The organism is Hydrogenophaga laconesensis (assembly GCF_031457235.1).
Lineage (GTDB): Bacteria > Pseudomonadota > Gammaproteobacteria > Burkholderiales > Burkholderiaceae_C > Hydrogenophaga > Hydrogenophaga laconesensis.
Genome location: NZ_JAVDWE010000017.1, coordinates 56,236 through 113,906 on the forward strand (window position 1 = coordinate 56,236; position 57,671 = coordinate 113,906).

Sequence of the window (57,671 nt, forward strand, 5' to 3'; positions counted from 1 at the left end):
ATAAAAACGGAATTGAAGTGAACTTCACTTCTATTCTCATGAGCGTTTAAAGTCTTGCGACTTGGACTCTTTCGAATCCATGCGGCAATCGCCTTCAAACGCCCACGCTTATCGGCTGTATGTTTTTAATGATCCACAGAACCAGTGGCTCTCACCACTTTCATCTGCTTGCCTAGCTGCGATCAGCTGAGCCTCGTATTATGACACAGTTTTTGGAGGCCTGTCAAAAAATCTGAAATTTCTTTCTTCGTTTTTGGCCGCTTCCGACTGCATCAACCTCGCAAAACGCATCGAGCCCGAAAGCTCAACAGTGATCAGCGAAGCCTTGCAGTATACGACAGTTTTTGCGACTCCGTCAAAGACCTCCAAAAAAAAGTTTGTGAAGAGGTGTGCGGCGTGTAGCAACCCGATGCTTCCCGCTGATCGCACTCGGCAGGGCTCTATATATGTGCTCGGGAACCCGCGCTCCCATTGCCTCGCCCTACCTCTCGTGCGCCGACAGGCACAGGATAATCAGAGTTCCTTCTGACTCAGGTTCTTCATGGCACTCATCACCCTGCAGGATGCACAGCTGGCCTTCGGCCACGTGGCACTGCTCGACCATACCGACTTTTCGCTCGAAGCGCAGGAGCGGGTTGGTCTCATAGGCCGGAACGGCACCGGCAAGTCATCTCTCCTGAAAATTCTCGCCTCGCTTGAAAAGGCCGACGACGGCACGATGCAGGTGCAGACGGGGCTGCGCGTTGCCTATGTGCCGCAAGAGCCGGTGCTGGATTTGCAGTCGTCGGTGTTTGAGGCCGCCAGCGTCGGGCTGGCGGATGCACGTGCCGCGCGGGATCTGTATCTAAGTGGCGCAGATGGCCTGGATCTGGATGCCCTGCAAAACCGCATCGAGGCGCTGGATGCCTGGAACTGGGAGCAACGGGTTGAGGAGACACTGCACCGATTGCACCTGGACGGATCGGTGCGCGTGGGTGAGCTGTCCGGAGGTAACAAGAAGCGGGTCGCTTTGGCGCAGGCGCTGGTAAGCCGGCCTGACGTGCTGTTGCTCGACGAGCCCACCAACCACCTTGATCTGGACAGCATCACATGGCTGGAGGAGTTGCTGCTGGAGTACAAGGGCAGCGTGGTCACCATCAGCCACGATCGCGCCTTTCTGGATCGGGTGGCCACCCGCATGGTTGAACTGGATCGCGGACGTCTGCTGAGCTACCCCGGCAATTTCGCCCAGTATCAGGTGCTGAAAGAAGAGCAGATGACGCAGGAAGCGGTGATCAACGCTCGCGCCGACAAGTTGCTGGCCCAGGAAGAAGTTTGGATCCGCAAGGGCGTGGAAGCACGCCGTACGCGGGCACAAGGCCGGATCACCCGCCTGGAGCGGCTGCGCGAACAACGCGCACAGCGACGCGAGGCAGTGGGAAGTGTGAAACTGGAGGTAGCCAGCGGCGCTGCCAGCGGCAAGATCGTGGCGGAACTGGACAAGGTGACCCAGACGTTCCCCATGGCCAACGGCGGGCAGCTTACCGTGATCCGGGACTTCTCGGCCACGATCCTGCGGGGCGACAAAGTCGGCCTAATCGGCCCCAACGGCGCGGGCAAGACCACACTGCTCAAGACCATACTGGGCGAGCTGCAACCCACCAGCGGCTCGGTACGCCAGGGCAGCAAGATCAGCGTGGCGTATTTCGACCAGATGCGCGACCAGCTGAACCTGGATGCCACACTGGAAGACTTCATCAGCCCGGGCAGTGAATGGATCGAGATCGGGAGCAAGCGCACCCACGTCAAGAGCTACCTGAGCGACTTTCTGTTTTCTCCTGCACGGGCGAACGCGCCGGTGCGCACGCTGTCGGGGGGCGAACGCAACCGTCTGCTGCTTGCACGGTTGTTCGCGCGTCCGGCCAATGTGCTGGTCCTGGATGAACCCACCAACGACCTCGACATCGACACGCTGGAGCTGCTGGAAGATCTGCTCCAGCAGTACGAAGGCACGGTGTTTCTCGTCAGCCACGATCGGCGCTTCCTGGACAACGTCGTCACGAGCACCCTGGTGTTCGAGGGGGACGGACGCTGGAGAGAGTACGTGGGTGACGTGCAGGACTGGCTGACGCAGTCGGCGCGCGCCGCCGCACTGCAGCGTGACCGGGAGACACCTTCCGCTCCCGCGCCCACTCCAGCGGCGAAACAGGTCAGTACAACTCCGGCGCCCGCACCGGCCAAGAAGAAGCTAAGCTACAAGGAACAACGGGAGTTTGATGCCCTGCCAGCACTGATAGCGGCCCTTGAAGCCGAACAGGCTTCCATCGGCAAGGACCTGGAAAATGGCCAACTATTTCACAGTGATCCCGTTCGTGCCGCTCAACTTGGCGTCCGACATGCCGAAGTCGAGGGGGAATGGCTTCAGGCGCTGGAGCGCTGGGAAGCGCTTGGCGGCAGCTGAGGATCCTGCAGGGGTACCCTGGCGTTCGCATCACCCTCACACACGCCCATGACGCCAGATCGTCTCGCCTTCGATTTGCAACGCACGCTGGACGAGCTCCAGCAGGAGCGTGAGCGCTCGCAAAGGCTGCTCAGCGAGCTGGAGCACCAGAATCGCGAGCTCGATCACCTGCGCAGCACCGTTCACCGCGAATCCAATAGCCGCCTGCTGGCCGAGGAGGCCCTGGACGAAGCCCGCGACCGGATGCAGCTGGCTGTGGATGCCGCAGGCCTGGCCCTCTGGGACTGGCAATTGCCAGCCACCCAGGTCTTCCTGACCGCACGCTGGGGCGAACTCCTGGGCGACATTGCGGCGGACGGCTACTGGGAAGCCGTCGATCTGCGCGCACGCCTGCACCCCGACGATCTCGAGCCACTGCGCGATCAAGTGATGGGGCTGCTGGGCGGCCGCATCCAGCGCGCAGTGCTGCAGCACCGGGTGCGAACTTCCGAGGGCTGGCGCTGGGTGGAGACGCAAGCGGCGGTGGCCGAGCACGACAACAAGGGGCAGCCGCTGCGCCTGATGGGCACATTGGTCGATATCAGCGAGCGCAAGCGCATCGAAGAGGAAAGCGAACGCGCACGCGCACTGACAGAGCAGGCCAACCGCGCCAAGAGCGAATTCCTGGCCAATATCAGCCATGAGGTCCGTACGCCCCTCAATGCGTTCATGGGCCTCACGCGCATGCTGATGGACTCACCGCTCAATGCCGACCAGTCCAGCTGGCTGGCAATGATGGACAACTCCGCCCACGAACTGCTGGATCTGCTCAACAACATCCTGGACCTTTCGCGCATCGAGGCAGGCAAGCTCGATATCGAGAACCTGCGCTTCGACCTCCATCAGGCACTGGAGCAGGCCATCGTGCCCTTCGCCGAACAGGCCGATGAAAAAGGGCTGGAGTTCCAGTTCGAACTGCCGCCCTCACTGCCTCAATGGGTCACGGGGGACGCGGTACGGATTCGCCAGGTGCTCAACAACCTGCTGTCCAATGCCATCAAGTTCACCCCGCGCGGTGGCCGCATCGAGGTGCGCATCCAGGCACTTCAAGCCCCGGACGAAGGACCGGCACGCCTGCAACTGCAGGTGCGCGACAGCGGTGTGGGCATCGCGCCAGAGCATCACGCCAGCGTCTTCGACGCCTTCACGCAGGCCGACGCCTCGACGGCACGCCCTTACGGCGGTAGCGGCCTGGGTCTGGCGATCTGTGCAAGGCTGGCAAGGCTCATGGGGGGTGACGTTGACCTCAAGAGCGACGCTGGCCAGGGCAGCACCTTCACGCTCACGCTGCCTCTGCGCGAGCTGGATCCTGGCCCTCTCAGCGCCTCGGCCGAGCTCATGGAGGTGTCTCAGGCGGGCGGCCGTTATGTCGGTCTGGTGGTGCTGCTGGCGGAAGACCATCCGGTCAACGAATTGATGATGCGCCAGTTGCTCCTGCGCCTGGGCTGCATCGTGCGCGTGGCCCGTGGCGGCGTGCATGCGGTGGCACAGTGGGAACAGGGCGGTATCGACCTCGTGCTCATGGACGTGCAGATGCCCGGCATGAGTGGCCTGCAGGCGACCAAGGAAATCCGCGACATCGAATCGCGGCGCAAACTGCCCCGCACCCCCATCGTCGCGGTCACCGCCAATGCCATGGCCGGCGACCGCGAGGCCTGCCTGACCGCCGGCATGGACGGCTACACGGCCAAGCCGGTCAGCCCCCAGGCGCTGATCAAGGAAATGGACCGCGTGCTGAAAATCGGTGATGCGCAGGCCGTGCCCGAGGCCGCCGACGCACCCCAGGCACCCGAACCACCTCCTGAGGCCGGGCCCGTTCAGGTGACGCAACCCGCACCCATCGAGCCCCCCAGCCCCCGCGAAGGCACCCATGCCGAAGCGCTGGACGTGGAAAAGCTGCTGCGGCGCCTGGATGGCGACGAAGAAACACTGGGGCAACTGGCCCAGGCGATGCGCGTCGACCTCGCCACGCGCCAGATCGAACTGCAGAAAGCGCTGGGCACCCGCGACACGGCCGCTGCCGTGGCCCATGCACACGGTCTCAAAGGGTCTCTGGGCGCCATGACCGCAGAGCGCGGGGCGCGCCTGGCCAAAGGCCTCGAGCTGGCGGCCCGCTCAGGAGACTGGCAGCTCTTCTCGCGTGCCTTGCCCCTGATGCAAGTCGAGGCACGGCAGATCGATCGCGTTCTCGCCGACATCCTTCAGTCGCGCGGCCGCGATCTCTTCGACACCCGGCTCTGATCAGCCCGACGCTTTCAGCCGCGTGAACACGCGCCAGAACGCCGCATCCTGCGTGGTCGCAAAGTTGATGCGCATCAGCGTGCTGGGCGCTCGGGCCGCATGGAACAGCGCGCCTGGCGCGATCAGGTAGCCCTCGTCCAGCATGCGCTGCGCCAGTGCATCGGTGTCCACGCCGGTATCGACCCAGCCGAACAGACCGACCGGCTCTGCCGCGAACGAGCAGCCCGCGCCAAGCGCGAGCTTCACGCTGCGCGCACGCGCAGCATCCAGCCGGGTGCGGATGCGCTCGGCATGGCGGCGCAGCTGGCCTTGCTCGATGCACAGTGCCAGCGCACGTTCCAGCAGGGCCGGAGTGGTCAGCGTAGAAAGCAGCTTGGTGTCCAGCAGCGGCTCCACCAGGGCCGATGGGGCAGCGAGATAACCGATGCGCCAGTTGGGTGCGAGGATCTTGGCGAAACCGCTTACGTAGATGGTGCGTTGCAGGCCATCGAGTGCGGTCAGGCGGGTGGCGTGCTCCGGGGCGATATGGCTGTAGGTGTCGTCCTCGACGATGTGGAAGTTGTGCCGGTTGGCCAGCTGCAACAGGCGGTGCGCACTGCCCGGTGTCAGGCAATAGCCCGTCGGGTTGTGAAACACGCTCACGCTCACATACAGCTTGGGCTGGTGCACTTCGCAGTACTTCGCCATCACGTCCAGGTCCGGCCCGTCCGCGCGGCGCGGCACCGGAAGGATGCGCATGCCCAATGCCGACAGACGGGCGAACTCCACCGCCCACCCGGGCTCCTCGACCATCACCGGATCGCCCGCCCGCAGCAAGGTGCGGCTCACGATGTCCAGCGCATGTGTCGCCCCCACGGTGGTGATGATGTGGTCGGCATCCGCATGCACGTTCAACGAGGCCAGTTTCTGCGACAGCACGCGTCGCAGGCCCGTGTCGCCCAGCGGTTCGCCGTACTGGAGCGAGAAATCCTGCAGGGCCCGCATGCCAGTGACCTTGCGGACGGCTGCGGGCATGAACGTCGACTCCAGCCAGTCCGGCGGAAACACGCCCATGCCGGGGTGCGGCTTCTGGCTGATCTTGTGGAACATGCCGCGGATCAGTGCCGTGGCGTTGACCGGCGATGAGCCGGTTCGTGCCGCGTGCTTCGTTTCGACCAGATGGCCTTCGGTGCGAGGCGTCGGCATCTCGCGCACGAAGAACCCCCGGTTCTTGCGCGCCACCACCAGCCCCTGAGCAAGCAACTGGTCGTAAGCGGCCACCACGGTCGACGGGCTCACTCCGTGCTGTTGCGCGCATTGGCGCACCGAGGGCAGGCGCGTTCCTGGCGCGAGCAGGCGGCTGCGGATGCGCGAGGAAAACCGCTCGGCGAGCTGCTCGGTCAGGGATTGTGCGGAGGTCTTCATCAGCATGGCGGGGCATCCTTCGATATCAGCCTGTACTGTCTCAGCAACCAATACAGTTTCACAACTGCGCTGGATAACTGTATTGGTTGTGTACTGGGTCGCAAGATTACAGTGATCGTCCCGCCCACACAAGCCATGCCCGCTTTCCATGAGCGCCACCGAGTTGACCGCCCTGCTGCTGTTCTGCACCGCGATGAGTTTTTCGCCGGGGCCCAACACCACCCTGTCCACCGCCCTCGCGGCCAACCTGGGCCTGCGCCGCGCCATGCGCTTCTGCCTCGCGGTGCCCACCGGCTGGACGCTGCTGATGCTGGCCTGCGGCCTCGGACTGGGCGCACTGGTGCTGGGTGTGCCAGCGCTGCGCTGGGGCGTGAAGCTGCTGGGCGTGGTCTACATGCTCTGGCTGGCCTGGAAGCTCGCGGGCGCCTCGAAGCTGTCCGAGGTGGATGCCTCTCGCCTGAACGTCACCTTCCTCCAGGGCGTGGGTCTGCAGTTCCTCAACATCAAGGCCTGGATGCTGGCACTCACGCTCACCGCCGGCTGGGTGGTCAACGCCGCAGGGCAGCCGTCGTCCAACCCGGGCCAACGGCTGGCAATCATCTGCGTGGTGATGGTTTTCTTCGCCTTCACCAGCAACCTCACCTATGCGGTGGCCGGCTCGTTGCTGCGGCATTGGCTGGCACAAGGCACGCGCCTGGTGTGGTTCAACCGCGCGCTCGCCGCCGTGCTCGTCGCCACCGCTCTCTGGATGCTGACCGTATGAACACCCGCACCCTGCCATCGCCTCGCTGGATCGAGCAACCCGCCAACCAGGGTCTGGTGCTCGGCCTGCTGGGCGTGCTCATCTTCGCGTTGACGCTGCCCATGACGCGGCTGGCGGTCGGCACCGTCGACGCGCCGCAGATGTCGGGCGTGTTCGTGGCGCTGGGTCGCGCCGTGGTGGCCGCCACGCTCTCGGCGCTGTTCCTGGCCATCACGCGGGCACCGCTGCCGCGGCGCGCTGATCTCGTCCCGCTGGCCATCACCGCTTCGGGCGTCGTGTTCGGTTTTCCCCTGTTCACATCGGTGGCCATGCGCTACGTGGAGGCGGTGCACGCCAGCGTGATCGTGGGCGTGCTGCCGCTGGCCACGGCGGCGGTGGCAGCCCTGCTGCACCGCCAGCGCCCCTCCGCCGCTTTCTGGGTGTGCGCAGCACTGGGCAGTGCGCTGGTGGTGGGCTTTGCGATACAGAGCTCGGGCGGCGCTGGCCTGGCATTGCACCCTGCTGACGGGCTGCTGCTCGCGGCCATGCTGTGCGCCGCCGTGGGCTATGCGTACGGCGCGCGCCTGTCCCAGCATATGCGTGCCGAGCACGTCATCTGCTGGGCACTGGTCATCGCCCTGCCGCTGACCCTGCCGCTGGCCATCCTCACCCGTCCCCAGGTGCCACTGCAGTCATCGGCCTGGTGGGGTTTTGCCTACACCGCCGTGTTCTCGATGTGGATCGGCTTTTTCGCGTGGTACCGCGGCCTGGCCATTGGCGGCACGGTGCGCGTGAGCCAGGTCCAGCTGGTGCAACCCTTCTTCGGCATCCTGGCGGCCGTGCCCCTGCTGGGCGAAAGGCTCGATGCGACCACGCTCGGTTTTGCCGTCGCAGTGATTGCGACTGTCTTCATCGGCAAGAGAATGCCTGTACACACCCGGACTTCCCACACCTAGCGACTGACTGAACGGAGACGCCATGAAACCGAACGACCTTCCTCCTGCCACCACCCCCTGGACGCTGGCGCGTCGCGCCGAGCGCATGAACCCATCGGTGATCCGCGAAATCCTCAAGGTCACCGAGAAGCCCGGCATCATCAGCTTTGCGGGTGGTCTGCCCTCGCCCAAGACCTTTCCCGTGAGTGCCTTCGCCGACGCCTGTGCCAAGGTGCTGCGCGAAGACGGCCAGGCCGCGCTGCAATACGCCGCGAGCGAGGGCTACGGCCCGCTGCGCGAAGCCGTGGCCGACCAGTTGCCCTGGGCGGTGGACCCCGCACAGGTGCTCATCACCACCGGCAGCCAGCAAGGCCTTGACCTGGTCGCCAAGGTGCTGATCGACAGCGACTCTCGCGTGCTGGTGGAAACGCCCACCTACCTGGGCGCGCTGCAAGCCTTCACGCCAATGGAACCCACGATTGAGGCCGTGGCCAGCGACGACGAAGGCATCGACGTGGCCGACCTGGAGCGCCGCATCGGCCAGGGCGCGGACCGCGCGCGATTCCTCTACGTGCTGCCCAACTTCCAGAACCCCACCGGCCGCAGCATGAGCGAGGCACGCCGGGCCGCATTGGTGGCCTGCGCGGCCGCACGGGGCCTGCCGATCATCGAGGACAACCCCTACGGCGATCTCTGGTTCGACGTCGAGCCGCCGCTGCCCTTGAGCGCACGCAACCCTGAAGGCTGCATCTACCTGGGTTCGTTCTCCAAGGTGCTCGCACCCGGTCTGCGGCTGGGTTTCATCGTGGCACCCAGGGCGGTATACCCGAAACTGCTGCAAGCCAAGCAGGCGGCCGACCTGCACAGCCCTGGCTTCAACCAGCGCATGGTGGCCGAGGTGCTCAAGGACGGCTTCCTGGACCGCCATGTGCCCACGATCCGCGCGCTCTACAAGAGCCAGTGCCAGGCCATGCTGACGTGCCTTGAACGGGAAATGCAGGGACTGGACGTGCAATGGAATTCGCCCGATGGCGGCATGTTCCTCTGGGTGCGCCTGCCCGAGGGCGTGAGTGCCATCGACCTGCTGCCACGCGCGGTGGACAAGGGCGTGGCCTTCGTGCCCGGTGCCGCCTTCTACGCCACCGAACCCGATGCACGCACGCTGCGCCTGAGTTTCGTCACCGCCAGCGTGGAGCAGATCCGCATCGGCGTCGCCGCGCTGGCCCTGGCCATCCGAGACCAATTGAAAGGGTGAGCCGATGTTGCACTTGTGGGGCCGCCTGAGTTCGATCAACGTGCGCAAGGTCGTGCTGTGCGCGCAGGTGCTCGGCATCGAGTTGCCGCGCACCGACGCCGGCATGGCCTTCGGCGTGGTGGACACGCCGGCCTACCTCGCGAACAACCCGAACGGCCTGGTGCCCCTGCTGCAGGACGGTGACTTCAGACTGTGGGAATCGAACGCGATCGTGCGCTACCTCTGCGCCAGGGAAGGCCGTCTCTACCCGCAGGATCTCCGGCAACGCTTCGACGCCGAGCGCTGGATGGACTGGCAGCAGACCACGCTGAACCCCGCCACGGGCCCCGGCTTCAAGCAATGGATACGCACGCCGGAGGCGCAACGCGACGCCCGGGTGATCGAGAAATCGGTCGCCGCCACCGAACCGCTGTTCGCGCTGCTCGACCGGCACCTCTCCCGCCAGGCCTTCATGGCCGGCGACACGGTGGGCATGGCCGACATCCCGATCGCCTGCGAGGTTCACCGCTGGTGGGGCCTGCCACAAACGCGCCCCACGTGGCCCCACCTGGAACGCTGGTACGCCGGATGGCTGGCGCTGCCCGCGAGCCGGGGTGTGCTGGACCTGCCCCTGTCCTGAATCCGGAGGAACCTGATGGCACAACGCCCTTTCCAGCAAGTCGACGTCTTCACCGAAACGCCCTACCGGGGCAACCCCCTGGGCGTGGTGCTCGACGGCACCGGTCTGAGCACCGAGGCCATGCAGCACTTCACCGACTGGACCAACTTGTCGGAATGCACCTTCGTGCTGCCACCCACCGATGAAGGCCACGCCGCTGGCGCCGACTACCGCGTGCGCATCTTCTGCCCTGGCCGTGAACTGCCCTTCGCAGGCCACCCCACGCTCGGCACCTGCCACGCCTGGCTGCGAGCCGGCGGCCGGGCCCGCGGCGAGCAGCACGTGGTGCAGGAATGTGGCGTGGGCCTGGTGCGCATCCGCCGCGACGGCAATCGCCTGGCCTTCGCCGCGCCACCGCTGAGGCGCAACGGGCCGCTCGACGAGGCGGATGTGGTGCTGATCGCGCGCGGCCTGGGCCTGGGCCGCGACGACATCGTGGCGCACGCATGGTGCGACAACGGCCCCCCTTGGCGCGGCGTGATGCTGCGATCGGCCGAACAGGTGCTCGCCGTGCGACCCGACGCCACCCTGCTCGCCGGACTGGAGGTCGGCCTGGTCGGTCCCCAGGCTGCGGGTTCCGACACCGCCTTCGAAGTGCGCGCCTTCTTCCAGGGCCACCAGCCCATGACCGAAGACCCGGTCACCGGCAGCCTCAACGCGGCGGTGGCGCAATGGCTGATCGGCGCGGGCATGGCGCCACCCCGCTACGTGGCCGCACAAGGCACGGCCATGGCACGCGCCGGGCGTGTGCACATCGAACGCGATGCCGACGGCACCATCTGGGTCGGTGGTGCGTCCGTGACTTGCATCGAGGGCCGGGTGGACCTGTGAACGCCAGGGCACGCCATGACTGAGACCTGTGCGCAGATCGACCATCTGGTGGTGGCGGCGCGCACGCTCGACGAAGGCGTTGCCTGGTGCGAAGCCACGCTGGGCATCCCGCCCGGCCCGGGCGGCGAGCACCCCCTGTTCGGCACCCACAACCGCCTGCTGCGGCTGCACGGCGACTCACAGGCCGGCATGGCCGACGCCTACCTCGAGATCATCGCCATCAACCCCGGGGCAACACCCATGCGGCCCGCCGGCTTGCGCCGCTGGTTCGACCTCGACGACCCCGAGCTGCAACACCGGCTGCAGCGCCAGGGACCGCAATTCATCCACTGGGTGGCCCGCGTGCCCGATATCGACGTCGCGATCACCGCGTTGCGCGCCATCGGCATCCATCGCGGCCCGGTGATCCATGCCTCACGGCAAACCGCGCACGGCCTGCTGGAGTGGCGCATCAGCGTCCGCGACGACGGCCAGCGCCTGTTCAACGGTGCGCTGCCCACGCTGATCCAGTGGGGCGGAACGCACCCGACACAGCACCTGCCCGCCAGCGGCATGGCCCTGCGGCGCCTGCAGCTGCGCCACCCGGGCGCCGCAGGGCTGCGCGCGGCCTTGCAGGCCGTGGGTCTGCCCCACATGGGCGTGAGCGAGGGCCCGGCCGGACTCGCGGCCGACATCGACACACCGACCCGCGGCCGTCTGAGCCTGCTCTCGCCCCCATGAACCACATCCTGCCAACCCTGCACGACATCGAGGCTGCCGCTCAGGTGGTGTACCGCGAATTCGCGCCCACCCCCCAATACCGCTGGGCCACCCTGAGCGCGCGGCTGGGCACGGACTGCTGGGTCAAGCACGAGAACCACACCCCGGTGGGTGCTTTCAAGATCCGCGGCGGACTGACCTATTTCGACCAGCTCAAGGCACGCGGCGAATTGCCGCGCGCGGTGATCAGCGCCACGCGTGGCAACCATGGCCAGAGCATCGGCTGGGCGGCACGCACGCACGGCGTGCCCTGCACCATCGTCGTGCCGCACGGCAACTCGGTGGAGAAGAACGCCGCCATGCGCGCGCTGGGCGTCACGCTGATCGAACACGGCGACGACTTCCAGGCCAGCCGGGAACACGCCATCGGGCTGGCCGCCGCCAGCGGCGCCCACATGGTGCCCAGCTTCCACACCGACCTGCTGCGCGGGGTGAGCACCTGCTGGTGGGAATTCCTGCGCGCCGTGCCCGCGCTTGACGTCGTCTATGTCCCGATCGGCCAGGGCTCGGGCGCCTGCTCGGCCATCGCGGCCAAGCTGGCGTTGCGGCACCCCGTGCGCGTGGTCGGTGTGGTCAGTGCGCACGCCACCACGTACGCGGATTCGCTGGCGGCGGGCCGGGTGATCGAGTCGCCGGTGAGCACCGTGCTGGCGGACGGCATGGCGTGCCGCGTGGCGGATGCCGACGCACTTGCGGTGCTCTCACCGCACCTGGAACGCATCGTGCAGGTGAGCGATCAGGAAGTGGCCCAGGCGATGCGCATGCTGTTCGCCGACACGCACAACGTTGCTGAAGGCGCGGGCGCGGCGAGTTTCGCCGCAGCGTGGAAGGAGCGCGAATCGCTGACAGGACAAGTGGTCGGCACCACGCTGTGTGGTGGCAACGTCGACAGCCATGTGATGGCCGCCGTGCTCGGCGGCAAAGGCTGAACCGCCTCCGAGCCCTGGTGGTCAGTCGGTGCGCACCAGCCGTGCCACCACCTCGCAGAACGCCTCGACGGCGTCGGTCTTGAACACCACCTCGCGCACACCAGCCACCTTGGCCTCGGCCTGCAGCTCGTCGGTGATGTAGCCTGACGCCACGGCCACGGGCAGCTGGGGATTGATCGCCAGCGCCGCCCGCGCCACATCCAGGCCCGACATCCCCGGCATGTTGTAGTCGGTCAGCAGCAGATGAAAAGCCTGCGGCTGCTCGCGCACAGCCTTGATCGCCTGTTGCTGGTCGGTGAAGGACGTCACTCGGTATCCCCTGCGCTCCAGCAGGCGGCGAACCAGGAAGACCAGCGTATCGTCGTCGTCGAGGTACAGGATGTGGGGCTGGTCCGCTGGCTGGGCGTCGGCCATGGGTGGGGTCTCCATTGGGGCGGTCTCGGTGCCGTCGGGCGGGCAAGGGGCCATTGTGACGGGATCGGCCGGCGCGTGTGCAACCGCCTGATCAACAGGCGCTCTGACCGGACCGTCGGGCGCTGCAGGAAAGTAGAGCGTGAAGGTGGTGCCCTTGCCAGGCTCACTGGCGACGTCGATGGTGCCGCCATGAACCTGCACGATGCCCAGCACCACGGGCAGGCCCAGGCCGGTGCCCCGGCCCACCACCCGGGTGGTGAAAAAGGGTTCGAAGATGCGACTGCGCACGGCGTCTGTCATGCCACAGCCGTTGTCGCTCACGCGCAGGCGCAGCGCACGCACCCCGCCTTCGGCGCACGCACGGGCCACCTCGGCAGGCAGCCGGGGATCGTCGCCCGCCAGGCCGTCCAGCTGGCATTCCACGCGCCCGGGACGGCCTTCCAGCGCGTGCACCGCGTTCGTGCCGAGGTTGATGAGCACCTGGCCGATCTGCGTGGCGTCGGCCAGCATATCGGGGGTGTCGGGATGGGCTTCGTGCAGCAGTTGCGCATGCGGCGGCAACGCCGCGCGCATGAGATTGCAGGTCTCGGACAGGATCGCGCTCACATCCACCCGGGTGCGTTCGACCGGCTGCTGGCGACTGAAGGCCAGGATCTGCCGCACCAGCTCGCGTCCCCGTCGTGCGGCGGTGCTGATCTCGTGCAGGCTTTCGCGGGCGGGGGCATCGCGTGTCAGGTCCTGCCGCGCCAGGTCGGCGTTGCCCAGGATGGCAGCGAGGATGTTGTTGAAGTCGTGCGCGACACCTCCGGCCAGCGTACCCAGCGCCTCCATCTTCTGCGACTGCGACAGCTGTGCCTGCAGCGTTTTCTGTTCGGCCTGCGCGGACTTGAGGGACGTGATGTCGATGAAGGTCAGCACCACATGGCGCAGGCCTCCCTGGGCGTTGTTCTCGGGGTAGGCGTTGAACAGGGCCCAGCGCACCTCACCGCTGCCGCCCACGGGCACGCCCACCACCACGCTCTTGACCGGCTGGCCCGTGGCAAGCACGCGCTCGAACGGCATGTCATGGCGACGCATCGGCTGGCCGTCTTCGCGCAGCATGCGCCAGCCCGGCCCGGTGGGCTCGGGCAGCGCGGTGTTGGCGCCACCCGGGCTCCAGCCGAAGAAGCGGCGCGCTGCGCTGTTGATGCTCGAGAGGGTGTGGTTCGGCCGGAACACCATCACGCCAGCGCTGAGGTTTTCGATCAGGGCCCGCGAGTCGGCCTCACGGATCAGCAGCCCCTGGCGAGCGCGGTCGCCATCCACGCGCAGCCGATACGTCACCAGCGCGCCGTACAGCACCACGCGCAGCAAGCCCGCCAGCAGATAGAAGAACACGGTGACCGGACCCACCTGCGACAGCGGCAGGCCACCGAGCGGTGCCGCCACCGCGAAGGCGACCATGGCAGCGAATTCGACGGCGGTCAGCCACTTGAGAGCCTGGATTTCCGGCACCCGCCGCTGCGCATCGGCCCTCACCATGTCACGGTAGGCCAGCGCCATGGCGGCGAGCACCACCGTCGCGAAGACCGCCTGACGGGCCCGAGGCAGGTCCCACACGTCATGGAACACGATCTGCAACACCAGCACCAGCAGAGCGGCCAGCGCCACGCGTGAGGCAGGCTGCTGGAACTGCAGATGGCTGCGCAGCCCCAGCCAGGCAATCAGCGGTGCCGTGCTCAGCGCTACGTTGCCGATGCCATAAGAGAGAAAGTCGGGCACACTGCCGCGCATCCACAGGCCCAGGGAGCCCAGGATCGAGACCAGCGCAGCCAGCGACCACCAGCCCGGGCCACGGATCGTAGGGTAGCGGCGCAACAAGCCCGCAAAAGCCAGGGCAATGAGAACGTCGACGCCCACCCGCACCGCGAGCAACGTGGGCAAGTCAAACAACATGGAAACGGGAGAAGACGCACATACGAATCATTGAAGCACAGGGCATGAGCCGCCTAGACCGCAAAATAGACCGCAAAGCCACGTGTGTTCGGGCAACCGACATCCGTCACGGATTCCCCCTCGCCACACGGCAGACACCTGCGCGACTGCGGACGGCCACCCCAGTCGCTGCCGGGACAAAAACCGCCCGCCACGCGCCAGAGAATGCCGCCATGGGAACTCTCTACCTCGTGCGCCATGGTCAGGCCTCCTTCGGCGCCGACGACTACGACCAGCTCAGCGACATGGGCCGGCGCCAGAGCGTGCAGCTGGGCCGCTACTGGGCCGAACGCGGCATGGCCTTCGATGCCATCATCACCGGCACCCTGCGCCGGCACGAACAGACCTGGGCCGGTATCGCCGAGGGCGCCGGATTCGGGCACAAGCCCCTCGCCTGGCCCGGACTCAACGAGTACGACAGCGAGGCCGTGATCCGCGCGATCCATCCGCACCCCTTGCAGAAACCACGCAACGCGCAAGAGGCGCCGGAGCTCTACCGCCACCACTTCCGCCTGCTGCGCGATGGTCTGACGCAGTGGATGGCCGGCACCGTAAGCCCGCAGGGCATGCCGGCCTACACGGAGTTCGTGCATGGGGTGACCAGCGCCCTGGACCACGTGCGCGCGAACCACCATGGCCACAACGTGCTGCTGGTCTCCAGCGGCGGGCCGATCTCCACCGCCGTCGGGCATGTGCTGGGCCTGAGCCCGGAGGCCACGATCGAGCTGAACCTGCGCATCCGCAACAGCGCGGTGACCGAGTTCCAGTTCAACCCCAAGCGCCACACGCTGCTGAGCTACAACACGCTGCCTCACCTGGAGCGGGTGGACTTCAAGGACTGGGTGACATACGCCTGAAGAGAGACAACCCCCACGCTCCGCCGCTGCCCCCCGAGGGGGTTGAGCCCGCCCTGGGGCGGCCCGGCGGCTGGCTCCGCGCCCCCGCACGCACACTCCGCCGCCGCGCGGGACCGTTCAGCGCGCGGGCGGGAAGGCGGTGCGCGCAGTGAGCGTGTCGGGCGGCAGGCGGTCCATTTCGCCGAGCATCTGCGCCAGGGCGCGGCCGGCCGCCTCCAGCACGGCCTGGCCTTTGTCGGCGCTGGCTGCGGCGGCGTTCCCCACGGCGCCCTGCGGGTTGTAGTCCTGCATCTGCCAGGCCAGCTTGGCGCTCCTGCCATTGCCCAGGATGGGGAAACGCTGCGCACGACCTTGCGAGGCCGACCGGAAATGCTCGGCTTCGCGCAGGTGCACGCGCTGCGGCGAGAGCGCCAGCATCAGCGAGGTTTCGATCTCGCCGGCATGGATGCCGAAACGGTGTTCCTCCGCGCTGAACAGGGTGTTCAGGTCGTGGCCCTTGGCGTCGGTGAGCGGAAGGTGGAACCAGTTCACGCTGTAGACCAGCATGCCCAGTCGCGCGCGAAGATCGCGCGCGACCAGGTCGAGCGCACCGACCTGTCCGCCGTGGGCGTTGAAGAGCACGAGCTTTTTCACACCGCTGGCCGCCACGCACTCCGCCAGCTCGGTCCATACCCGCATGAGGGTCTCGATCTTCAGCGTCAGCGTGCCGGCGAAACCCGTGTGTTCGGGGCTGTAGCCCACGGCCTGCGTTGGCAGCACCAGCACCGGCAGCGATGTATCGATGTGCGGCAGCGCGGCCTGGATCACGCCGTTGGCGATGTCGGTGTCGACCGACAGCGGCAGGTGCGGCCCATGCTGCTCGGTCGCCGCCACCGGCAGGACGGCAATGGCCCGGGCCACATCCAGCGCGGCGAAATCGGCGGTGGTGAGGTCGGACCAGAAACGGGATGGCGTGGGCATCCACGCATCTTAATTCGCCCGTCTTAAGATGGCACGATGACCCACGATCTTTTCCGGCAGGACGCCTACCTGCAGCAATGCGAAGCCACCGTGACCGGCATTGACGAGCACGGCATCGTGCTCGACCGCACGGTGTTCTATCCGCTCGGCGGCGGTCAGGCGGGCGACGCCGGTACGCTCGCCCTGCCCGGTGGTGCGGGTCTCGCCGTGATCGACACGCGCAAGGGCAAGGACGCCGAGGGCCAACCCACCGCGGCCATCGTGCACGTGCCGGCGCCGGGGCAGGAGGCGTTGCTCGCCACCCTGACGGTCGGCACACCGGTCACGGCGCGCATCGACTGGGCAAGGCGCCACCGGCTGATGCGTTTTCACACCGCCACACATTTGCTGTGCCACCTGGTACCGATGCCGGTGAACGGCTGCTCGATCACCCCGGACTATGCGCGCATGGACCTGCACATGACCGACCCGCTCGACAAGGATGTGCTCACGCAAGGTCTGGCGCGGCTGGTGGCCGAAGCCCACCCGCTGACGGTCGGCGCCATCACCGACGCGGAGCTCGACGCCAACCCTACGCTCGTGAAGAGCATGAGCGTGGCGCCGCCGCGCGGCAGCGGTACGGTGCGCACCATCCGCATCGGGGACAGTGTGCTGATCGACCTGCAGCCCTGCGGCGGCACGCACGTGGCCAACACCGCGGAAATCGGTCGCGTCGTCGTCACCAAGATCGAGAAGAAGTCGGCCACCACGCGCCGGGTCGTGCTCGGCTTCAGCGACTAGCAACCCACGCGGCGGCGGAGCGTGGGGGCACGTGTTCAGCGGTAAATCCAGCGGCGCGACCAGGGCAGGCCTTGCGCCGGCTGACCAGCGGCGCGGCAGATCACCTGATAGATCGACACCTCGTCATGCTCGAAGGCCCAGGCGCAGCCGGCCAGGTAGATGCGCCAGATGCGCCAGGTCTTTTCACTGACCATCGGTTTGATCCGGGCGGTGCGCGCCTCGAAGGCCTCGCTCCAGAGCTGGGTGGTTCGCATGTAGTGGCGCCGCAGGCTCTCGATGTCGAAAGCCTCCAGCCCGCCCTCCTGCATGGTGCGCAGCACGGTGCCGATGTGCGGCAACTCGCCCTGCGGAAACACATAGCGGTCGATGAAGGTGCCGCCGCCATGCCGGGTCTCACCGTCGTGTGCGTCGGTGCTGGTGATGCCATGGTTCATGGCCCAGCCGCCGGGTTTGAGCAGCGAACGGATGTGCCCGAAGTACTCCGCCAGGTGGTTGAGGCCGACATGCTCGAACATGCCCACGCTGGTGATGCGGTCGAATGGGCCGTCCTTCACGTCCCGGTAATCCTGCAGCCGGATGTCAATGCGGTCTTCCAGCCCCGCCGCCTTCACGCGCTCTGTCGCCAGCGCGTGCTGGTTCTTGGACAGCGTGACGCCCACGCAGTGCGCGCCGAACTTCTGCGCGGCGCGCAGCACCAGGGCGCCCCAGCCGCAGCCAATGTCGAGCAGCCGCTGGCCGGGCTGCAACTGGATCTTGGTCAGGATGTGATCGATCTTCTTGACCTGTGCCTCCGCCAGCGTCTCGTCACCATTTTCGAAGTAGCCACAGGAATACACCATGCGTTCGTCGAGCCACTCGGCATAGAACTCGTTGGAGACGTCGTAGTGGTACTGGATCGCGTCGCTGTCGCTCTCGCGCGTGTGCGAGAACCGGCGGCGCAGGCGTCCGAGCAGGCCGCCCTCGGGCTCGGCGTTTTCGGCCAGCCGGTGCGCCACGGCCAGGATGTCCTCCATGGAGCCGTCCACGTCGATCAGGCCTTCCACATAGGCCTGACCCAGGGTGTCCAGGCCTGGGTCGATGAGCAGCGGCAACGCGGAGGCGTCGCGCACCCGTATCTCCACCTGCGGCTGATGGAAGTCGCCCAAGGACAGCGAGGAGCTGCCCTGCTCGCCCCAACTCAGGCGAACCGGCAGATTCACCCGCGTCTTCATCCTCTGCGCCCAGGGCGCCAAGGCGCGTTCAACGATCGATCCCATGCACAACCCTCCATGCTGGTCAACCACTTACCCGTCCCGCCATGGTTTTTACCCAAACGGGAAGACCCTGTGAAGCACTGGAGAAAGACCACCCAGCGCGCGGCGACGCACAGACGAACAGCGCTGACTTATATTTGTGCGCAACCCGTTCCGGAACTTGGCCGCCGCCGGCCCCTCTATCCACGGGCGGCGCCGTCGCCCCGCGATCCCCCTGCCCCGTTGTCCGATGCCCCTCAACGCCTTTTCCCAGGTCCGGCGCTCCGCGCGCCTCCTTGCCGGAGTCGCACTCCTGGCACTCACACCGCTGCTGGCCACCGCCCAGGGCCTGCTGTCGGCTGCCCCAGCGTCCGCCGTGGCGCAGACCGAGCAGACGCGCACGGAGCTGCTGGCCCATGCGCCCCAGGGCGTCGCCCCTGGCCGCCCGGTCTGGGTCGGGCTGCAGATCACCCACGCCCCCGACTGGCACACCTACTGGAAGAATTCCGGCGACTCCGGCCTGCCAACCGACCTGCAATGGACCCTGCCGCCGGGCGTGACCGCCGGGCCGATCGCCTGGCCGACGCCGCGCAAGTTCCCGATTGGCAACCTGGCCAACTACGGCTACGATGGCACGGTGGTGCTGCCCGTGCCGCTCACGGTGGGCCCGGACTTCAACGCCAGCCATGTCGACGTCAAGCTCAGCGCGTCCTGGCTGGTCTGCCGCAAGGAATGCATCCCTGAAGAGGGCAGCTTCTCGCTGCGCATCCCGGCACAGGGATCCACCGGCCTGAACGGCGCCGCGTTCGACGCCAGTTTCCAGACCGCGCCGAAAGACCAGCCCGCGCTGGACAGCCGGGTCGAACCCGGCCCCGGCGTGCTGAAAGTGTCGCTGGCCGGTCTCCCCACCGCCTGGCGAGGCCAGACGCTCGAGTTCTTCCCGGAAATGCCCGGCGTGATCGAACCCGGCGCCGCCTGGAAGCAGGCCTGGGAAGGCGACCGCTGGGCGGCTGAGGTGCCGCTCTCGCCGCACCGCACCGACAGCCCCGCGCAATTCGCCATGGTGGTGGCGCAAGCCGCGCCGCCCGGCCAGGGTGCCGGCAGCGCGGGCGTGCGCATCGACGCGCCCGTGCAGGGCACCTGGCCCGCCGCCGCCCCCCTGCCCGCGGCGGTGCCCGAGGCGCTGCAGGCCGCGCTCGACGACAACGCCGCGCGCGCTTCGGCGGGCCCGGTGAACAGCACGACCTCGCTCACCCTCGGCGCGGCCCTGCTCGGCGCGCTGCTGGGCGGCCTCATCCTCAACCTCATGCCCTGCGTGTTCCCGGTGCTGGCCATCAAGGTGTTGGCCTTCGCACAGCACGCGGACAACCGGCGGGCCCATCGCGCCAACGGCATCGCCTACACCGCTGGCGTGGTGTCCTCATTCCTCTCGCTGGGCGCGCTGCTGCTGGCGCTGCGCGCGGCCGGCGAGCAGCTCGGCTGGGGCTTTCAGTTGCAGAACCCTGCGGTGGTGGCCGCGCTGGCCGTGCTGTTCACTGTGATCGGCCTGAACCTCTCGGGCTTGTTCGAATTCGGCAGCGTGCTGCCCAGCCGCATCGCCAGCCTGCAAGCCCGCAACCCGACGACCGACGCGTTCCTCACCGGTGTGCTCGCCACCGCCATCGCCTCGCCTTGCACTGCGCCCTTCATGGGCGCCTCGCTCGGACTCGCGATCGGCCTGCCGCCCGGGCAGGCGCTGGCCGTGTTCGCCGTGCTCGGCCTGGGCATGGCGCTGCCTTACCTGCTGGCCAGCTGGGTGCCCGCGGTGGCGCGCGCGCTGCCACGCCCCGGCCCCTGGATGGGCACCTTCCGCCACCTGATGGCCTTCCCCATGTTCGCCACGGTGGTCTGGCTACTGTGGGTGTTGGGACAACAGAGCGGTATCGACGGCGCGGCTGCGCTGCTCATGCTGCTGGTGGTGCTGGCGCTGCTCATGTGGGCCCTGGGCCTTCGCGGCCGCGGGCGCACGGTGCTGGCCGGGCTTTCCCTCGCCGGGCTGGCGTGGCTGGGATGGGCGATCGGCCCGAACGTGACCCGCCTGCAGGACAGCACCACCGCTGGCCGCGCCGTGGCCACCACCGTCGAGGGCGTGAGCTGGCAACCCTGGAGCCCGCAAGCCCAGGCGGAGCTGGTGGCGCAAGGTCGCCCGGTGTTCGTGGACTTCACCGCCGCCTGGTGCGTGACCTGCCAGTACAACAAGCGCACCACCCTGGCCGACACCGCCCTGCTCAACGACATGGCGGGCCGCAACGTCGCCCTGCTGCGCGCCGACTGGACGCGCCGCGATCCGGCCGTCACGGCCGCACTCGCCAGCCTGGGGCGCAACGGCGTGCCGGTCTATGCGATCTACAAGAATGGGCAGCCCACGCAAGTGCTGACCGAAGTTCTGAGTGTCGAGGAGGTCCGCGCGGCGCTGGCACGGCTGTAGACAAGCCGGCGCTGCTGTTCTTCAATCGTCCTTTTCCAGGAGGTTCACCATGCAACGCCGTCCCCTGCTCGCCCTGGCCGCGTTCTCGCCCTTGGGCACGATGCTCGTCACGCCCGCCTTCGCCGCGCCTGGCGTGGGCCAGACCGCGCCGGATTTCACCCTCAGCGACACCACCGGCAAACCCGTCAAGCTCTCCGATTTCAAGGGCAAGACGGTGGTGCTCGAATGGAACAACCCCGGCTGCCCCTTCGTGCGCAAGCACTACCAGGGCAACATGCAGGCCTTGCAGAAAGAGGCCACGGGCCAGGGCGTGGTGTGGCTGGCGATCAATTCCACGCGCGACGACAGCGCCGACTACCAGTCGCCCCAGCAGCTTGGCCGCTGGATGACCGAACAGAAGGCCAGCCCCACCGCCACGCTCATGGACGAGGACGGCAAGGTCGGCGAAGCCTACGCCGCGCGCGTCACACCGCACATGTACATCGTCAACCCGCAGGGCCTGCTGGTGTACGCAGGTGGCATCGACAGCATTCCGTCCGCCCGCGTGGACGACATCCAGAAGGCGACGAACTACGTGCGCCAGGGCCTGACCGAGCTGCGCGCGGGCAAACCGGTGAGCGTGGCCACGAGCCGCGCCTACGGCTGTGGCATCAAATACAAGAACGGCGCGGCCTGAGCGCTGGGTCACGGCATTCCGGTGAGGCGGCGGGTGCACGGGGATAATCCCGGGATACCCCCCACCCCAGCCATTCCGACGACATGCCTTTCGCCCCCCTGCAGAACGACACCTTTCTCCGCGCCTGCCTGCGCCAGTCCACCGACCACACGCCCGTCTGGCTGATGCGCCAGGCCGGCCGCTATCTGCCCGAGTACCGCGCGACGCGCGCGCAGGCGGGCAGTTTCATGGGGCTGGCGACCAACACCGACTACGCGACCGAGGTGACGCTGCAGCCGCTGGAGCGCTACGCGCTGGACGCGGCCATCCTGTTCAGCGACATCCTGACCGTGCCCGACGCCATGGGCCTGGGCCTGTCGTTCGCGCTCGGCGAGGGCCCGAAATTCGCGAAGACAGTGCGCACCGAGAGCGATGTCGCCGCGCTCGCCGTGCCCGACATGGACAAGCTGCGCTACGTCTTCAACGCCGTCACCTCGATCCGCCGCGCGCTCAACGGCCGCGTGCCGCTGATCGGCTTCTCCGGCAGCCCCTGGACGCTGGCCTGCTACATGGTCGAAGGCGGTGGCAGCGACGACTACCGCGCCGTGAAGTCGCTCATGTACGCGCGCCCCGACCTCATGCACCGCATCCTGGCCATCAACGCCGACGCCGTGGCGGCCTACCTGAACGCGCAGATCGAAGCCGGCGCGCAGGCCGTGATGGTGTTCGACAGCTGGGGCGGCGTGCTGGCCGACGGCAAGTTCCAGGACTTCAGCCTGGCCTACACGAAGCGGGTGCTGGCACAGCTCAAGCGCGAACACGAGGGCGCGGTCATCCCGCGCATCGTCTTCACCAAGGGCGGTGGGCTGTGGCTGGACGACATGAAGGACCTGGATTGCAACGCCCTCGGCCTGGACTGGACGGTGAACCTCGGCCGCGCGCGCGCACTGGTGGGCGGAGGCGCCAATGGCAAGGCCCTGCAGGGCAACATCGACCCCAACGTGCTGTTCGCCCCTCCTGAGCGCATCGACGCCGAGGTGGCCACGGTGCTCGAAAGCTTCGGCCGCCCACACCAGGGCCCGGGCACCGGTCCCACCCACATCTTCAACCTGGGGCACGGCATCAGCCAGCACACGCCGCCGGAACACGTCTCGGTGCTGGTCGATGCGGTGCATTCGCATTCACGCCGGCTCCGCAAGGACCTCTGAACTGCTGCGGTTTTGGAAGCTGAGGCGGCGCTTTCCAAGCCCGACGGCCCGATTCGTCGGCCCTGTCAATCGGGTCTTGTGACGGGGTGATGACGCCCCATCCTGAGGCCGACAAGCGGCCGCCTAGCACAAAAAAAGTCGAAAAAGTCACTTGACAGGCATCACTTATGCACAAAACTCGTGCTGCGGTGCGCCATGACTTCCGTCCCGGATGTTCGCAGGAGAACTCCTACAAGCCCGATGTAAGTCATTGATTCATATAGGTTTTAATTTCTGCTTTTTTTCTGGGCAGTTTAAGCAAGCCCTTGATTTTCAAGGCTTCCGACCGCCCCCAGGCAAACTATCAACAAAGTTATCCACAAAAAGTCTGGATATGTTTCGATGCCCCGTCAAATCAACGACTTAGCGCCCGTTTCGACAGTCCGAATGAGGAACAGGCGCTAAACATGGCTTTCTGGCCCAACGTTGTCGTGGCCACCCCGGCCCACAGCGGGGTGGGCTCCAGCCTCACCTACAGGAGTGAGCTATCGCTCACGCCGGGCACGCTGGTGCGTGTGCCGTTGGGCGCTCGCGAGGTGCTGGGCGTGGTCTGGGATTGCCCACCCCAACCACCCGAAGGCCTGACCGACGCCCAGACCAGGGCGGTGGCGGATGTGCTCGTTGGGCTGCCGCCGCTCAACGCACGCTGGCGGCAGCTGGTGAAGTTCGCTGCGCAGTATTACCAGCGCGGCCTGGGCGAAGTGGCGCTGGCCGCGCTGCCACCGCAGCTGCGCGACCTCAGCACGGTACAGCTCGCGCGCCGCCTCAAGAAGCAGGAGAAGGCGCGTGGCACTGCGGGCGACACGACGCCCAGTCCGCCGGCCAGCGCGCCCGCCCTGAGCGACGAGCAACAGACGGCGCTGCAGACCCTGGACACCGCGAAGGCCCCGGTGCTGCTGTTCGGCGCCACCGGCAGCGGCAAGACCGAGGTCTACCTGCAGGCCACCCAGCAAGCCCTGGAGGCGCACACCGATGCGCAAGTGCTCGTGATGGTGCCGGAGATCAACCTCACGCCACAGCTGGAGGCGCGTTTTCGCGAACGCTTCGAACCCCTGTTCGGCGCGGATGCCCTGGTGTGCCTGCACAGCGGCATGACCCCGGCGCAACGGCTGGCTGGTTGGCTGGCGGCGCATACCGGGCAGGCTCGCATCGTGCTCGGCACGCGCATGGCCGTGCTGGCCAGCCTGCCGGGCCTGCGCCTGATCGTGGTCGACGAGGAACACGACCCCAGCTACAAGAGCCAGGAAGGCGCGCGCTATTCGGCACGGGATCTCGCGGTCTACCGCGCGAAGGTGGAGAACGAAGCCCTGTCGGCGCAGGGCGGGAACGCGCGCTGCCAGGTGGTGCTGGGTTCGGCCACCCCGTCGCTGGAGACCTGGCACGCAGCCGACCAGGGCCGCTACCTGCGCCTGTCCATGCCAGCGCGCATCGGCGGCGGCGCGCTGCCGCGACTGCGCCTGGTGGACATGAACCACCAGCCCAAGGGCGCCGTGCTGGCCCCGCCGCTGGTGGCGGCGATGGCCGAGCGCATCGCACGCGGCGAACAGTGCATGGTGCTGCTGAACCGCCGCGGCTACGCGCCCGTGCTGGCCTGCCACGACTGCGGCTGGAAGAGCGCCTGCCCGCACTGCAGCGCCTACCGCGTGTTCCACAAGCTCGACCGCACGCTGCGCTGCCACCACTGCGGGTTCACCGAGCGCGTACCGCGCGCCTGCCCCGATTGCGGCAACCTCGACATCGCGCCCATCGGCAAGGGCACCGAGCAGCTGGAAGAGCAACTCGCTGGTCTGCTCGCCAACGTCCAGCGCCCGGACGGCAGCCCCGCCCGCGTGGCGCGCATGGACGCCGATTCCACCCGCCTCAAGGGCAGCCTCGAACAGCAACTGGCCACCATGCACAGCGGTGAGGTGGACGTGCTGGTCGGCACCCAGATGATCGCCAAGGGCCACGACTTCCGGCGCATCACGCTGGTGGCTGGCATCAACGCCGACTCCGGCCTGTTCGCCAGCGACTACCGGGCCCCCGAGCGGCTGTTCGCGCTGCTCATGCAGGCCGGGGGCCGCGCCGGGCGTGACGCCGCTTTCGTGAACAGCCAGGGCAGCGCCAGTGAGATGTGGGTACAGACCTGGACACCGCAGCACCCGCTGTTCGACGCCCTGCGCCGTCACGACTTCCCGGCATTCGCCGCGCAACAACTGGCCGAGCGCGAAAACGCTGGCATGCCGCCGTTCGGCCACCAGGCCTTGCTGCGCGCCGATGCGCGCAGCCAGCAGGCGGCGCAGGCCTACCTGAATGCGGCAGCCCAGGCCGCTGACGGCCTGCCACACCGCGACGAGATCACGCTCTACCCCGCCGTGCCCCTGACGATCCAGCGCGTGGCCAATGTGGAGCGCGCCCAGTTGCTGGTAGAGGCGTCCTCGCGCGGTGCGCTGCAGCGGTTTCTGAGCGCCTGGCAACCGGTGCTGCTGGAGTGCCGCGCCCTGCCACAGGCTCGCGGGCTGATCCGCTTCGCGGTGGATGTCGACCCGCTTTCCATCTGAGCGGAACTCAGGCCGCCATCGGCTCGGCCGCGGGCCACAACTGTTCCAGTGTGTGCACGACGTCGCGCAGGCGGAACGGCTGCAGCAGCAGCCGGCGCACATCGAGTTCCTTGAGCCGGCTCACCAGGTCCGCGTCGGCGCCGTGCACCATCACCGCCACCGGAATGTCCGCGCCGCAACGCAGGCCACCTGCACGCAGGCGCGCCAGCAGAGCCAGCGCGGCATCACGTTCGGTCAGCGAAAGCAGGAGGCCGTGATCGGCGTTCGACTGCATCCACTTCTCGCCCTGCGCCACGCTGGTCGCCTGCTGCAGCCGCACCAATTGCAGCTCGCGGCACACCGAGGCCACGGTGCCACGCACGAGCCCATCGGGTTCGATCAGAAGGACCTTTCGCCTGGCGAGGCTCATGACACCGCCTCCTCGCGCCGGAACAGCTCCTCCACCACCAGATCGCGCAGGCCACCGAGGATGGCCTCGTCCAGCCGGTCGAAATCGCGCGGCCGGCGGTCCATGATGCACAGCGTGCCCACCACCTGGCCATAGGGCAGGCGCAGCAGTGCGCCAGCGTAGAAGCGGATGTAGGGCTGGCCGACGACCATCGGGTTGTCGGCGAAGCGCGGATCTTTCAGCGCGTCGGGCACGACCAGCGTCCTGGCCATCGCCACAGCATGGCCACAGAAGGAGATGTCGCGGGGCGTTTCCTGCATGTCTTCCATGCCGAACGAAGACTTGAACCACTGGCGGTCCTGGTCGACCAGCGACACCAGCGCGATCGGCACGTTGAACTCCCTGGCGGCGAACGACGAGATGCGGTCGAAGCGCGCTTCGGGTGGCGTGTCCAGAATGACGAGGTCGCGCAACGCTTTCAGGCGCTTGGCCTCGTTGTGAGGCAGAGGGGCTTTGATCATGAGTGACTCCGGAGCCGGCCATCCGATCCGCTCGCCTGCTACATCGGCAATAGCAAAGAAAACGTGAGTCCGGCTTTGAAGCAAATATAAGCAGATTGCGATATAAGAGCAGGCCTGCCAGATTTCACCGGAGACAACACCCGTGCCACGCCCTCACTTTCGCAGGTGGCTCGCACCGCTGCTCGCGGTCGCCACCTTCATTGCCCATGCCCAGCCAACCGCGGAGACCGGTCCGCCGATGCGGGTCGAGACCGTCGGGCCTCACAGCCACTATGTCCAGGGCCTCACGCAGCTGGGCTCCACGAAGAACCAGAACTTCATCAGCAACGCCGGTTTCGTGATCACGCCCGAGGGCGTGGTGGTGATCGACGCGCTGGGGTCGCCCCGGCTCGCCGAACGGCTCACGCAGGCCATCCGCCAGCTCACGGACAAGCCCGTCACCCACGTGATCCTCACCCACTACCACGCCGACCACATCTACGGTCTGCAGCACTTCAAGCAGCTGGGCGCGCAGATCATTGCGCACGCGGCGTCGCGCGAATACATCCAGTCGGACACCGCGCGTCTGCGACTGGAGGCCTCGCGCACTGACCTCGCGCCCTGGATCAACGAGCAGACCCGCATCGTGCCGGCCGATGTCTGGATCGATGGCCCGACCTCGATCAAGGTGGGGGGCGTGGTGTTCGAGCTCACACCGGTCGGCCCGTCGCACACACCCGAGGACCTCACGGTGTATGTGCCGTCCGAGAAGGTGCTGTTCGCGGGCGATCTGTTCTTCAACGGCCGCCTGCCCTTCGTCGGGCAGGCCAACAGCCGGCAGTGGATCCTGTCGCTGGAGAAACTGCTGGCCTTTGATGCACGGACGGTGGTACCGGGTCACGGTGCGGCGTCCACGGAACCGAAGAAGGACATCGGCACCACACGCGACTACCTCAGGCACCTGCGTCAGAGCATGGGCGAGGCGGTGGAGAACTTCGTGCCGTTCGAAGAGGCGTACGACAAGACCGACTGGTCCGCGTTCGAGCGCATGCCCATGTTCGGCCCGGCCAACCGCATGAACGCCTACAACACCTACCTGCTGCTGGAACAGGAAGCGCTGCGCAAGAAATGAAAAGCCCCGAGGCTCGGCACCCCGGGGCTTGTGGTTCAACGGCGTGCGCGATCAGGCGACGTCGAAGCGGTCCAGGTTCATCACCTTGGTCCAGGCGGCCGCGAAGTCGCGGGCGAACTTCTGCTTGCCGTCGGCACTGGCATACACCTCCGCATAGGCTCGCAGCACCGAGTTGGAGCCGAACACCAGGTCGTTGCGCGTCGCGGTGTACTTGAGCTGGCCGCTCTTGCGGTCCTTGCCTTCGAAGATCTCGGCGTCGGCATTCACCGGCGTCCACACGGTGCCCATGCTCAGGAGATTGACGAAGAAGTCGTTGGTGAGCGCGCCGACCTTGTCAGTGAACACGCCATGGCGGGTGCCATCGGCGTTGGCGCCGAGCACACGCAGCCCCCCCACCAGCGCGGTCATCTCGGGCGCCGTCAGCGTGAGCAACTGGGCCTTGTCGACCAGCAGGGCCTCGGTCGACGCGGCGCTCTTGCCCGCCTTGTAGTTGCGGAACCCATCGGCTTCGGGCTCCATGACGGCGAAGGACTCGACATCGGTCTGGTCCTGTCGCGCGTCGACACGGCCCGGCGTGAACGGCAGATCCACCGCGACACCCGCGGCCTTGGCCCCCTGTTCGACGCCGACCACGCCGGCCAGCACGATCACATCGGCCAGCGAGGCCTTGCCCGACGCCTTCTGGATCTCCACCAGCCTGGGCAGCGCCGTCACCGCGGACTTGTTCACCGCCCAGTCCTTCTGCGGCGCGAGCGCCAGGCGCGCGCCGTTGGCGCCACCGCGCTTGTCGCCGCCACGGAAGGTGGAGGCGGACGCCCACGCCACAGAGACCAGGTCGCTCACCGACAGGCCCGAGGCCGCGATCCTCGACTTGAGATCGGCGATGTCCGCCGCCGAGGGGTTGTGCGTGGGCGCCGGCAGCGGGTCCTGCCAGATCAGGTCTTCCTTCGGGACTTCCGGGCCAAGGTAGCGCGCCTTCGGCCCCATGTCGCGGTGCGTCAGCTTGAACCAGGCGCGGGCGAAGGCATCGGCGAAGGCCTGCGGGTCGTTGAGGAAGCGCTGGGAGATCTTGCCGAACTCGGGGTCGAAACGCATCGTCAGGTCGGTGGTCAGCATCCTGGGCTTGTGCTTGAGGCCGGGCACGTGCGCATCGGGAATGATCTCGGGCGCGTTCTTGGCCACCCACTGCTTGGCACCGGCCGGGCTCTTCTCCAGTTCCCATTCGAACTTGAACAGGTTCTCGAAGAAGTTGTTGCTCCATTGCGCAGGCGTCGTCGTCCATGTCACCTCCAGGCCGCTGGAGACGGTGTCTTTGCCATGCCCACTGCCGAAGTTGCTGGTCCAGCCCAGGCCTTGTGCCTCGATCGAACCGCCCTCGGGTTCCACGCCCTTGTGCGACTCGGGCGCCGCGCCGTGCGCCTTGCCGAAAGTGTGGCCACCCGCGATCAGCGCGACGATCTCCTCGTCGTCCATGGCCATGCGGTAGAAGGTGGCGCGGATGTCCTTGGCCGCCGCCATGTAGTCGCCGCTGCCGTTCGGGCCTTCGGGGTTCACATAGATCAGACCCATGTGCGTGGCGCCCACGCTCTTGACCAGCACGCGGTCGCCCTCGAAACGCTTGTCGTCGCCCAGCCATTTGGTCTCGGCACCCCAGTTCACGTCGTCGTCCGGTTCCCACACGTCTTCACGGCCACCGGCAAAACCGAAGGTGCGAAAGCCCATCGACTCCAGCGCCACGTTGCCCGCGAGGATCATGAGATCGGCCCAGGAGATCTGCTGACCGTACTTCTGCTTGATGGGCCAGAGCAGGCGGCGCGACTTGTCGATGTTGACGTTGTCGGGCCACGAGTTGAGCGGCGCGAAACGCTGCTGGCCACGGCCACCGCCCCCGCGTCCGTCGGTGGTGCGGTAGGTGCCGGCGGAGTGCCAGGCCATGCGGATGAACTGGGGGCCGTAGTGACCGAAGTCGGCGGGCCACCAGTCCTGGCTGTCGGTCATCAGCTTGTTCAAATCGGCCTTCAGTGCCTTGTAGTCGAGCTTCTTGAACTCGGCCGCATAGTCGAAGGATTCGCCCAGCGGGTTGGACCTGGCGGAGTGCTGGTTCAGCACATCCATGCGCAACTGGTTCGGCCACCAGTCCTTGTTGGTGGTTCCGACACCGGAACCGTGGTGGAAGGGGCACTTGGCTTCTGACATGGGGGTCTCCTTATCGAGGGGCTGAGGGGAACGGGTCGTGCAAGGCGGCGTGGGTCAGTACGCCAGCGGCAACGCGGCCAGACGCTCGAGCCAGAACGGCAACGTTGGGACATCCGGTCGGAACCAACGGGGCAGATCACGCACAGGCATCTCCTTGAAGCGACCTGATGCACTTTAGTGAGGCACCGCGGACACGTCAAAACAATTGCCCGGATTGACGCAATAGCTGACAGCTATCAAAAGGATGCGGCACATGCCCCACGCCAACATCGAACCCTGCGTTCAGGTCAGCAGCGTGACAGCGCCAGAGAAAGTGAGGAAGGCGGCCGCCGTGGTCACGAGGATGATGCGGGCGATGCGCCCGTTGTCCGCGCCGAAGCGCTCGGCCAGCAGCGAGACATTGCTGGCGCTGGGCAGGGCGGCCACGAGCACCATGACCACGAGCGTCGGCCAGCCCAGCGGCGCGCCCGCTCGAATGGCCAGCCAGCCCACGACGAGCACCAGCACGGGATGAGCGAACAGCTTGAGAAGCGCCACCGGCAGGTAGTCGCCCAGCGGCATGGGGTGGTTGGCCGTCATCTGCGCGCGCGCCAGCACGGCGCCGATGGTGAACAGCGCCACGGGTGAGGCCGAGTCGGCGAGCAGCCACACGGTTTTTTCTACTGGCTCGGGCAGGCGGAACGCCCACGCCGAAGCCACGCCGCCCAGGATGATCGCCCAGGGCATGGGATTGGTGAGCACCCCCCTGAGCGCCTTGCGCGTGGCATCGAGCGCGGCCGAGCGGCCATCGCCCTGCGCACTGTCCAGCCGGGACAACGCGATGCACAGCGAACTGGTGATCACCATGTCCACCACCATGGTGAGGATGACCGTGCCTGCCGCCGACGCCCCCAGCAGGGCCACGATGAGCGGCACGCCCATGAAACCCGAATTGGGAAATGCCGCGACCAGCGCGCCCATGGCCGCGTCGTTCCAGCGGATGCGCGCGTTGCGGGTAAGCGCGATGGTCACGCCCACGATCACCAGGCCACACAGCAGGTACAGCCCGGCCACCCAGGCGTCGAGCAGTTGCGCGATGGGCGTGGTCGAGCCGAAGCGGTACAGCATGCAGGGCAGCGCGAAAAACAGCACGAAGCCATTGAGCCCGGGAATGGCCTCCAGCGGCAGCATGCGCCGGCGCGCGGCCACGTAGCCCGCGAGCACAAGCGCGAAGAAGGGAAAGGTGACCAGCAGGATGTGCAGCACGGGGGCGATTGTCTCAGGCGGGCGTCGACGGCCCGCGACACCCTGCCCGGTATGATCCGACGCTTCTTTCCCCGCCTTCACGACGCCTTTCCGTTCCTCCATGTCCCACGGCCTGAACATCGCGCAACTGGATGCCGTGAACCACCTGGGCGGACCATGCCTGGTGCTCGCAGGTGCGGGCTCCGGCAAGACGCGGGTGATCACGCACAAGATCGCGCGGCTGATCCAGATGGGTCTGCCGGCGGACCGCATCGCCGCCATCACCTTCACCAACAAGGCCGCGGCCGAAATGCGCGAGCGCGCCGCCCAGCTTGTGGGCCGCGACGCGAAGAAGGTGCTGATCTGCACCTTCCATGCGCTGGGCGTGCGGCTTTTGCGGGAAGACGGCGAAGTGCTCGGCCTGAAGAAGCAGTTTTCCATCCTCGACACCGACGACATCACCAGCCTGCTCAAGGACTGCGGGGGCACCACCGACGCGGCCACCGCGCGCGGCTGGCAGTGGGGCATCAGCGCCTGGAAGAGCGCGGGGTTGAACGCGGCACAGGCGCTCGCGCAGGCGAAGGACGAGAACGAGCGGGTGATGGCGACCATCATGGGCCGCTACGAAGAGCGCCTCGTCGCCTACCAGAGCGTGGACTTCGACGACCTCATCAGCCTGCCGCTGAAACTGCTGAACGAGCACGAGGACGTGCGCGCGCGCTGGCAGAAGAAGATGGGCCACGTGCTGGTGGACGAGTACCAGGACACCAACGCCACCCAGTACGAGCTGCTCAAGCTGCTGGTGGGCGAGAACGCGCGCTTCACCGCCGTGGGCGATGACGACCAGTCCATCTACGGCTGGCGCGGCGCCACACTGGACAACCTGAAGAAACTGCCGATCGATTTCCCGCAGCTCCGGGTGATCAAGCTGGAGCAGAACTACCGCTCCACCAGCGCCATCCTGCGCGCAGCCAACAACGTGATCGGTCCCAACCCCAAGCTGTTTCCCAAGACGCTGTGGAGCGACCTGGGCGAAGGCGAACCGGTGCGCGTGGTCGATGCCGACAACGAGGAGCACGAGGCCGAACGCGCGGTGGCGCGCATCCAGAGCCTGCGCGCGAACTCCCAGCACAAGGAGTGGCGCGACTTCGCCATCCTCTACCGCGCAAACCACATGGCTCGCTCGTTCGAGCAGTCGCTGCGCCGTGCGCAGATTCCGTACAAGGTCTCGGGTGGGCAGAGCTTCTTCGACAAGGCCGAGATCCGCGACCTGTGCGCCTGGCTGCGACTGCTGGTCAACAACGACGACGACCCGGCGTTCGTGCGATCGGCCACCACACCCAAACGCGGCATCGGCCACACCACCCTGCAGCAACTCGGCGCCTTCGCCACGCAGTACAAGCTGAGCCTGTTCGAAGCCCTGTTCGCGAACTCACTGGGCACCGCCCTGGCCCCGCGCGCGGTGGCCACGCTGCACGAATTCGGCCGTGCGGTGAACGACCTGGAGTACCGCGCGCGCCACACCATGGGCCACGAAGCCGCACGCACCTTCCTCAACGACTGGCTCAAGGACATCGGCTACGAGAAGCACCTGTACGACAGCGAGGACAACGAAAAGGTGGCGGCCGCGCGCTGGACCAACGTGATGGACTTCTGCGACTGGGTGGCCGGGCGCTGCGGCGGCAAGATCGAGGACGAGGCTGGCGTGCAGGTGGAAAGCGAACGCAAGAGCCTGCTGGAAGTGGTACAGACCATCGCGCTGCTTTCCACGCTGAGCGAGCGCGAACAGGACCAGAACGTGGTGACCCTCTCCACCCTGCACGCGTCCAAGGGTCTGGAGTGGCCGCATGTGATGCTGGTGGGCGTGAACGAAGGCCTGCTGCCGTTCAAGCTGGACGAGAACGACGCCGACCTGCCGGCCGAGGTGATCGCGCAGCGTCTGCAGGAAGAGCGCCGCCTCATGTACGTGGGCATCACTCGCGCGCAGCGAACGCTGGCGGTGAGCTGGCTCAAGCGCCGCAAGAAGGGGCGCGAGAGCGTCCCGGGGCAGGCCAGCCGCTTCATCAAGGAAATGGCGCTGGACCAGGCCACCGTGAAAGAAGACCCTCGCGAAAAGCTGCGCGCACTGCGGGCCGAATTCGCACAACGCGCCACCGAACAGGCGGCCCAGAAAGCCGCCGACACCGCTCCATGACACTGCGACGCCACACACTTCTCTGCCTCTGCCTGACCCTGCTCGGCACCGCTCCGGCACACACCCAAACCCCGCCTGCCGTGCCGGCCACGGTGTGCGACGCGTCCGGCGACATCGCACCGGCCCAGCTCTACGGCCTGTGGCAACTGGCGCTGTGGCCGCAGGATGGCAGCGGCAACGAAGCCACCCCGGCGTCCACCGGCGCCCTGCTGTTCGAGCGGCATCCCGAGTACCCGGGCAGTGTGCGCGGCAGCCTCAAACGCAGCACCCAGGGCAACGACCGGCAAGCGCTGGTGTCGGGCGACGTGACGCAGGGCGAATTCAATCTGGACGAGTCGGCCGACGGTGTGAACATGGACGCGGTGTGGGAAGGCAACGTGGTTCCCGGCGGCTGTGGCCAGGAACTGCGTGGCGTGCGCCGTTCCGCCGAAGGGCGCGCCGCCCCCGCTGATCCGCCGATGAACTTCGTGCTGAAGAAGGTGCCTGGCTGGCGCTGAGTTGCGTCATGGACGCAAGACGCCCACGCGAAGCCCTGCCCGACACCCTGCGCGCTCTGGCCATGGTGTCTGTCATCACGCTGAACGCCATCGGCTACCCGCGCAGTTCTTCCGTGACCTTGAGAGCACCCACGTTTCTGAGCTGATCGAAGAAGTACGTATCCGTGTGCGCTTGAAGAAGAATGATGGCAGCGTGACCTTCCGAGAACTCAGTGAAGGCGAACAGCAGTTGCTAACTGTGCTGGGCCTACTGCGCTTCACTGCCGACAATGAAAGTCTGTTTCTTCTGGATGAGCCGGACACGCACTTGAACCCGCGCTGGTGCGTGGATTACCTGCGCTATCTGAAATCCTTCGTTGGTCACGACAATGAGGGGCAGGACAACAGCCACATCGTATTGACAACCCACAATCCTCTCGCCATTGCTGAACTGGTGAAGGAGCAGGTACAAATCCTCTACCGTCATACGGACACCCGGGCTGTGCATGCGGAAAACCCTGCAGTTGACCCCAAGGGCATGGGCTTCGCCGGAATCGTGACCAGCGATATGTTTGGCTTGGGCACGAGCCTCGACAATTCCACTAATGAGGAGCTCCTGGCTCTGCATCAGCTCTCCACCAAGCAGAGCGCGCTGAGCGATGTTGATAAGGCAAGATTGGTCGAAATACGCACGCGCCTTGAAGGATTGGACTTCAACTTCGCGTCGAGGGATAGGCTGGAGCAAGAGTACCTGCGTGCTAGATTTGATCTGGCTGCGGATGGCGATCTCAACGACGCCATCGTCACCCCAGAAAACAAGCAAAAGGCTCTCGATGCCTTGGTGCGAAGCCTGCTGCGCAGTTTGCAGGAGGGCCAAGCTTGAGGCTCATCCAGGTAACGTTGCCGTCAAGCATCACCGCAACTTCATCGGGACGTTGCTACTCTCGGCTGGCAATTCCATTTTCATGCACAGTTGCAAAGAGGTTCAACTCGAGCTGCATGCGATCGTCTCCTAGAGCTTGTACGGTTCTCGTAGACTGTTTAGGGGCTCAAGGGAAAGGGACTGGCCCCTCTGGACGAAACCCAGTCTCCTAACGAAAGGGGCCGATCAACCAGAATTGCCCCGAACGTCAATTCCTGGGCCCTATCCGCATATCAACGATCTTCCGCATTCGTCAGCGACGCCACGAAGCCAACGGTGCGCAGGTACCAAGTGGCTTCGCTCGTGCCAGTACATAAAGACCTTGTATGGCTTGATGTCGAGCGGAGGAGGGACCAGGGTCAGGCCGAGCAGTTTGCTGTAGTGCTCTGCAAGCCTGCGTGGCATCAACACAGCCATATCGCTTTTTGCTGCGACAAAAGGTGCGGCCATGAAGTGCTGGCTTAGCATTCCAACACGTCGCTTCAAGTCCACAGCAGCGAGCGCCCGGTCGACATTGGATTGAAAGTGACCGAACCCCGAAGGCGTGACCAAAATGTGGCGCAGTTCGGCAAAGGCTTGCAGGTCTGCAGGTCCGCTCAAGTAGGCATGGTCGCTTCGCATCAGACAGCTCACGCTGTCCTCGAACAGTGGGACAAATCGCAAGTTGCCAGGAGGCTCTTCCAGGTGACCCACCGCCAGATCAATTTCCCCTTCTTCGAATCCCAACAGCAACGCCCGCGGGTGGATGGGGTGCTTGATAGACAACGAGGCGGCGGGCGCCTGCTCCTGCAGGGCGGCGGCCAGCTGCGGGATGAAAACCGCGTGCGTGTAGTCGGTGGCGATGATGCGGAACGACTGAGAACAGGTTGATGGCTCGAATGGCAGAGAATTGCCTAAGACCTGTTCGACATCGTGAAGGATTCGGCGCGAGATCTCCGCCAGCGCGAGTGCCCGTGGAGTGGGCTGCATGCCGCTGATCCCCCGCACGAGAATGGGATCGCCGAAGCGTTCGCGCAGCCTGGCCAACACTCGGCTCATGGCAGGCTGGCTCATTTCAAGTCGCTCGGCCGCTCGGGACACATGCGCCTCGGAAACCAGGACATCCAGGCTGCGCAACAGGCTCAGATCGAGTTGCTTGTGAATATCGTTCATTGCGCCCTTCGGTGAATGCGGGAACGCGGCAAGCCTGCGCAAACCCGGTAGATGTCTTCACGATCATGCGGCCGGCGCATGATGACTATATCCCTGGGGGCCATAGCCCGGTGCGCGAGCGCCCGACACAATGGCCACCAAATACAAGGAGACAGGCAGCATGGACATTCAGAGACGAAACCTTCTCACACTGGCTGCGGCTGCATGCGCCTGGCAGGCCTTCCCCGCCCACAGCCAGCAACCGGGTGCGTGGCCAGCCAAGCCCATCCGGATCATCGCGCCATTCGCGCCAGGTGGCGGGCCCGACATTCTGGCCCGCTTGTTTGCGCAGGAAATGAGTGCCGGACTGGGCAGCGCCTTTGTCGAGAACAAGGCCGGCGGCGGCGGCAATCTGGGGGCGGATGCGGCGGCCAAGGCGGCGCCCGACGGATACACGCTGCTGCTGACCACTACGGCCACCCACTCGATTAACCCGGCGCTGTATGCGAGCATGCCGTATGACTCGCTGAAAGACTTCACGCCGATTGCACTCGTGGCTAATACGCCGCTGATGCTCGGTGTGGCGCAAAACTCGCCCTTCAAGAACGTGGCAGACATGGTGGCCGCAGCGCGCGCCCAGCCGGACCAGATCAGCTACGCATCGTCGGGTGTCGGCACTATGCAGCACATGGCCGCCGTGCTGGCCGAAGAACAGGCTAGGGTGAGGATGCTTCATGTGCCCTACAAAGGCAGCAGCCAGGTGATGCCCGACCTGCTAGCCGGCCGGGTGAACGTGATGTTCAACAGCGTGGCCGCGTTCGCGCCGTTCATCAAGGATGGGCGCCTGCGCCCTCTGGCCGTGACCTCGCCTCGCCGCCTGGCCGCCTGGCCAGACGTGCTCACGATGAGCGAGGCTGGCCTGCCAGGCTTCGAGGCTTCTGCCTGGTACGCGGTGTACGGTCCAGCGGGCACGCCACGGGACATCGTGTTGCGGCTGAACCGCGAGATCCACCGCATCGTCGATCTTCCGACGTCACGCGAAAAGTACGCCGCGCTGGGGCTTGAAGCGGTGCGCAGCACCCCTGAGGACCTAGCCGCAGCCACGCGGGACGATCTGGCGAAGTGGACGCGCATCATCCGCGAGAAAAACATCAAGGCCGAGTGAGCAGCATGATCGTCGACGAACGCACGTACACCATCGCGCCAGGACTGCTCGACGAGTACCTGAGCCATCACATGGCTGTGGCCCTGCCGATCATGCGGCGCCACCTGGGCGAGCCGCATGCCTACTACGTGACCGAAACCGGCGACCTGAACCAGTTCGTCCACCTTTGGCGGTACGACAGCCACGCCGACCGGGAACGGCGGCGCGCCGGCCTGTATGCCGACGCACAGTGGCTGGCCTACCGCCACACGGTGGGCGAGAAGCGGTGGGTGCAGCACCAGACCAACCGGTTGCTGCGCGCGCTGATGCCACCCCGGGCTGATTGAGCCCAGCCAGGCCACGCTGCGCCTGTCGAACAGATGTCCAACGCCGGTGCGCGCAGCTCCCTGGATCTCCACACACTGGAGTGCTTCGACACACTGGTGCGTGAAGGCAGTGTGTCGCGCGCGGCCGATCGCATGGGCATGTCGCAGTCGTCGGCCAGCGAGGTGCTCGCCCGGCTCAGAGACAGGTTTTCCGACCCACTGCTCGTACGCACTCGCGAAGGCATGGTGCCCACCAGGCGCGCACAAGATCTCCTGCCCAGGGTTCGAACCGCCATCGAGCAGTTGCGCGGTTTGCAGGACGGTGCGGACAGGTTCGATCCGCTGAGCGCGCAGGAGCAGTTCCGCATCACCACCTCCGACTACATGCAGCTGCTGCTGATGCCCCGGCTGGCAGGCATCGTTCGCACACAGGCACCTCGCTGCACGCTGGACATCGTGCCGATCCCCATTCAGCGCACGGAACTCGCGCTGGAAACGGCCGAGATCGATCTGACGATCGCCTACCACCCTCAGCCCCCTGCGGGCCTGCGCCGCAGCCCGCTGTTGCGCGACCGTCTAGTGTTCATCGCGCGGCGCGATCATCCTGAAATGGAGAAGGGTGTGGACGCAGCGCAATTCGCCAATCTGCCCCAGGTGAGCGTGGCCCCGAGCGGTCTGAACTACTTCGGATCCCTTGTCGACAGCGCGCTCGCTGCACAGGGTTTGCAACGGCGCATCGCCTTCACCAGCCCGCAGTTCATGCTGAGCGCGCACCTGGTTTCTCACAGCGACATGGTCCTCTCCTTGCCCCGCCTCGCCGCCATCGCACTGGCGGAGCTGTTTCCTGTGCAGGTCATCGAACTGCCTTTCACCACCCGGCCCATTGACATCGCCCTTTACTGGCACGAGCGTGCGCACCATGCCCCGGCACACCTATGGCTGAGGGACACCGTGCGCGCCGCCTTGCCGCCTGGCACCGAAGTCATGGTTCACTGACGATTCATACAGAATCGAGCGATCAACCTCGGCGATGGACTTTCGACCGCAGAACGCCATCGTCAGGTCCAGCTCCTTGCGCAGCAATTGCAACGATTGCCTGACCCCCGCCTCGCCGAGCGCGCCCAGGCCGTAGACATAAGCCCGCCCCACCATCACGCCTCGAGCGCCCATGGCCAGCGCCCTGAGGATGTCCTGCCCACTGCGAATTCCACCGTCCATCCAGACTTCGGTGCGATCGCCCACCGCCTCCACCACGCTCGGCAGCGCTTCAATGGAACTCGGCGCACCATCGAGCTGCCGGCCACCATGGTTGCTGACGACCACGGCGTCGGCCCCGGCGTTGACTGCCATGCGGGCGTCGTCCGCATCCATGATGCCTTTGAGCACCAGCGGCCCTTCCCATCGCTGCCGCACCCAACGCACGTCTTCCCAGCTCAGGGAAGGGTCGAATTGTTGCGCGGTCCAGGCCGAGAGGTTCGCCATGTCGGTAACACCCTGCACATGGCCCACGATGTTGCCGAAGTTCCGGCGTGGCGTGCGCAGCATGCGCAGCGCCCAGCGCGGTTTGGTGGCGATGTTGACCAGCGTCCTGGCCGTGAGCCGGGGGGGCGCCGACAGGCCATTGCGCAAGTCCTTGTGCCGCAGCCCGATCACCTGCAGGTCAAGCGTCAGCACCAGCGCACTGCAGCGCGCCGCCCTGGCTCTTTCGATCAGGCGTTCAACAAACGCCCGGTCTCGCATCAAATAGAGCTGGAACCAGAACGGTTCGGGCGAGGCTTCAGCCACGTCCTCGATCGAGCAGATGCTCATGGTCGACAGGGTGAACGGCACGCCAAAGGCGGCGGCCGCGCGCGCCGCCAGGATTTCACCGTCGGCGTGCTGCATCCCTGTCATGCCCACCGGCGCCAGCGCCACGGGCATTGCCACGGCCTGACCGAGCAGGGTGCTGCTCACGCTTCGTTCTTCGATGTCGACCGCGACACGTTGCCGAAACCGGATGCGGCGCAAATCGGCCTCGTTGGCACGGTAGGTGGTCTCGCTCCACGAGCCAGCGTCTGCGTAGTCGTAGAACATTCGCGGCACGCGCGCCTCGGCCAGTTTGCGCAGGTCTTCGATGCAGGTGACCACAGGCACGGTGGAATCTCCGGACTGTTCAAGTTGGATCGCTGCGAGCGGCCACGCCGTTCTGCAACAGATCGAGCGCGACGTCGACGATCATGTCTTCCTGTCCGCCCACCATGCGCCGGCGGCCAAGTTCGACGAGCACATCCACGGTTTTCAGACCGTACTTTCCGGCGGCGGCCTCGCTGTGGCGCAGAAAGCTCGAGTACACACCGGCGTAGCCCAGCGCCAGGGTCTCACGGTCCACGCGCACTGGCCGGTCCTGCAACGGGCGGACGATGTCGTCGGCGGCATCCATCAGCGCGTAGAGATCGCACCCGTGTTCCCAGCCCAGTTTTTCCGCAGCAGCGATGAACACCTCCAGCGGTGCATTGCCGGCGCCAGCCCCCATCCCTGCCAGACTGGCATCCACCCGGTCGCAGCCTTCCTCGACCGCCACGATGCTGTTGGCCACGCCCAGGCTGAGGTTGTGATGCGCGTGCATGCCGGTCTGTGTCTCGGGACGCAGCACCTCCTTGAGCGCGCGGAAACGGTCCCGGATGTCACCCATGCCCATGGCACCGCCAGAGTCGACGACGTAGATGCAGGTAGCCCCGTATTGCTCCATCAATAGCGCCTGCTGCGCCAACTTCGCGGGGGTGGTCATGTGGCTCATCATCAAGAAGCCGACGGTGTCCATACCCAAGGAGCGCGCGGTTTCGATGTGCTGTCGACTCACATCGGCCTCGGTGCAATGTGTGGCGATGCGAGCCACACTCGCTCCAGCAGCATGAGCCGCTTTCAAATCATGCACGGTGCCGATGCCCGGCAGCAACAGCGTCGCCACCCTGGCATGTTGCACCTCTGACGCTACCGCTTCGATCCATTCCAGGTCGGTGTGGGCACCGAACCCGTAGTTAAAGCTGGAACCTGCCAATCCGTCACCGTGCGCCACTTCGATCGAATCCACGCGGGCGTCGTCGAGCGCTCGCGCAATGCGGCGCATCTGGTCAACGGTGTACTGGTGGCGCACGGCATGGCTGCCGTCGCGCAGCGTGACGTCGCTGATGTAAAGCTTCTTTCCAGTAGGAGCGTTCATGAAGTGGCCTCAGAGGGAAGGTGTGGTGACCTGTTCGATCAGGCGCGACGCCACGCGCTCGGCGCACGCCAGGGCGGCGCTGGTCATGATGTCGAGGTTGCCGGCATAGGCAGGCAGGTAGTGCGCGGCACCCTCCACCTCGAGAAAGATCGACGTTTTGAGACCGGACACGGCACCGATCCCCGGGATGAGAATCGGGCTGCGGGCGGGAATGCGGTCGAACTGCACACGCTGCTTGAGTCGATAGCCCGGCACATAGGCAGCCACTGCACGGGCCATGTCGTCCACCGATGCTTCAATGGCGGCCTCGTCTGCCACATCGCTCAGGGTGTAGACGGTGTCCCGCATCATCATCGGTGGCTCGGCCGGATTGAGAACGATGATGGCTTTTCCTCGCCGCGCAACGCCCACCACCTCGATGGCACGCGAAGTGGTTTCCGTGAATTCGTCGATGTTCGCCCGCGTTCCCGGGCCAGCGCTCTTGCTCGCGATTGAGGCCACGATTTCTGCGTAATGGACGGGCGCCACACGCGACACGGCGCGCACCATCGGAATGGTGGCCTGGCCGCCGCAGGTCACCATGTTGAGGTTCAGGGCGTTCAGCACGTCGTCGGCTTCCGCCAACACGGGCACACAGTACGGCCCCACCGCCGCAGGTGTCAGGTCGATGCAGCGCATACCGGGCCGCACGGCACGCAGGCGTGCCTCGTGCTGAAAATGTGCGGTGGCCGAAGTGGCATCGAACACGATGCCGATGTCGGCGAACTGCGGCAATCCGAGCAGACCTTCAACTCCTTCGTGCGTGGTGGAAACACCCAGTCGCTGCGCGCGTGACAGTCCGTCGCTGGTGGGGTCGATGCCCACCATCGCCGCCAACTCGACATGCTCCGCCTGGCGCAGGATCTTGATCATCAAATCGGTACCGATGTTGCCGCTGCCGATGATTGCGGCCTTGATTTTTTTCATATCCGTCCTGCTTTCTTTCGTCATGCGAACCGGACCGAGACAGCACCCAGGCCTTCGATCCGCGCTTCGAAGTGATCGCCCGCCTGCACCGAAACCATCGGTCCGAGGGCACCTGTGAGCACGATGTCTCCCGCCCGCAATGGATTGCCCATGCGCGCCAGCGTGCGTGCCAGCCACGCCGCGGCATTCATCGGGTGGCCCAGGCAGGCGCTGCCGATGCCCGTGGAACACGTCTCGTCGTTGCGCACCATGGTCATCTGCGCGTCTCGCAGTTGCAGACGGTCCAGGCGCACCGGGTCGGCGCCCAGCACGAACGCACCGGCCGAGGCGTTGTCGGCAATCGTGTCGAACAGGCCAATGCGCCAGTCGGCGATGCGGCTGTCGACGATCTCCAGCGCGGGCAAGGCGAACGCAGTCGCGCGGATGACATCCGCCACGGTCGCATCGACCGCATCAACGTCGTGTGCCAGCACCAGGGCGACCTCGGCCTCCACCTTGGGTTGCATCAGCCCGCGCAGGGGAATCTCGTCGCCATCTCCGTGGCTGCCTGCGGCCCAGAGGTCACCGAAGTCGGGCGTGTTCACGCCGAGTTGCTGTTGCACCGCCTTTGCGGTGAGGCCGATCTTGCGCCCTACCACACGGTCGCCCGAGCGAGAGCGGCGGTCCCGGTTGATGCGCTGGATGGCGTAAGCGTGTTCCGCCGTGTTGTCGATACCGAGTGCGCGTGCGGCTTCGGACAGCGGCGGGATCGGCACTTGCGTGGCAGCCGCCGCCCACAAGGCGTCGGCCAGGGTATGAAGTGCGGTGCTCATCTCTCAGCCCTGCACGCCGACCATGCCGGGTGTCCAGTTGACGTAGAACTTGCGGTACACATCCTCGGGCACCACGATGCCGGTGTGCGGATCGCCCCCATGATCGAAGATGGCCATCATGTGACCCACCTCATCGTCCAGGTTCTCGAAGGTCCGGAAGACGCCGGCCGGCACGGAAACCACGTCGAACGGCGCCAGGTCGATGGACTCGTCCAGATGCTCGCCCCACAGCAGCCGGAACCGTGCATTGAGCGGCATGAACACTTCGTTGTAGGGGTGGGAGTGAACGGTCGGCCTCACACCTTTGGACAACGACGAAATCGACAGATGGAAGTTGTGCGGCTGCGCGATGGGTGCCGGTCCGCCCAGTTGCTGGGGACTGAGCCGGTACGACACGCTGCGTTGGCCTTGCTGCTGCTTGAGGTCAGGAAACGCGCCGTCGTCCGCCGCGCGTTCGGCGAAGCGGGCGACGCGGCTGAGCATCTCGGCGCGCGAGCACGGCGCGCTGTGGCCGGGGCTGCGCAGGTGCGCCGGGTTGGGCGTTGGCTTGGGATGTGTCATCGTCAGTCCTTCGCAATGAGGGCGTCCAGCGCGAACGCACCGCTGGGCAACGCCAGCACGGGGTTGAGGTCAATACCTGCGATCTGGTCCCGGTGCGTCCAGGCCACCTGGGAAATGCGGGCGACGAGTTGGGCCAGCGCGTCCAGATCGGCCGGCACACTGCCCCGAAAGCCTTCACAAAGCCGGGCCGCGATGCGGGTGCGCGCCAGCAGATCCCGGGCCGAGGCCAGGTCGACCGGGGCCAGGCGCACCTGAACGTCGTCGAGCAGTTCGGCAAGCACACCACCCGCTCCCACCGTCACGACCGGACCGAACACCGGGTCACGCTGCGTGCCCACCAGGATTTCCGCGCCCCCCATCAGTTGGCGAGCGACGATGAACCCTTCGATGCGCGCCGTGGGCACATGCCGGTGCACCGTCTCTTTCATCTCGACCATCGCAGCACGCAACTCGGAGGAGTTGTTGAGGCCCACCCGCACACCACCTACCTCGGTCTTGTGTGCAATATCGGGCGAGACGATCTTGAGCACCACAGGAAAGCCGACCTCGTCCGCCGCGACAACCGCGGTGTCAAGGTCCGTGACCACCCGCTCGGGTGCGAACGGAATGCCCAACGCCGCCAAGGCCTGTTTGCATTCGGCCTCGGTGCGCAGCGGGCCGTCAATCGTCTGTCCCGGCGTGTCGTCGGCTGTCGGGGTGAAGAGTTCTGACAGGGCAGGCAACGGGGAGCACGCGGCGATGGCCTGTATCGCGGAGGTCGGGTCCTCGAACACGGAAAATCCGTGAGCCTCCAGATCCTTGGTGGTACCCTGGTCGCTCAGCAGCACCGCAGCGAAGTGAACCGCGGGGAACCGCCGCCGCAAGGCGTAGAGCGGCTCGCGCAGTTGAGCCCAATGCGAGGGATTGCGTGCGATGTGCGCCATGTAGCAGACCACTGACGCATAGCGCTGCCCTTCCAGCGCGACCTCCGTGATCTGGGCGTAGGCGCTCAGGTCGCCGATGATTCCCGCCGAGGTGTCCACCGGATTGCGTCCGTCCGCCAAGCATGCAATGGCCTTCACCCGCGCATGGGCGCCATTGCTGATGTGCGGGAGCTCAAGACCAGCAGACTGCGCTGCGTCTGCAGAGAGCACACCAATGCCACCGGAGGTGGTGACGACGAGTGCAGATCGATCGAGGGGGCGCGGCCCGATGGTGGCGAGGTAGGCGGCCTCCACCAGCTGCGCCAGGCTTTGGGCGCGGGCAATTCCCAGATCCCGTAGCACGGCATCGAAGACCCTGTCTTCGCCGCTCAGGGAGCCGGTGTGGGTGGCAGCGGCCAGCGCCCCCTCGGGTGAGACACCCACTTTCATGGCAAGCACGAGCTTGCCCGCTGAGCGCGCCGCAGCCAGCGCGCTCGCCAGCTTCCGGCCGTCTCGACACCCTTCCATCGCAGTGACGATGACCTGGGTGTCCGCGTCGTTCGCCAGGTAGGCAATGCAATCCGCGACATCCACATCGCTTTCGTTGCCCGTGGTCACGAAGTGGGAGAACCCGAGCCCCCGCCGCTGCGCCATGCCGAAGAAATACGAGCCAAACGCGCCAGACTGCGTGACAACGCCCACGCTGCCCCGGCTCGGCCAGGCGCCATCGAGCGCCGTGGCAAAAGTACCGAAGAAGCCATCGACAGCATTGAACAAGCCGAGATTGTTCGGGCCCAGCACACGCACACCTGCCGCCCGGGCGCGTTCGAGCAGCAGACGGGTGTCGTTGGCGTCGTCGCCAAAACCCGCCGAGAAGATCTGCAGCGCCTTCACCCCATGGGCAATGGACTCACTGGCCACCTCGAGCACCTGGCGTCCCGCCACGGCAATGATGGCCTGATCCACGGGCTCCTGGATCTCCGACAACGAGCGGTGGGCACGGACCCCCTGCACCTCCGCAGCACTCGGGTTGATGGGCAGCAACCGGCCTTGGTACCCGGCCTTCTGCAGGAAATGCAGCGGTCGACCGCCGACCTTGTTGGGGTCAGAGCTCGCACCGATGATCGCCACCGAGCGTGGGCGGAAAAGCGCATCCAGTCCTGTCATGGCGGCCTCAGCGTCCGGTGAAAGCCGGTTTTCGCTTCTCGACGAAGGCATTCACCGCTTCCGCATGGTCCTGGGTCAACTGGCTCTGCGTTTCCAGTGACACACCAAACTCGAAGGTGGCCAACGCCAACTGCTTCAAGGTGTGGTTGATGGCCCGTTTGGTTCCTCGCAGGGCCACCGGCGGCATCTTCTGGAGCCTTGCCGTCAGTGCATCGATGCGCGCATCCAGCTCGTCATCCGGAACCGCGTGCGTCACCAGCCCCAGCTTCGCTGCCTCGGTAGCACTGAGGTTGTCTCCCAGAAAGAGAAGCTCCTTGGCGCGCTGGAAGCCGACCAGCATCGGCCACATCAGCGCCCCACCGTCGCCAGCCGCCAGACCGACTTTCACATGCGGATCACCGATGACAGCGCTTTCCGCGGCGATCGATATGTCAGCGTAGACAGCGAGCGTGGCCCCCAGGCCGGTGGCCGCGCCGTTCACACGAGCGATCAGAGGTTTTTGGAGATCCAGAATGGAATAGAACAGCGCCCTGGCCTCGTCGACCGTGTCGTTCCAGAGGGTGCGGTCTGCGATCTTGTCCACCATGCTGCGGATATCGCCGCCCGACGAAAAAGCGTCCCCCGCACCGGTCAACACCAGAATGTCGCTGTCCGGGTCACGCTGCGCATCAGAAAACACCGTCGAGAGTTCGCGGTGCATGCGCACATTGGCGGCGTTCTTCACCTCAGGCCGGTTCATCACAATGGTGAGCACGCGGCCGTTGCGAAGAAAACTCAGGTGTTGGTAAGCATTGGTCCAGCTCATCATCGACCTCCCGCGACTGGAAGCACCGCACCGGTGACGTACGAGGCCTTGTCAGACAGCAGCCAGACGATCGCCTGAGCCACTTCCTCGGGGCGACCGGCGCGCTGCATCGGCATGCGGGTGGCGTAGCGCCTGACTCGCTCAGCGTCACCGGCCTCGGCATGGATGTCGGTGTCGATCAATCCGCAAGACACGGCATTGACTCGAATGCCTTCGGTGGCGACTTCGGCTGCGAACCCGTAGTTGAAAGCTTCCAGCGCGGCCTTGGCGGCGGCGTAGTGGACGAGCTCACCAGGAGATCCCGATCGGGCGGCCATCGACGACACGTTCACGATGGTGCCGCCCGAGGCGCCATGTCGGGTGGATGCACGTTTTACGAACTCCTGTGCGCAGAGAAAAGCAGAAAACACGTTGACCTCGAACGTCCTGCGCAATGTCTGTTCGTGCAACTCTTCCACCCTGCCAATTCGTCCAGGAACGCCGGCGTTGTTCACCAGGTGCGTTACTGGACCCAGATTGCGGGTCGTTTCTTCGAAGAGCAGCTTCACCTGGGCCGGGTCAGAGACATCAGCACGCACAGCGATGGCTTCCCCACCCTCCGACTGAATCCGTGCGACAACGGATTCAGCGGCGTCACGGTTGTTGACGTAGTTGACGCATACACGGTAGCCAGCGCGACCGGCTTCCACGGCGGTGGCCGCGCCTATGCCTCGTGCGGAACCGGTGATGATGATGTTGGGTGGATTGCCCATGGGCCTTGTCTCGCTCGTTGTGGGTGAGCGAGAAATTTATCGGCCGCGTGGATGTGAAACCAGAGGTACAGGGCGATTCGAACTATCGCCCTGGTCGATACACGCTCAGAGCGCAGCAAGACGAGGCGTATGAAAGGCTGTTCGAGATGGCGCTTGATGCAAGCGTCGACGGCCGACTACGAGGGTGGCCATCTCCTTGAACCAAGCAGCGAACGAGCGCCAGCGCGTAGCATTTGCCAGCGCATTTGCCATCGCGGAATGCTTGCACGAGGTAGCAAAAGCGATTCCCTGAAACTGTGCTCGCGTGCGGAAGAGGTGCGTCGCCGAGAATAAAGTCACCGGCACGACTTGTCCGACGGACAGGTCGGGGACAGGAGTCATGCGTCCAGCGATGTGTTTAGGACTGCTCGTGCGATCGCACGCTTTCCGCAATCGGAGCTCGTTCAAGTTGTGTCCAGCAGATCATCGCGTCGGCACGATATCCGCCCGATAGCCCCTGCAAAGCGTCACATCCGGCAGGAAAGATGTCCAGATCTTCGGAGGGTCCATCAAAGCGTCCAGTGTCAGGCCTGCAACTTCTTTGCGCATCAGGTCGCCCGCTCATTTCATACCTCCTCGTGCGCAGCCGCGCTTAGATTTGCAGTAGGAGGAGGTCGTGCGAACTCTAAGGAGCCGGCGCTTAGTTCCAACAGATCGTCCAAGCTCGACAGCACTGGCATCACCCTCTCCGCGATCTGCCGGCATTGCCGGCCGAACCAATTTATCCATGAGTACGCAGTAACTTGCAGCGTCAGGAGTGCAAGAAATTCCTGTTACTGCGCAAGTTACTGCACAATGAACCAGATGTCCCCGGCTTTTACTGCACCAGCCTGGACAACAAAAAAGCCCTAAGTGCTTGATTCACTTAGGGCTTTGGACGCCAGCACACCGTGCTGGACTTGAATTTGGTGGCCTGGGGCGGAATCGAACCACCGACACGCGGATTTTCAATCCGCTGCTCTACCAACTGAGCTACCGGGCCTTGGTCAGAAGCGAGATTGTAGCAGCTTCCAGGAGGCCCCTTTCCAGCCGGTCAGAGCGCGTTGCGCTTGCTGCGCGCGAGGTCCACGCCGAGTTGCTTGAGCTTGCGGTACAGGTGGGTGCGTTCCAGGCCGGTCTTTTCGGCCACGCGGGTCATGGAACCGGCTTCCTTGGCGAGGTGGTATTCGAAGTAGGCCTTCTCGAATTCGTCGCGGGCCTCGCGCAGCGGGCCGTCCAGGTTGAATGACTGCAACGATTGCGGCCCAAGGTCCAATGCGGGTTCAGGCAGCGAACTGCCGGTCATGACGGCTTCCACCGTGAGCTCCGGCGACAGCATGTTGCCCACGCGCAAGGTCGAGGGAATCGCACTGCCACCGGGTTTGGCCGGCGCCTTGTTCAGGCCCTGGTCCACAGCCTTGAGCAGCTTGGCCATGGTGATGGGCTTTTCGAGGAATGCCGTGGCGCCGATGCGTGTGGCTTCGACCGCGGTGTCGATGGTGGCGTGGCCGCTCATCATGATCACGGGCATGGAGAGCATGCCGGTGCTGGCCCATTCCTTCAGCAGGGTGACACCATCGGTGTCGGGCATCCAGATATCGAGCAACACGAGGTCGGGGCGAAGCTGGGCGCGCACGGAGCGGGCCTGTGCAGCGTTTTCGGCGAGCTCGACCGTATGACCTTCGTCGTTGAGGATTTCCGAGAGCAGGTCCCGAATCCCCAGTTCATCGTCTACGACCAGAATAGTTGCCATGGCGCGGAGTGTTTTCCTCGGAACGTGTTGTCAATTCGCAACTGCGAATGATAACGACACTTGAGCGCCGATGACCCTGCCTTCGGTCATGCGGTTGCTGAGATCGACGCGTCCGCCGTGTTCGTCCATGATTTTCTTGACCACGGCCAGGCCCAGGCCGGTGCCCTTGACCTTGGTGGTCACATAGGGCTCGAACGCGCGCTTGAGAATGTGCTCGGCAAAGCCGGGGCCTTCGTCGAGCACGGACAGCCGCACCCACTGCCCTGAGTCGGACCGCCGCGTGCGCAGCAGCACCTGGGCGCCGGGCACGCCGGCCATGGCGTCCTGGGCGTTCTGCACCAGATTGTGCAGGGTCTGCCGCACCTGCTGCGGGTCGGCCATGGCCCTGGGCAGGCCCTCGGCCAGCTCGAGGCGCACCGGCACAGCGGCGTTGTCGTAGAGCACCACGATGTCGCGCACGAGTGCGTTCAGATCGATGGCCGCGAGCTGCGCGGCGGGCAGGCGCGCGTAGTCGCGGAATTCGTTCACCAGGCGTTTCATTGCATCGACCTGGTCGACGATGGTTCGCACCGATTTGTTGAGAATGGCCTGCTCGGGTGGCTGCACCTTGCCATCGAGCTTCATGGCCAGGCGCTCGGCCGACAGCTGGATGGGCGTGAGCGGGTTCTTGATTTCGTGCGCGAGCCGCCTCGCCACCTCGCCCCAGGCCTTGGCGCGCTGGGCGGAGACCATTTCCGAGACGTCGTCGAACACAAGCAGGCGTTCGTTGTCGGGCAGCAGCGCACCGCGCACGATGAGGGTGAGTCCTTCTTGGAACGGTGTGGTGCCGTCCGCGCTGAGCTCGAACGACTGCTGCCAGTTGCCACCTTCGTGCTGCGCCTGATCCGACAGGAACCGGTCGAACTGCTGCCACACCCCGTCGCCAAAGGCCTCCAGTCCGGGCACCTGGGTCAACGGATGACCGATGTGCAAGGCCAGTGGGGTGTGCAGGATGCGCTCGGCGCCGGGGTTCACACTCTGGATGTGCCCCTGCTCGTCGAGCACGACGACACCAGCGGTGAGGTTGTCCAGGATGGTCTGCAGGTTGTCTCGTGCGGCATCGACCTGTTCCATGCTGTGCTGCACCGCCTCGCGCGCGTCCGAGAGGTCCTGCGTCATGTTGGCGAAGGTGCGCGTGAGACTGGCGAGCTCATCGCGTGAGGTGAGCGCGGTCTTGGGCGCGAGGTTGCCGGCGGCCACCTCGCGCATGCCTTCGGCCAGCACGAACAGCGGGCGCACCAGCTGGTTGCCCAGCAGCACGGCCAGCAGCACGGCACCAAACACGGCAAGGAACAGCGCCAGAGTGAGCGTGCCGATGTACATGCGCCGCAGGCCTTCGCGGGTGAGCGCACGTTCCTGGTACTCGCGGTTGGCCACCTGCACGGCGAGGGCGTCGGTCACCAGCGCACCGGGCAACGGCACTACCACCTGCAGGTAACGTGGTTCAGCGCTGAATCCGAAGTTGGGCGGACTCACCAGCGCCATCACCTTGATGCGCGGCTGGCTGGCCGCGATCAGTGCCTCGATCTCACCGCTGCCGTCTTCCTCCAGACCTTCGATCTGCGCCACCACGCGCGCGGCACGCACGTTGCGCAACTGTCCGGGCGTGGGCCGTTCGGGGTTGATGTCGAAGCGCGAGACGCCGGAGCTGCCCAGCGCCTGTCCGCTGGCTCCCCAGAGCACGAGGTCGGTCACACCCAGTTGCTCGCGCACGCGCTCCAGGGCCAGCACAGCCGAGGTGTTGGGCAGGCGCGAAAGGCCTTCGGCCGCGACGCGGGTCTTGCTGCTGAGATCGGCGGCCAGGGTGTCCAGCGTGGTGCGGCCCAGGTTGAGGCCGGCCGTGAGCGCGGACTCGACACGCACGTCGAACCAGCTCTCGATGGAGCGGGAAACGAACTGGTACGACACGGTGTAGATGAGCAGGCCCGGCAGGATGCCGACCAGGCCGATGATGGCGGCAAGCTTGATCAGCAAGCGGCTGCCGAACTTGCCCCGTCGCAGGCGCACCGTCAGGCGCAAGGCCAGCCACAGGATGACGAGCAGCAGGAAGGCTGCGACCGCCACGTTGATGCCCACCAGCCAGTTGAAGTTCTGTTCGTAGAACGCCCGGTTGTTGGTGGCCAGGGTGAGCAGGAACAGCAGCACCATGCCCACGCCGGCCATGAACACCAGCCCGGCACCGATGGCCCAGCGCACGGCAGCGGGCTTGCTCCTGGGTGCCGTGGTGTGCACCGGGGTCACGGCGGAAGCCTGGCCGCGCACGCTGGACATGGCAGCTAACGAGCGGGCTCACGCCCACCGGCTTCGCCGGTGAGCTCGACAGCCTGCACCCCGGTGGTCACCTCCGGTGTGCGGTCTGTCTCGGCCTGTGCGGGCACCGGCAGTGTCTGCCGGTGCTCCACCGTCCATTCAGGTTGATTGGCCATGCCAATCTGGAACGGCCTGGGCAACAGGTTCAGGTCGAGGCGGAATGAGAACTCGACCTCATGGTCGGCATCGGGGTCCAGGCGACTGGCATCGGCCAGCCTCCACCGCGCCACCCGGCCCACCCCCGCCAACGCCTCGTTGAGGGAGTCGAAGTTCTGGTGCAGGGCGTATTGCAGGCCGGCGCCCCCCGAGGCAGCCGCAGTTTCATTCGAGAGGCTGACGCGCCAGCGGCGGGTCAAAGGCTGGTAAGCCAGACGGAGGGTGCGCGTCGCGCTGGCCACGCGTTTGTCGGTCCAGTACCAGCGCTGCCGGTAGACGTCGGCATGCCACACGAAATAGAGGGGAACGGCCTTGTACAACACGTCTTCCACCGCGCCGGCCGGCTGCAGCTCCATGCGGGCGGACAGGAAAAGGGCATCGTGGGTGCGTTGCAGCGAGAGCTGCTGCACCTTCGGGGCTTCGGCGTGGGCCGGCCAGAACGTGAACCACGACAGCACCAACCCCAGCCACCACAGCCGCCAGAGGCTCATGGCGCGAACCGGGCGGGCGATGGGAGGCCGTGGGTCAAGGCTGGTCGGCCTTGTCGATGCAGGCGTAGAAGAAACCGTCGTATCCACCCGGAGGATTGTCGTTGAACTCTCCGGGGGGGGCGGCCATACCCGGCAGCAAATGCCCCGGCGAGGCCCGATGGAGCGCATCAGTGTGGTGCACAAGGAACGCCTTCACCTGCTCGGCCCCCTCGGCCCGGAAAACCGAGCAGGTGGCGTAGACCAGCCTCCCCCCGGGTTTGAGCAGTGGCCAGAGGGCTTGGAGCAGAGCCCGCTGGGTGGCCACCAGCGCATCGACGTCGCTGGCACGGCGCAGCCAGCGCACGTCCGGATGGCGCCGCACAATGCCCGAGGCGGTACAGGGCGCGTCGAGCAGGATGGCGTCAAACGCCTGTCCATCCCACCACGCAGACGGCTGTGCGGCATCGGCGGCTCGCACCGAGGCCTGCAGGCCCAGGCGCTGCAAGGTGTCCCGGATGCGCTCGCAGCGGCGTGGGTCCACGTCCAGCGCGAGCAGGTTCAGGTCCGCCTGCTCAAGCAGATGTGCCGTCTTGCCCCCGGGGGCGGCACAGGCATCGAGCACGCGGTCAGCCGCCGTCCAGTCGCGACCATCGAGCAGTTGTCCGGCCGCCAGCTGGGCCGCGGCGTCTTGTACGGAACAGTGGCCATCGGCAAAGCCGGGCAGGCGTTCCACCGGCTGGGGCGCCGCGAGCACCACGCCGTCGCGTCCCACAGGCGTGGCTTTGAAACCGGCGGCCTGCAATGCCTGCAGATAGGCCGTGCGGTCCACCCGGCGGCGGTTGACGCGCAATGCCATCGGCCCCGGCTGGTTGTTGGCCTCGAGGATGGCCCGCCAGTGGTCGGGATGGTCGCATTGCAGCCGCTCGATCCACCACAGCGGGTGGTTCCAGCGCGCGACGGGGTCCGCAGCGACAGCGGGCAGCAGCGCATCGCGCTCTCGCAGGAAGCGGCGCAGGCAGGCGTTGATGAACGCCGCCTGGCGCTCGGTCCGGCGCTCCTGGCGTGCGGCCTCCACGGCCTGGCTCACCAGTGTGTGTGCGGGATAGCGCGGCGCCTGCTCATCGGAAGCGTCCAGCAGCAAGGCCACCGCGCTGCACAGCAGGGCTTGCACCGGCGGTGCGGGCTTGCGTTCGACCAGTCGGCCCACAAGGGCGCGGGCGGTACCCAAATGGCGCAGCACATGAAAAGTAAGTGCCTGCACACCAGGACGCAGCGACGGCGGCAGCTGGGGCAACACCTCGCTGAGCGAACGCCCCTGCTCGACCGCGAGCACGCAGGCGGCGGTGTGGCGCAGCTGGGTGGCCAGGGTCGGTCCAGGCGGATGGGATGCAGGGGATGGGGAGGCCGTGGCGGTCAAAAGGGGGATTCCGTGGCGGTGCGGTCGGGGCGGAGACCGCGAGTGTCACACACAGCCGGCCCCGATCGCTCAGCTCAGGGTCCAGCCGGGCCCGCCATCGACGGCCGCCGCAGCAGGCTGGACGGGTGCTGGCAAGGGCTCGTCCTCGCGGAGCAGAGGCAGCGGCCCCATGTCGCGCCCGTAGATGCGGCGGATGCGCTGGCTCAGTGGCGGGTGCGAGTCGAGCCAATGCTCGGTCCTGCCGCCCGCATTCGCCACCAGCAGCATGTGCTGCACCATCGAGCCCACCTGACGCGGCACCACACCTTCACGCTGCTGGCTCAGCACCTTGCGCAGCACGCCGCCCAGGCCATCGCGGCTGCGCGTCCATTGCACCGCGCGCGCGTCCGCCAGGTATTCGCGCTGGCGGGACACGGCGGCCTGCAGCGCATGGCCTGCCAGCCAGCCCAGCCAACCGGCGGCCATGATGGCCAGCCCGATCAGCGCGGCGACCATCCGGCGGTCTCGCGAGTCGGGCTCGAACAGGGTCTGGCCCATGCGAAACAGCATCTCGAGCCCGAATACCATGCCGACCAGCCGCATGTTCAGGCGCGTGTCGCCCTCCCCGATGTGGCTGAACTCGTGGGCCACCAGTCCCTGCAGTTCCTCGCGGGTGAGGTGCCTGAGCACGCCTTGCGTCACCGCCACCACGGCATCGTCCTCGTCCCACCCGGCAGCAAAGGCGTTGATGCCTTCATCGCGCGCCAGCACCATGGGTTGTGGCCGCTTCATGCCCGACGAGATCGCCATCTCGTCGACGATGTTGCAGAAACGCTGCTCGTCCAGGTTGCCTGAGGGCTGAGCGGGCCGCGCGCCCATCTGCTCGGCCAGTCGCACGCCACCGCCATCGGCCAGGCGTGAAGTCTCGACCCACCAGCCACCCAGCACGAAGAGCAAGGTCACGCCGGTATTGACCGCGAAGAAGTGACGGGGCAGGTGCAACCCCTCGCCGGGCATCCAGAAACCCCAGGTGAGACCCCAGGCCAGTGCCAGTGCCGCGTTGACCGCAACCAGCAGCAACAGCACCGTCAGGCCGAACGCGACCAGCAGGCGCCGGGTCTGGCCTCGGGCATCGCGCTGGAATTCGAAGAAACGCATGTCAGCACACGCGCTGGCAACAGCGCGCCGGGTGCATCACAGCTTGACGCGGAGGGTCTCGCGCTCGGCTTCGGTGGTCGTTGAGGCCAGCATGGCCTGCGGCTGGAAACCGAACAGCCGGGCGATGAGCAGCGTGGGGAACTGTGCCGCCGCGTCGTTGAACTCCAGCACGCGGTCGTTGTAGGCCTGGCGCGCAAAGCCGACACGGTTCTCCGTGCTGGTGAGCTCTTCGCTGAGCTCGCGCATGCTCTGGTCGGCCTTGAGATCGGGGTAGTCCTCCACCACGGCGAACAGCTTGCCCAATGCGCCCCCCAGCAACTGCTCGGCACCCGCCAGGGCACCCAGTGCACCGGCGTTGAGCGGGCTGCCAGCTGCGGTCTGCTCGGCCGTGCGCGCCTGGTTGCGCGCGGCGATCACCGCCTCCAGGGTCTGCGCCTCGTGCGCCAGATAACGGCGCGCGACTTCCACCAGGTTGGGAATCAGGTCATAACGGCGCTTGAGCTGCACGTCAATCTGGCCAAACGCATTGGCGATCGCGTTCTTCAGGCGGACCAGCCGGTTGTAGGCGCCCACGGCCCAGAAAAACACGACCAGGCCCACGGCCAGAAAAACCCACAGCGAAATGGACATATTCGGAGCTCCTTGTTGGCGTGCCGCCTGCCTCCCCGGCATGCGGCGCCAATATACCCCGCCACTTGCCCTGGCCGCCCGCGACAGCACCATGAAAAAAGCCCCCGGTGATGGCCGGGGGCTTTGGACAGGTCAACGGCGCGCAGCGCCGGTGGGCCCTTTACTCCGCTTCGTTGGTGGTGCTCGAAGCGTCGGCCTGGTCGGCCGCCAGCGAGATCGCGTCGGCCTCGGCGATGGCACGGCGCTCTTCGTCGTCCATCTTCTCCTTGACCTTGCGGGCCTCGTGGTAAGCCATGCCGGTACCGGCCGGGATCAGGCGACCCACGATCACGTTCTCCTTCAGGCCACGCAGGTCGTCGCGCTTGCCCATGATGGCCGCCTCGGTCAGCACGCGGGTGGTTTCCTGGAAGGACGCCGCAGAGATGAACGAGTCGGTGGACAGCGAGGCCTTGGTGATGCCCAGCAGCACGTTGCTGTAGGTCGCGGGGATCTTGCCTTCGGCGCGCAGGGCGTCGTTGGTGTTGAGGATCTCCGAACGCTCCACCTGTTCGCCGGCGATGTAGCTGGAATCGCCCACGGCTTCGACCACGACGCGGCGCAGCATCTGGCGAACGATCACCTCGATGTGCTTGTCGTTGATCTTCACACCCTGAAGGCGGTAGACGTCCTGCACTTCATCGACGATGTAGCGCGAGAGTTCTTCCATGCCCAGCAGGCGCAGGATGTCCTGCGGATCGGCCGGTCCGTCGACGATGCTTTCGCCCTTGTTGACCACCTGGCCTTCGTGCACCAGGATGTTCTTTTCCTTGGGGATGAGCTCGTCCCAGACCTTGCCATCCGGATCGGTGATCTGCAGGCGAACCTTGCCCTTGGTCTCCTTGCCGAACGACACGGTACCGGTCATCTCGGCCAGCATGCCCTTGTCCTTCGGGCTGCGGGCTTCGAACAGCTCGGCCACGCGCGGCAGACCGCCGGTGATGTCGCGGGTCTTCTGGCCTTCGACCGGAATGCGCGCCAGCACTTCGCCAGGGCCCACGTCCTGGCCATCGCGCACCTGGATCAGCGAGCCGATCTGGAAGCCGATGGTCACCGAGTGGTCGGTGCCAGGGATCTTCACCTCGTTGCCGGAAGCGTCGATCAGCTTGACCTGCGGGCGCACGACCTTGGCAGCGCCGCGGCGCTTCGGATCGATCACCACCAGGGTGGACAGGCCGGTCACATCGTCGACCTGCTTGGCCACGGTGAGGCCTTCCTCGACGTTCTCGAACTTCACCTGACCAGCGAACTCCGTGATGATCGGGCGGGTCAGCGGATCCCAGTTGGCCAGGATCGCACCGGCCTTGATGGCCTGGTCGGCCTTGACCGACAGGACAGCGCCGTACGGCACCTTGTGGCGCTCGCGCTCACGACCGTGTTCGTCGTGGATGATGATCTCGCCGGAGCGCGCGATCACCACCAATTCACCCTTGGTGTTGGTCACGTAGCGCATGGTGGCGTTGAAGCCGATCATGCCGCTGGACTTGGCCTCCACGCTGGAAGCCACGGCCGCACGCGATGCCGCACCACCGATGTGGAACGTGCGCATGGTCAACTGCGTACCGGGTTCGCCGATCGACTGCGCGGCGATCACCCCAACCGCTTCGCCGATGTTGACCAGGCCACCGCGACCCAGGTCGCGGCCATAGCACTTGGCGCAGATGCCGAAGCGGGTTTCACAGGTCAGCGCGGTGCGCACCTTCACCTCGTCCACCGCAGCGGCTTCGAGGGTGTCGAGCAGGTCTTCGTCCAGCAGTTCGCCAGCCGGCACCAGCACCTGGCGGGTTTCCGGATGGATCACTTCCTCGGCCGTGGTGCGGCCCAGGACGCGGTCGCGCAGCGACTCGATCACCTCACCGCCTTCGACGATGGCGCGCATCAGCGTACCGTTGGAGGTACCGCAGTCCTGCTGGTTGACCACCAGATCCTGCGTCACATCCACCAGGCGGCGGGTGAGGTAACCGGAGTTGGCCGTCTTCAGCGCCGTGTCGGCCAGACCCTTGCGGGCGCCGTGGGTGGAAATGAAGTACTGCAACACGTTGAGGCCTTCACGGAAGTTCGCCGTGATGGGGGTCTCGATGATGGAGCCGTCCGGCTTGGCCATCAGACCGCGCATGCCGGCCAGCTGGCGGATCTGCGCCGCAGAGCCACGGGCGCCGGAGTCGGCCATCATGTAGATGGAGTTGAACGACTCCTGGTCCACTTCCTTGCCGCTGCGGTCGGTCACCTTCTGCTTGGCCAGCTGGGCCATCATGACCTTGGAGATCTCGTCACCGGCCTTGCCCCAGATGTCCACCACCTTGTTGTAGCGCTCGCCCGCGGTCACCAGACCGGAAGCGTACTGCTGGGCGATCTCCTTCACCTCGTTCTCGGCACGGTCGATGATGGCCGGTTTTTCCTTGGGCACCAGCATGTCGTCAACGGCGATCGAGATGCCCGCACGCGTGGCCAGACGGAACCCGTTCTGGAGCAGCTTGTCGGCGAACACGACGGTTTCCTTCAGGCCGCACTTGCGGAACGAGGCGTTGATCAGGCGCGAAATTTCCTTCTTCTTCAGTGCCTTGTTCAGCACTTCGAACGGCAGGCCCTTGGGCAGGATCTCGGAGAGCAGTGCACGGCCGACCGTGGTGTCCACCAGCGAGGTGGAAGGCACGAATTCGCCCGAGGCCTTGTCCAGCGTGTGCTGGGTCAGGCGCACGGCGATCTTGGCGGTGATCTCGACCACACCGTTGTCCAGCGCGCGCTGCAGTTCGGCCAGATCGGCGAAGTACATGCCTTCGCCCTTGGCGTTGATCTTCTCGCGCGTTGCGTAGTACAGGCCCAGCACCACGTCTTGCGACGGCACGATGGAGGGCTCGCCGTTGGCGGGGAACAGGATGTTGTTCGAGGCCAGCATCAGCGTGCGGGCTTCGAGCTGCGCTTCCACGGACAGCGGCACGTGAACGGCCATCTGGTCACCGTCGAAGTCGGCGTTGAAGGCCGCACAGACCAGCGGGTGCAGCTGGATCGCCTTGCCTTCGATCAGGATCGGCTCGAAGGCCTGGATGCCCAGGCGGTGCAGCGTCGGTGCACGGTTGAGCATCACCGGGTGTTCCTTGATGACTTCCTCAAGGATGTCCCACACCACCGGCGTGCCGGCTTCCACTTCCTTCTTCGCGGCCTTGATGGTGGTCGCGATGCCCATGGCTTCCAGGCGCGAGAAGATGAAAGGCTTGAACAGTTCGAGGGCCATCAGCTTGGGCAGGCCGCACTGGTGCAGCTTGAGCGTCGGGCCCACCACGATGACCGAACGACCGGAGTAGTCGACGCGCTTGCCCAGCAGGTTCTGACGGAACCGGCCGCTCTTGCCCTTGATCATGTCGGCCAGCGACTTCAGCGCGCGCTTGTTGGCACCCGTCATGGCCTTGCCACGGCGGCCGTTGTCCAGCAACGAATCCACCGCTTCCTGCAGCATGCGCTTCTCGTTGCGCGCGATGATCTCGGGCGCCTTGAGTTCGAGCAGGCGACGCAGACGGCTGTTGCGGTTGATGACGCGGCGGTACAGGTCGT

The 57,671-nt window shown here is 66.1% G+C and carries 47 protein-coding genes and 1 tRNA gene (1 of these 48 running past the window's edge); 23 read left to right on the forward strand and 25 right to left on the reverse strand.

Going from position 1 to position 57,671, the window contains the following annotated elements; all coding sequences use genetic code 11:
• Positions 1-541: 541 nt before the first annotated feature.
• Together abc-f and J2X09_RS23260 are read left to right on the forward strand one after the other, a co-directional pair.
• The gene (gene abc-f, locus J2X09_RS23255) at positions 542-2,440 is read left to right on the forward strand and encodes a ribosomal protection-like ABC-F family protein (protein ID WP_204735193.1); all 1,899 of its coding nucleotides are present in this window, start codon (positions 542-544) and stop codon (positions 2,438-2,440) included.
• A 48-nt stretch (positions 2,441-2,488) separates the two neighbouring features.
• Entirely contained in the window at positions 2,489-4,720 is a 2,232-nt protein-coding gene (locus tag J2X09_RS23260) for an ATP-binding protein (RefSeq protein WP_204735194.1), read from the forward strand.
• Here the strand turns inward: J2X09_RS23260 and J2X09_RS23265 are convergent, their stop codons facing one another.
• The gene (locus J2X09_RS23265; RefSeq protein ID WP_204735195.1) at positions 4,721-6,130 is read right to left on the reverse strand and encodes an aminotransferase-like domain-containing protein; all 1,410 of its coding nucleotides are present in this window, start codon (positions 6,128-6,130) and stop codon (positions 4,721-4,723) included.
• Positions 6,131-6,272: 142 nt separating this feature from the next.
• Between J2X09_RS23265 and J2X09_RS23270 the strand changes: the two genes are divergently transcribed.
• The 7 genes from J2X09_RS23270 to J2X09_RS23300 are packed head-to-tail and all read left to right on the forward strand — an operon-like array spanning position 6,273 to position 12,233.
• Positions 6,273-6,887, forward strand: coding sequence for a LysE family translocator (locus tag J2X09_RS23270; protein ID WP_204735196.1), 615 nt, complete (start codon positions 6,273-6,275; stop codon positions 6,885-6,887).
• Positions 6,884-7,822 carry a DMT family transporter gene (locus tag J2X09_RS23275; RefSeq protein WP_204735197.1) on the forward strand — a complete coding sequence of 313 codons (939 nt, stop codon included), beginning with the start codon at positions 6,884-6,886 and terminating at the stop codon, positions 7,820-7,822. Before J2X09_RS23270 ends, J2X09_RS23275 begins: the two co-directional genes overlap by 4 nt.
• A 22-nt stretch (positions 7,823-7,844) precedes the next feature.
• The gene (locus J2X09_RS23280) at positions 7,845-9,056 is read left to right on the forward strand and encodes an aminotransferase-like domain-containing protein (RefSeq protein ID WP_204735198.1); all 1,212 of its coding nucleotides are present in this window, start codon (positions 7,845-7,847) and stop codon (positions 9,054-9,056) included.
• Positions 9,057-9,060: 4 nt separating this feature from the next.
• Entirely contained in the window at positions 9,061-9,675 is a 615-nt protein-coding gene (locus J2X09_RS23285) for a glutathione S-transferase family protein (protein ID WP_204735199.1), read from the forward strand.
• A gap of 15 nt (positions 9,676-9,690) precedes the next feature.
• A complete protein-coding gene (locus tag J2X09_RS23290; protein WP_204735200.1) occupies positions 9,691-10,545 on the forward strand; it encodes a PhzF family protein in 855 nt (284 codons plus the stop codon).
• Between the two features lie 15 nt (positions 10,546-10,560).
• On the forward strand, positions 10,561-11,265 hold the full coding sequence (locus J2X09_RS23295) for a VOC family protein (RefSeq protein WP_204735201.1): 705 nt from the start codon (positions 10,561-10,563) through the stop codon (positions 11,263-11,265).
• Positions 11,262-12,233, forward strand: coding sequence for a threonine dehydratase (locus J2X09_RS23300; RefSeq protein ID WP_204735202.1), 972 nt, complete (start codon positions 11,262-11,264; stop codon positions 12,231-12,233). Before J2X09_RS23295 ends, J2X09_RS23300 begins: the two co-directional genes overlap by 4 nt.
• 21 nt (positions 12,234-12,254) lie before the next feature.
• Here the strand turns inward: J2X09_RS23300 and J2X09_RS23305 are convergent, their stop codons facing one another.
• On the reverse strand, positions 12,255-14,582 hold the full coding sequence (locus J2X09_RS23305; RefSeq protein ID WP_204735203.1) for a hybrid sensor histidine kinase/response regulator: 2,328 nt from the start codon (positions 14,580-14,582) through the stop codon (positions 12,255-12,257).
• A 212-nt stretch (positions 14,583-14,794) separates the two neighbouring features.
• On the opposite strand from J2X09_RS23305, the gene J2X09_RS23310 reads away from it, so the two are divergent.
• Positions 14,795-15,478 (forward strand): histidine phosphatase family protein, encoded by a 684-nt coding sequence (locus J2X09_RS23310; protein ID WP_204735204.1) that lies wholly within the window; start codon positions 14,795-14,797, stop codon positions 15,476-15,478.
• A 117-nt stretch (positions 15,479-15,595) separates the two neighbouring features.
• Here J2X09_RS23310 and J2X09_RS23315 read toward each other — a convergent pair whose 3' ends face one another.
• Positions 15,596-16,438 carry a creatininase family protein gene (locus J2X09_RS23315; protein WP_204735205.1) on the reverse strand — a complete coding sequence of 281 codons (843 nt, stop codon included), beginning with the start codon at positions 16,436-16,438 and terminating at the stop codon, positions 15,596-15,598.
• Positions 16,439-16,474: 36 nt separating this feature from the next.
• Here J2X09_RS23315 and J2X09_RS23320 point away from each other — a divergent pair, with 36 nt between their 5' ends.
• Positions 16,475-17,218 (forward strand): alanyl-tRNA editing protein, encoded by a 744-nt coding sequence (locus tag J2X09_RS23320; RefSeq protein WP_204735206.1) that lies wholly within the window; start codon positions 16,475-16,477, stop codon positions 17,216-17,218.
• 35 nt (positions 17,219-17,253) lie between these two features.
• On the opposite strand, the gene J2X09_RS23325 is transcribed toward J2X09_RS23320, so the two are convergent.
• On the reverse strand, positions 17,254-18,474 hold the full coding sequence (locus tag J2X09_RS23325; RefSeq protein ID WP_204735207.1) for a class I SAM-dependent methyltransferase: 1,221 nt from the start codon (positions 18,472-18,474) through the stop codon (positions 17,254-17,256).
• 226 nt (positions 18,475-18,700) lie between these two features.
• On the opposite strand from J2X09_RS23325, the gene J2X09_RS23330 reads away from it, so the two are divergent.
• The 4 genes from J2X09_RS23330 to priA all read left to right on the forward strand — a co-directional run bounded on the left by J2X09_RS23330 (position 18,701) and on the right by priA (position 25,359).
• On the forward strand, positions 18,701-20,917 hold the full coding sequence (locus J2X09_RS23330) for a protein-disulfide reductase DsbD family protein (protein WP_204735208.1): 2,217 nt from the start codon (positions 18,701-18,703) through the stop codon (positions 20,915-20,917).
• A 49-nt stretch (positions 20,918-20,966) separates the two neighbouring features.
• Complete coding sequence (locus J2X09_RS23335; protein ID WP_204735209.1) at positions 20,967-21,593, forward strand: thioredoxin family protein; 627 nt, start codon at positions 20,967-20,969, stop codon at positions 21,591-21,593.
• A gap of 83 nt (positions 21,594-21,676) precedes the next feature.
• Positions 21,677-22,780, forward strand: coding sequence for a uroporphyrinogen decarboxylase (gene hemE, locus J2X09_RS23340; RefSeq protein WP_204735210.1), 1,104 nt, complete (start codon positions 21,677-21,679; stop codon positions 22,778-22,780).
• A 446-nt stretch (positions 22,781-23,226) separates the two neighbouring features.
• On the forward strand, positions 23,227-25,359 hold the full coding sequence (gene priA / locus J2X09_RS23345; protein ID WP_204735211.1) for a replication restart helicase PriA: 2,133 nt from the start codon (positions 23,227-23,229) through the stop codon (positions 25,357-25,359).
• 7 nt (positions 25,360-25,366) lie between these two features.
• On the opposite strand, the gene J2X09_RS23350 is transcribed toward priA, so the two are convergent.
• Positions 25,367-25,768, reverse strand: coding sequence for a hypothetical protein (locus J2X09_RS23350; protein WP_204735212.1), 402 nt, complete (start codon positions 25,766-25,768; stop codon positions 25,367-25,369).
• Positions 25,765-26,268 carry a GAF domain-containing protein gene (locus tag J2X09_RS23355; RefSeq protein WP_204735213.1) on the reverse strand — a complete coding sequence of 168 codons (504 nt, stop codon included), beginning with the start codon at positions 26,266-26,268 and terminating at the stop codon, positions 25,765-25,767. The genes J2X09_RS23350 and J2X09_RS23355 overlap by 4 nt, the downstream gene beginning before the upstream one ends.
• 142 nt (positions 26,269-26,410) lie before the next feature.
• Between J2X09_RS23355 and J2X09_RS23360 the strand changes: the two genes are divergently transcribed.
• Entirely contained in the window at positions 26,411-27,379 is a 969-nt protein-coding gene (locus tag J2X09_RS23360; protein WP_310309535.1) for an MBL fold metallo-hydrolase, read from the forward strand.
• A 51-nt stretch (positions 27,380-27,430) separates the two neighbouring features.
• Here the strand turns inward: J2X09_RS23360 and katG are convergent, their stop codons facing one another.
• Both katG and J2X09_RS23370 read right to left on the reverse strand, forming a co-directional pair.
• Positions 27,431-29,575, reverse strand: coding sequence for a catalase/peroxidase HPI (gene katG, locus J2X09_RS23365; protein WP_204735214.1), 2,145 nt, complete (start codon positions 29,573-29,575; stop codon positions 27,431-27,433).
• A 282-nt stretch (positions 29,576-29,857) separates the two neighbouring features.
• On the reverse strand, positions 29,858-30,820 hold the full coding sequence (locus J2X09_RS23370) for an AEC family transporter (protein ID WP_204735215.1): 963 nt from the start codon (positions 30,818-30,820) through the stop codon (positions 29,858-29,860).
• 100 nt (positions 30,821-30,920) lie between these two features.
• On the opposite strand from J2X09_RS23370, the gene J2X09_RS23375 reads away from it, so the two are divergent.
• Genes J2X09_RS23375 through J2X09_RS23390 form a run of 4 tightly spaced genes read left to right on the forward strand, consistent with a single transcriptional unit; the run spans position 30,921 to position 34,352 of the window.
• Positions 30,921-32,993: an ATP-dependent helicase gene (locus J2X09_RS23375; RefSeq protein ID WP_204735216.1), complete on the forward strand. Its 2,073-nt coding sequence runs from the start codon at positions 30,921-30,923 to the stop codon at positions 32,991-32,993.
• Positions 32,990-33,490 carry a hypothetical protein gene (locus tag J2X09_RS23380; RefSeq protein ID WP_204735217.1) on the forward strand — a complete coding sequence of 167 codons (501 nt, stop codon included), beginning with the start codon at positions 32,990-32,992 and terminating at the stop codon, positions 33,488-33,490. Before J2X09_RS23375 ends, J2X09_RS23380 begins: the two co-directional genes overlap by 4 nt.
• An 8-nt stretch (positions 33,491-33,498) precedes the next feature.
• Positions 33,499-33,636 (forward strand): hypothetical protein, encoded by a 138-nt coding sequence (locus J2X09_RS23385; protein WP_310309539.1) that lies wholly within the window; start codon positions 33,499-33,501, stop codon positions 33,634-33,636.
• Positions 33,637-33,662: 26 nt separating this feature from the next.
• Entirely contained in the window at positions 33,663-34,352 is a 690-nt protein-coding gene (locus tag J2X09_RS23390; RefSeq protein ID WP_310309541.1) for an AAA family ATPase, read from the forward strand.
• A 261-nt stretch (positions 34,353-34,613) separates the two neighbouring features.
• Here J2X09_RS23390 and J2X09_RS23395 read toward each other — a convergent pair whose 3' ends face one another.
• The gene (locus tag J2X09_RS23395) at positions 34,614-35,543 is read right to left on the reverse strand and encodes a LysR family transcriptional regulator (protein ID WP_204735219.1); all 930 of its coding nucleotides are present in this window, start codon (positions 35,541-35,543) and stop codon (positions 34,614-34,616) included.
• Between the two features lie 160 nt (positions 35,544-35,703).
• On the opposite strand from J2X09_RS23395, the gene J2X09_RS23400 reads away from it, so the two are divergent.
• The 3 genes from J2X09_RS23400 to J2X09_RS23410 are packed head-to-tail and all read left to right on the forward strand — an operon-like array spanning position 35,704 to position 37,988.
• Positions 35,704-36,687 carry a Bug family tripartite tricarboxylate transporter substrate binding protein gene (locus J2X09_RS23400; protein WP_204735220.1) on the forward strand — a complete coding sequence of 328 codons (984 nt, stop codon included), beginning with the start codon at positions 35,704-35,706 and terminating at the stop codon, positions 36,685-36,687.
• Between the two features lie 5 nt (positions 36,688-36,692).
• Positions 36,693-37,013 carry an NIPSNAP family protein gene (locus tag J2X09_RS23405; protein ID WP_204735221.1) on the forward strand — a complete coding sequence of 107 codons (321 nt, stop codon included), beginning with the start codon at positions 36,693-36,695 and terminating at the stop codon, positions 37,011-37,013.
• 33 nt (positions 37,014-37,046) lie between these two features.
• On the forward strand, positions 37,047-37,988 hold the full coding sequence (locus tag J2X09_RS23410) for a LysR family transcriptional regulator (RefSeq protein WP_204735222.1): 942 nt from the start codon (positions 37,047-37,049) through the stop codon (positions 37,986-37,988).
• Here J2X09_RS23410 and J2X09_RS23415 read toward each other — a convergent pair.
• From J2X09_RS23415 to rpoC, 16 genes are all read right to left on the reverse strand, one after another.
• Complete coding sequence (locus J2X09_RS23415) at positions 37,926-39,125, reverse strand: alpha-hydroxy acid oxidase (protein ID WP_204735223.1); 1,200 nt, start codon at positions 39,123-39,125, stop codon at positions 37,926-37,928. The genes J2X09_RS23410 and J2X09_RS23415 overlap by 63 nt on opposite strands.
• 19 nt (positions 39,126-39,144) lie before the next feature.
• Positions 39,145-40,191, reverse strand: a complete 1,047-nt coding sequence (dmpG, locus tag J2X09_RS23420) for a 4-hydroxy-2-oxovalerate aldolase (protein WP_204735224.1) — start codon at positions 40,189-40,191, stop codon at positions 39,145-39,147.
• Positions 40,192-40,200: 9 nt separating this feature from the next.
• On the reverse strand, positions 40,201-41,157 hold the full coding sequence (locus J2X09_RS23425; protein WP_204735225.1) for an acetaldehyde dehydrogenase (acetylating): 957 nt from the start codon (positions 41,155-41,157) through the stop codon (positions 40,201-40,203).
• A gap of 20 nt (positions 41,158-41,177) precedes the next feature.
• Positions 41,178-41,969, reverse strand: a complete 792-nt coding sequence (locus tag J2X09_RS23430) for a 2-keto-4-pentenoate hydratase (protein ID WP_204735226.1) — start codon at positions 41,967-41,969, stop codon at positions 41,178-41,180.
• 3 nt (positions 41,970-41,972) lie between these two features.
• Positions 41,973-42,530 carry a cupin domain-containing protein gene (locus J2X09_RS23435; protein ID WP_204735227.1) on the reverse strand — a complete coding sequence of 186 codons (558 nt, stop codon included), beginning with the start codon at positions 42,528-42,530 and terminating at the stop codon, positions 41,973-41,975.
• Between the two features lie 2 nt (positions 42,531-42,532).
• Entirely contained in the window at positions 42,533-44,599 is a 2,067-nt protein-coding gene (locus J2X09_RS23440; protein ID WP_204735228.1) for an acetate--CoA ligase family protein, read from the reverse strand.
• Between the two features lie 7 nt (positions 44,600-44,606).
• Complete coding sequence (locus J2X09_RS23445; protein WP_204735229.1) at positions 44,607-45,404, reverse strand: enoyl-CoA hydratase/isomerase family protein; 798 nt, start codon at positions 45,402-45,404, stop codon at positions 44,607-44,609.
• Positions 45,404-46,156, reverse strand: a complete 753-nt coding sequence (locus J2X09_RS23450) for an SDR family oxidoreductase (RefSeq protein ID WP_204735230.1) — start codon at positions 46,154-46,156, stop codon at positions 45,404-45,406. Before J2X09_RS23450 ends, J2X09_RS23445 begins: the two co-directional genes overlap by 1 nt.
• Before the next feature lie 945 nt (positions 46,157-47,101).
• Positions 47,102-47,177: transfer RNA gene (locus J2X09_RS23455), tRNA-Phe, on the reverse strand.
• A 51-nt stretch (positions 47,178-47,228) separates the two neighbouring features.
• Positions 47,229-47,927, reverse strand: a complete 699-nt coding sequence (locus J2X09_RS23460) for a response regulator (RefSeq protein ID WP_204735231.1) — start codon at positions 47,925-47,927, stop codon at positions 47,229-47,231.
• A 30-nt stretch (positions 47,928-47,957) separates the two neighbouring features.
• Positions 47,958-50,237, reverse strand: a complete 2,280-nt coding sequence (locus J2X09_RS23465; protein ID WP_204735232.1) for an ATP-binding protein — start codon at positions 50,235-50,237, stop codon at positions 47,958-47,960.
• Positions 50,238-50,242: 5 nt separating this feature from the next.
• Entirely contained in the window at positions 50,243-50,923 is a 681-nt protein-coding gene (locus J2X09_RS23470) for a DUF4390 domain-containing protein (protein WP_204735233.1), read from the reverse strand.
• A 34-nt stretch (positions 50,924-50,957) separates the two neighbouring features.
• Positions 50,958-52,319, reverse strand: coding sequence for a 16S rRNA (cytosine(967)-C(5))-methyltransferase RsmB (gene rsmB / locus J2X09_RS23475; protein WP_204735234.1), 1,362 nt, complete (start codon positions 52,317-52,319; stop codon positions 50,958-50,960).
• 69 nt (positions 52,320-52,388) lie between these two features.
• A complete protein-coding gene (locus J2X09_RS23480; RefSeq protein ID WP_204735235.1) occupies positions 52,389-53,456 on the reverse strand; it encodes a M48 family metalloprotease in 1,068 nt (355 codons plus the stop codon).
• Between the two features lie 36 nt (positions 53,457-53,492).
• Positions 53,493-54,086: a LemA family protein gene (locus J2X09_RS23485; RefSeq protein ID WP_204735236.1), complete on the reverse strand. Its 594-nt coding sequence runs from the start codon at positions 54,084-54,086 to the stop codon at positions 53,493-53,495.
• A gap of 160 nt (positions 54,087-54,246) precedes the next feature.
• Positions 54,247-57,671 carry the 3' portion of a DNA-directed RNA polymerase subunit beta' gene (gene rpoC / locus J2X09_RS23490; RefSeq protein ID WP_204735237.1) on the reverse strand. 790 nt of this gene lie beyond the right edge of the window, so the window shows 3,425 of its 4,215 coding nt (coding positions 791-4,215); its start codon lies beyond the right edge, outside the window — the gene reads right to left on this strand; the stop codon is at positions 54,247-54,249.

What these genes read in the sequence shown, in the direction of transcription:
- abc-f (WP_204735193.1), top strand. Translation starts at nt 542, where the DNA reads ATGGCACTCATCACCCTGCAGGATGCACAGCTGGCCTTCGGCCACGTG.
- J2X09_RS23260 (WP_204735194.1), top strand. Translation starts at nt 2,489, where the DNA reads ATGACGCCAGATCGTCTCGCCTTCGATTTGCAACGCACGCTGGACGAG.
- J2X09_RS23265 (WP_204735195.1), bottom strand. Translation starts at nt 6,130, where the DNA reads ATGCTGATGAAGACCTCCGCACAATCCCTGACCGAGCAGCTCGCCGAG.
- J2X09_RS23270 (WP_204735196.1), top strand. Translation starts at nt 6,273, where the DNA reads ATGAGCGCCACCGAGTTGACCGCCCTGCTGCTGTTCTGCACCGCGATG.
- J2X09_RS23275 (WP_204735197.1), top strand. Translation starts at nt 6,884, where the DNA reads ATGAACACCCGCACCCTGCCATCGCCTCGCTGGATCGAGCAACCCGCC.
- J2X09_RS23280 (WP_204735198.1), top strand. Translation starts at nt 7,845, where the DNA reads ATGAAACCGAACGACCTTCCTCCTGCCACCACCCCCTGGACGCTGGCG.
- J2X09_RS23285 (WP_204735199.1), top strand. Translation starts at nt 9,061, where the DNA reads ATGTTGCACTTGTGGGGCCGCCTGAGTTCGATCAACGTGCGCAAGGTC.
- J2X09_RS23290 (WP_204735200.1), top strand. Translation starts at nt 9,691, where the DNA reads ATGGCACAACGCCCTTTCCAGCAAGTCGACGTCTTCACCGAAACGCCC.
- J2X09_RS23295 (WP_204735201.1), top strand. Translation starts at nt 10,561, where the DNA reads ATGACTGAGACCTGTGCGCAGATCGACCATCTGGTGGTGGCGGCGCGC.
- J2X09_RS23300 (WP_204735202.1), top strand. Translation starts at nt 11,262, where the DNA reads ATGAACCACATCCTGCCAACCCTGCACGACATCGAGGCTGCCGCTCAG.
- J2X09_RS23305 (WP_204735203.1), bottom strand. Translation starts at nt 14,582, where the DNA reads ATGTTGTTTGACTTGCCCACGTTGCTCGCGGTGCGGGTGGGCGTCGAC.
- J2X09_RS23310 (WP_204735204.1), top strand. Translation starts at nt 14,795, where the DNA reads ATGGGAACTCTCTACCTCGTGCGCCATGGTCAGGCCTCCTTCGGCGCC.
- J2X09_RS23315 (WP_204735205.1), bottom strand. Translation starts at nt 16,438, where the DNA reads ATGCCCACGCCATCCCGTTTCTGGTCCGACCTCACCACCGCCGATTTC.
- J2X09_RS23320 (WP_204735206.1), top strand. Translation starts at nt 16,475, where the DNA reads ATGACCCACGATCTTTTCCGGCAGGACGCCTACCTGCAGCAATGCGAA.
- J2X09_RS23325 (WP_204735207.1), bottom strand. Translation starts at nt 18,474, where the DNA reads ATGGGATCGATCGTTGAACGCGCCTTGGCGCCCTGGGCGCAGAGGATG.
- J2X09_RS23330 (WP_204735208.1), top strand. Translation starts at nt 18,701, where the DNA reads ATGCCCCTCAACGCCTTTTCCCAGGTCCGGCGCTCCGCGCGCCTCCTT.
- J2X09_RS23335 (WP_204735209.1), top strand. Translation starts at nt 20,967, where the DNA reads ATGCAACGCCGTCCCCTGCTCGCCCTGGCCGCGTTCTCGCCCTTGGGC.
- hemE (WP_204735210.1), top strand. Translation starts at nt 21,677, where the DNA reads ATGCCTTTCGCCCCCCTGCAGAACGACACCTTTCTCCGCGCCTGCCTG.
- priA (WP_204735211.1), top strand. Translation starts at nt 23,227, where the DNA reads ATGGCTTTCTGGCCCAACGTTGTCGTGGCCACCCCGGCCCACAGCGGG.
- J2X09_RS23350 (WP_204735212.1), bottom strand. Translation starts at nt 25,768, where the DNA reads ATGAGCCTCGCCAGGCGAAAGGTCCTTCTGATCGAACCCGATGGGCTC.
- J2X09_RS23355 (WP_204735213.1), bottom strand. Translation starts at nt 26,268, where the DNA reads ATGATCAAAGCCCCTCTGCCTCACAACGAGGCCAAGCGCCTGAAAGCG.
- katG (WP_204735214.1), bottom strand. Translation starts at nt 29,575, where the DNA reads ATGTCAGAAGCCAAGTGCCCCTTCCACCACGGTTCCGGTGTCGGAACC.
- J2X09_RS23375 (WP_204735216.1), top strand. Translation starts at nt 30,921, where the DNA reads ATGTCCCACGGCCTGAACATCGCGCAACTGGATGCCGTGAACCACCTG.
- J2X09_RS23380 (WP_204735217.1), top strand. Translation starts at nt 32,990, where the DNA reads ATGACACTGCGACGCCACACACTTCTCTGCCTCTGCCTGACCCTGCTC.
- J2X09_RS23385 (WP_310309539.1), top strand. Translation starts at nt 33,499, where the DNA reads ATGGACGCAAGACGCCCACGCGAAGCCCTGCCCGACACCCTGCGCGCT.
- J2X09_RS23395 (WP_204735219.1), bottom strand. Translation starts at nt 35,543, where the DNA reads ATGAACGATATTCACAAGCAACTCGATCTGAGCCTGTTGCGCAGCCTG.
- J2X09_RS23400 (WP_204735220.1), top strand. Translation starts at nt 35,704, where the DNA reads ATGGACATTCAGAGACGAAACCTTCTCACACTGGCTGCGGCTGCATGC.
- J2X09_RS23405 (WP_204735221.1), top strand. Translation starts at nt 36,693, where the DNA reads ATGATCGTCGACGAACGCACGTACACCATCGCGCCAGGACTGCTCGAC.
- J2X09_RS23410 (WP_204735222.1), top strand. Translation starts at nt 37,047, where the DNA reads ATGTCCAACGCCGGTGCGCGCAGCTCCCTGGATCTCCACACACTGGAG.
- dmpG (WP_204735224.1), bottom strand. Translation starts at nt 40,191, where the DNA reads ATGAACGCTCCTACTGGAAAGAAGCTTTACATCAGCGACGTCACGCTG.
- J2X09_RS23425 (WP_204735225.1), bottom strand. Translation starts at nt 41,157, where the DNA reads ATGAAAAAAATCAAGGCCGCAATCATCGGCAGCGGCAACATCGGTACC.
- J2X09_RS23430 (WP_204735226.1), bottom strand. Translation starts at nt 41,969, where the DNA reads ATGAGCACCGCACTTCATACCCTGGCCGACGCCTTGTGGGCGGCGGCT.
- J2X09_RS23435 (WP_204735227.1), bottom strand. Translation starts at nt 42,530, where the DNA reads ATGACACATCCCAAGCCAACGCCCAACCCGGCGCACCTGCGCAGCCCC.
- J2X09_RS23440 (WP_204735228.1), bottom strand. Translation starts at nt 44,599, where the DNA reads ATGACAGGACTGGATGCGCTTTTCCGCCCACGCTCGGTGGCGATCATC.
- J2X09_RS23445 (WP_204735229.1), bottom strand. Translation starts at nt 45,404, where the DNA reads ATGAGCTGGACCAATGCTTACCAACACCTGAGTTTTCTTCGCAACGGC.
- J2X09_RS23450 (WP_204735230.1), bottom strand. Translation starts at nt 46,156, where the DNA reads ATGGGCAATCCACCCAACATCATCATCACCGGTTCCGCACGAGGCATA.
- J2X09_RS23460 (WP_204735231.1), bottom strand. Translation starts at nt 47,927, where the DNA reads ATGGCAACTATTCTGGTCGTAGACGATGAACTGGGGATTCGGGACCTG.
- J2X09_RS23465 (WP_204735232.1), bottom strand. Translation starts at nt 50,237, where the DNA reads ATGTCCAGCGTGCGCGGCCAGGCTTCCGCCGTGACCCCGGTGCACACC.
- J2X09_RS23470 (WP_204735233.1), bottom strand. Translation starts at nt 50,923, where the DNA reads ATGAGCCTCTGGCGGCTGTGGTGGCTGGGGTTGGTGCTGTCGTGGTTC.
- J2X09_RS23480 (WP_204735235.1), bottom strand. Translation starts at nt 53,456, where the DNA reads ATGCGTTTCTTCGAATTCCAGCGCGATGCCCGAGGCCAGACCCGGCGC.
- J2X09_RS23485 (WP_204735236.1), bottom strand. Translation starts at nt 54,086, where the DNA reads ATGTCCATTTCGCTGTGGGTTTTTCTGGCCGTGGGCCTGGTCGTGTTT.